52 protein-coding genes are annotated in these 56,215 nt (G+C 73.6%); 21 read left to right on the forward strand and 31 right to left on the reverse strand.

The window, feature by feature from the left end; genetic code table 11:
* The first annotated feature begins 130 nt into the window (after positions 1-130).
* Positions 131-766: a VOC family protein gene (locus ABD979_RS13030; protein ID WP_345507916.1), complete on the forward strand. Its 636-nt coding sequence runs from the start codon at positions 131-133 to the stop codon at positions 764-766.
* Positions 767-796: 30 nt separating this feature from the next.
* Here ABD979_RS13030 and ABD979_RS13035 read toward each other — a convergent pair whose 3' ends face one another.
* The 6 genes from ABD979_RS13035 to ABD979_RS13060 all read right to left on the reverse strand — a co-directional run bounded on the left by ABD979_RS13035 (position 797) and on the right by ABD979_RS13060 (position 6,188).
* Positions 797-1,885 carry a hypothetical protein gene (locus ABD979_RS13035; protein ID WP_345507917.1) on the reverse strand — a complete coding sequence of 363 codons (1,089 nt, stop codon included), beginning with the start codon at positions 1,883-1,885 and terminating at the stop codon, positions 797-799.
* Positions 1,886-2,065: 180 nt separating this feature from the next.
* The gene (locus tag ABD979_RS13040) at positions 2,066-2,404 is read right to left on the reverse strand and encodes a VOC family protein (protein WP_345507918.1); all 339 of its coding nucleotides are present in this window, start codon (positions 2,402-2,404) and stop codon (positions 2,066-2,068) included.
* Positions 2,405-2,458: 54 nt separating this feature from the next.
* Positions 2,459-4,885: a heavy metal translocating P-type ATPase gene (locus ABD979_RS13045; RefSeq protein WP_345507919.1), complete on the reverse strand. Its 2,427-nt coding sequence runs from the start codon at positions 4,883-4,885 to the stop codon at positions 2,459-2,461.
* Entirely contained in the window at positions 4,882-5,103 is a 222-nt protein-coding gene (locus tag ABD979_RS13050) for a heavy-metal-associated domain-containing protein (protein WP_345507920.1), read from the reverse strand. Before ABD979_RS13050 ends, ABD979_RS13045 begins: the two co-directional genes overlap by 4 nt.
* Before the next feature lie 98 nt (positions 5,104-5,201).
* The gene (locus ABD979_RS13055) at positions 5,202-5,483 is read right to left on the reverse strand and encodes a metal-sensitive transcriptional regulator (RefSeq protein ID WP_345507921.1); all 282 of its coding nucleotides are present in this window, start codon (positions 5,481-5,483) and stop codon (positions 5,202-5,204) included.
* A 129-nt stretch (positions 5,484-5,612) separates the two neighbouring features.
* Positions 5,613-6,188: a hypothetical protein gene (locus ABD979_RS13060; RefSeq protein ID WP_345507922.1), complete on the reverse strand. Its 576-nt coding sequence runs from the start codon at positions 6,186-6,188 to the stop codon at positions 5,613-5,615.
* 146 nt (positions 6,189-6,334) lie between these two features.
* On the opposite strand from ABD979_RS13060, the gene ABD979_RS13065 reads away from it, so the two are divergent.
* Positions 6,335-6,973: a hypothetical protein gene (locus ABD979_RS13065; protein ID WP_345507923.1), complete on the forward strand. Its 639-nt coding sequence runs from the start codon at positions 6,335-6,337 to the stop codon at positions 6,971-6,973.
* A gap of 13 nt (positions 6,974-6,986) precedes the next feature.
* Positions 6,987-9,314 (forward strand): MMPL family transporter, encoded by a 2,328-nt coding sequence (locus ABD979_RS13070; protein WP_345507924.1) that lies wholly within the window; start codon positions 6,987-6,989, stop codon positions 9,312-9,314.
* A gap of 42 nt (positions 9,315-9,356) precedes the next feature.
* On the opposite strand, the gene purB is transcribed toward ABD979_RS13070, so the two are convergent.
* The 4 genes from purB to ABD979_RS13090 all read right to left on the reverse strand — a co-directional run bounded on the left by purB (position 9,357) and on the right by ABD979_RS13090 (position 13,199).
* Complete coding sequence (purB, locus tag ABD979_RS13075) at positions 9,357-10,769, reverse strand: adenylosuccinate lyase (RefSeq protein ID WP_345507925.1); 1,413 nt, start codon at positions 10,767-10,769, stop codon at positions 9,357-9,359.
* Positions 10,770-10,892: 123 nt separating this feature from the next.
* The gene (locus ABD979_RS13080; RefSeq protein ID WP_345507926.1) at positions 10,893-11,777 is read right to left on the reverse strand and encodes a VOC family protein; all 885 of its coding nucleotides are present in this window, start codon (positions 11,775-11,777) and stop codon (positions 10,893-10,895) included.
* Between the two features lie 92 nt (positions 11,778-11,869).
* The gene (locus tag ABD979_RS13085) at positions 11,870-12,661 is read right to left on the reverse strand and encodes a VOC family protein (RefSeq protein ID WP_345507927.1); all 792 of its coding nucleotides are present in this window, start codon (positions 12,659-12,661) and stop codon (positions 11,870-11,872) included.
* Between the two features lie 4 nt (positions 12,662-12,665).
* Complete coding sequence (locus tag ABD979_RS13090; protein ID WP_345507928.1) at positions 12,666-13,199, reverse strand: low molecular weight protein-tyrosine-phosphatase; 534 nt, start codon at positions 13,197-13,199, stop codon at positions 12,666-12,668.
* Between the two features lie 90 nt (positions 13,200-13,289).
* Between ABD979_RS13090 and ABD979_RS13095 the strand changes: the two genes are divergently transcribed.
* Positions 13,290-13,745: a nuclear transport factor 2 family protein gene (locus tag ABD979_RS13095; RefSeq protein WP_345507929.1), complete on the forward strand. Its 456-nt coding sequence runs from the start codon at positions 13,290-13,292 to the stop codon at positions 13,743-13,745.
* A 9-nt stretch (positions 13,746-13,754) separates the two neighbouring features.
* Entirely contained in the window at positions 13,755-15,104 is a 1,350-nt protein-coding gene (locus ABD979_RS13100) for an MFS transporter (RefSeq protein WP_345507930.1), read from the forward strand.
* 40 nt (positions 15,105-15,144) lie between these two features.
* On the opposite strand, the gene galE is transcribed toward ABD979_RS13100, so the two are convergent.
* From galE to ABD979_RS13135, 7 genes are read right to left on the reverse strand one after another with little or no spacing between them, the layout of a single operon-like run.
* Positions 15,145-16,161 carry a UDP-glucose 4-epimerase GalE gene (gene galE / locus ABD979_RS13105; protein WP_345507931.1) on the reverse strand — a complete coding sequence of 339 codons (1,017 nt, stop codon included), beginning with the start codon at positions 16,159-16,161 and terminating at the stop codon, positions 15,145-15,147.
* 42 nt (positions 16,162-16,203) lie between these two features.
* Positions 16,204-17,100 carry a M56 family metallopeptidase gene (locus tag ABD979_RS13110; protein ID WP_345507932.1) on the reverse strand — a complete coding sequence of 299 codons (897 nt, stop codon included), beginning with the start codon at positions 17,098-17,100 and terminating at the stop codon, positions 16,204-16,206.
* 19 nt (positions 17,101-17,119) lie between these two features.
* Positions 17,120-17,536: a BlaI/MecI/CopY family transcriptional regulator gene (locus ABD979_RS13115; protein ID WP_345507933.1), complete on the reverse strand. Its 417-nt coding sequence runs from the start codon at positions 17,534-17,536 to the stop codon at positions 17,120-17,122.
* Between the two features lie 12 nt (positions 17,537-17,548).
* On the reverse strand, positions 17,549-19,351 hold the full coding sequence (gene cydC, locus ABD979_RS13120) for a thiol reductant ABC exporter subunit CydC (RefSeq protein ID WP_345507934.1): 1,803 nt from the start codon (positions 19,349-19,351) through the stop codon (positions 17,549-17,551).
* Positions 19,348-20,967 (reverse strand): thiol reductant ABC exporter subunit CydD, encoded by a 1,620-nt coding sequence (gene cydD / locus ABD979_RS13125; RefSeq protein ID WP_345507935.1) that lies wholly within the window; start codon positions 20,965-20,967, stop codon positions 19,348-19,350. Before cydD ends, cydC begins: the two co-directional genes overlap by 4 nt.
* Positions 20,964-22,013: a cytochrome d ubiquinol oxidase subunit II gene (gene cydB / locus ABD979_RS13130; RefSeq protein WP_345507936.1), complete on the reverse strand. Its 1,050-nt coding sequence runs from the start codon at positions 22,011-22,013 to the stop codon at positions 20,964-20,966. Before cydB ends, cydD begins: the two co-directional genes overlap by 4 nt.
* A 16-nt stretch (positions 22,014-22,029) precedes the next feature.
* Positions 22,030-23,508: a cytochrome ubiquinol oxidase subunit I gene (locus ABD979_RS13135; protein ID WP_345507937.1), complete on the reverse strand. Its 1,479-nt coding sequence runs from the start codon at positions 23,506-23,508 to the stop codon at positions 22,030-22,032.
* Positions 23,509-23,695: 187 nt separating this feature from the next.
* On the opposite strand from ABD979_RS13135, the gene ABD979_RS13140 reads away from it, so the two are divergent.
* Positions 23,696-24,754, forward strand: coding sequence for a hypothetical protein (locus ABD979_RS13140; RefSeq protein ID WP_345507938.1), 1,059 nt, complete (start codon positions 23,696-23,698; stop codon positions 24,752-24,754).
* Positions 24,751-25,122 carry a GntR family transcriptional regulator gene (locus tag ABD979_RS13145; RefSeq protein WP_345507939.1) on the forward strand — a complete coding sequence of 124 codons (372 nt, stop codon included), beginning with the start codon at positions 24,751-24,753 and terminating at the stop codon, positions 25,120-25,122. Before ABD979_RS13140 ends, ABD979_RS13145 begins: the two co-directional genes overlap by 4 nt.
* 20 nt (positions 25,123-25,142) lie before the next feature.
* Here ABD979_RS13145 and ABD979_RS13150 read toward each other — a convergent pair whose 3' ends face one another.
* Positions 25,143-25,376: a hypothetical protein gene (locus ABD979_RS13150; protein WP_345507941.1), complete on the reverse strand. Its 234-nt coding sequence runs from the start codon at positions 25,374-25,376 to the stop codon at positions 25,143-25,145.
* A 164-nt stretch (positions 25,377-25,540) separates the two neighbouring features.
* On the opposite strand from ABD979_RS13150, the gene ABD979_RS13155 reads away from it, so the two are divergent.
* Positions 25,541-26,107: a hypothetical protein gene (locus ABD979_RS13155; RefSeq protein WP_345507942.1), complete on the forward strand. Its 567-nt coding sequence runs from the start codon at positions 25,541-25,543 to the stop codon at positions 26,105-26,107.
* Positions 26,108-26,187: 80 nt separating this feature from the next.
* On the opposite strand, the gene paaK is transcribed toward ABD979_RS13155, so the two are convergent.
* The 5 genes from paaK to ABD979_RS13180 form a co-directional block, all read right to left on the reverse strand.
* The gene (paaK, locus tag ABD979_RS13160; protein WP_345507943.1) at positions 26,188-27,513 is read right to left on the reverse strand and encodes a phenylacetate--CoA ligase PaaK; all 1,326 of its coding nucleotides are present in this window, start codon (positions 27,511-27,513) and stop codon (positions 26,188-26,190) included.
* 121 nt (positions 27,514-27,634) lie between these two features.
* Positions 27,635-28,423, reverse strand: a complete 789-nt coding sequence (locus ABD979_RS13165; protein ID WP_345508078.1) for an amino acid ABC transporter ATP-binding protein — start codon at positions 28,421-28,423, stop codon at positions 27,635-27,637.
* An 86-nt stretch (positions 28,424-28,509) separates the two neighbouring features.
* Entirely contained in the window at positions 28,510-29,454 is a 945-nt protein-coding gene (locus tag ABD979_RS13170; RefSeq protein WP_345507944.1) for an amino acid ABC transporter permease, read from the reverse strand.
* 8 nt (positions 29,455-29,462) lie between these two features.
* On the reverse strand, positions 29,463-30,368 hold the full coding sequence (locus tag ABD979_RS13175) for an ABC transporter substrate-binding protein (protein ID WP_345507946.1): 906 nt from the start codon (positions 30,366-30,368) through the stop codon (positions 29,463-29,465).
* A gap of 175 nt (positions 30,369-30,543) precedes the next feature.
* Complete coding sequence (locus ABD979_RS13180; protein ID WP_345507947.1) at positions 30,544-31,680, reverse strand: ScyD/ScyE family protein; 1,137 nt, start codon at positions 31,678-31,680, stop codon at positions 30,544-30,546.
* A 373-nt stretch (positions 31,681-32,053) separates the two neighbouring features.
* Between ABD979_RS13180 and ABD979_RS13185 the strand changes: the two genes are divergently transcribed.
* Positions 32,054-33,613 carry a DEAD/DEAH box helicase gene (locus ABD979_RS13185; protein ID WP_345507948.1) on the forward strand — a complete coding sequence of 520 codons (1,560 nt, stop codon included), beginning with the start codon at positions 32,054-32,056 and terminating at the stop codon, positions 33,611-33,613.
* Positions 33,614-33,817: 204 nt separating this feature from the next.
* Here ABD979_RS13185 and paaI read toward each other — a convergent pair whose 3' ends face one another.
* Both paaI and ABD979_RS13195 read right to left on the reverse strand, forming a co-directional pair.
* Positions 33,818-34,231, reverse strand: a complete 414-nt coding sequence (paaI, locus tag ABD979_RS13190) for a hydroxyphenylacetyl-CoA thioesterase PaaI (RefSeq protein ID WP_345507949.1) — start codon at positions 34,229-34,231, stop codon at positions 33,818-33,820.
* Positions 34,228-35,502: a 3-hydroxyacyl-CoA dehydrogenase NAD-binding domain-containing protein gene (locus ABD979_RS13195; protein ID WP_345507950.1), complete on the reverse strand. Its 1,275-nt coding sequence runs from the start codon at positions 35,500-35,502 to the stop codon at positions 34,228-34,230. The genes paaI and ABD979_RS13195 overlap by 4 nt, the downstream gene beginning before the upstream one ends.
* A gap of 105 nt (positions 35,503-35,607) precedes the next feature.
* Between ABD979_RS13195 and paaN the strand changes: the two genes are divergently transcribed.
* Both paaN and ABD979_RS13205 read left to right on the forward strand, forming a co-directional pair.
* The gene (gene paaN / locus ABD979_RS13200; RefSeq protein ID WP_345507951.1) at positions 35,608-37,332 is read left to right on the forward strand and encodes a phenylacetic acid degradation protein PaaN; all 1,725 of its coding nucleotides are present in this window, start codon (positions 35,608-35,610) and stop codon (positions 37,330-37,332) included.
* 5 nt (positions 37,333-37,337) lie between these two features.
* Positions 37,338-38,657 (forward strand): MFS transporter, encoded by a 1,320-nt coding sequence (locus ABD979_RS13205; RefSeq protein WP_345507952.1) that lies wholly within the window; start codon positions 37,338-37,340, stop codon positions 38,655-38,657.
* Here ABD979_RS13205 and ABD979_RS13210 read toward each other — a convergent pair.
* From ABD979_RS13210 to ABD979_RS13230, 5 genes are all read right to left on the reverse strand, one after another.
* Positions 38,641-39,021, reverse strand: coding sequence for a DUF1304 domain-containing protein (locus tag ABD979_RS13210; RefSeq protein WP_345507953.1), 381 nt, complete (start codon positions 39,019-39,021; stop codon positions 38,641-38,643). The genes ABD979_RS13205 and ABD979_RS13210 overlap by 17 nt on opposite strands.
* A gap of 110 nt (positions 39,022-39,131) precedes the next feature.
* Positions 39,132-42,125 carry an AAA family ATPase gene (locus ABD979_RS13215; protein ID WP_345507954.1) on the reverse strand — a complete coding sequence of 998 codons (2,994 nt, stop codon included), beginning with the start codon at positions 42,123-42,125 and terminating at the stop codon, positions 39,132-39,134.
* A 1-nt stretch (position 42,126) separates the two neighbouring features.
* A complete protein-coding gene (locus tag ABD979_RS13220) occupies positions 42,127-43,323 on the reverse strand; it encodes an exonuclease SbcCD subunit D (protein WP_345507955.1) in 1,197 nt (398 codons plus the stop codon).
* A gap of 87 nt (positions 43,324-43,410) precedes the next feature.
* Positions 43,411-43,788, reverse strand: coding sequence for a phage holin family protein (locus ABD979_RS13225; RefSeq protein WP_345507956.1), 378 nt, complete (start codon positions 43,786-43,788; stop codon positions 43,411-43,413).
* A gap of 4 nt (positions 43,789-43,792) precedes the next feature.
* The gene (locus ABD979_RS13230) at positions 43,793-44,881 is read right to left on the reverse strand and encodes a 6-phosphofructokinase (protein WP_345507957.1); all 1,089 of its coding nucleotides are present in this window, start codon (positions 44,879-44,881) and stop codon (positions 43,793-43,795) included.
* 144 nt (positions 44,882-45,025) lie between these two features.
* On the opposite strand from ABD979_RS13230, the gene hisC reads away from it, so the two are divergent.
* The 10 genes from hisC to ABD979_RS13280 all read left to right on the forward strand — a co-directional run bounded on the left by hisC (position 45,026) and on the right by ABD979_RS13280 (position 54,909).
* A complete protein-coding gene (gene hisC / locus ABD979_RS13235; RefSeq protein ID WP_345507958.1) occupies positions 45,026-46,183 on the forward strand; it encodes a histidinol-phosphate transaminase in 1,158 nt (385 codons plus the stop codon).
* A 78-nt stretch (positions 46,184-46,261) separates the two neighbouring features.
* Positions 46,262-47,008: a hypothetical protein gene (locus ABD979_RS13240; RefSeq protein WP_345507959.1), complete on the forward strand. Its 747-nt coding sequence runs from the start codon at positions 46,262-46,264 to the stop codon at positions 47,006-47,008.
* Positions 47,005-47,829, forward strand: coding sequence for a hypothetical protein (locus tag ABD979_RS13245; RefSeq protein ID WP_345507960.1), 825 nt, complete (start codon positions 47,005-47,007; stop codon positions 47,827-47,829). Before ABD979_RS13240 ends, ABD979_RS13245 begins: the two co-directional genes overlap by 4 nt.
* Entirely contained in the window at positions 47,826-48,623 is a 798-nt protein-coding gene (locus tag ABD979_RS13250) for a hypothetical protein (protein WP_345507961.1), read from the forward strand. Before ABD979_RS13245 ends, ABD979_RS13250 begins: the two co-directional genes overlap by 4 nt.
* A gap of 9 nt (positions 48,624-48,632) precedes the next feature.
* Positions 48,633-49,028, forward strand: a complete 396-nt coding sequence (locus ABD979_RS13255; protein WP_345507962.1) for a glyoxalase superfamily protein — start codon at positions 48,633-48,635, stop codon at positions 49,026-49,028.
* Position 49,029: 1 nt separating this feature from the next.
* Positions 49,030-49,569: a hypothetical protein gene (locus ABD979_RS13260; RefSeq protein ID WP_345507963.1), complete on the forward strand. Its 540-nt coding sequence runs from the start codon at positions 49,030-49,032 to the stop codon at positions 49,567-49,569.
* A gap of 39 nt (positions 49,570-49,608) precedes the next feature.
* Positions 49,609-51,033, forward strand: coding sequence for an AAA family ATPase (locus ABD979_RS13265; RefSeq protein ID WP_345507964.1), 1,425 nt, complete (start codon positions 49,609-49,611; stop codon positions 51,031-51,033).
* A 271-nt stretch (positions 51,034-51,304) separates the two neighbouring features.
* Complete coding sequence (gene pdhA / locus ABD979_RS13270) at positions 51,305-52,459, forward strand: pyruvate dehydrogenase (acetyl-transferring) E1 component subunit alpha (RefSeq protein WP_345507965.1); 1,155 nt, start codon at positions 51,305-51,307, stop codon at positions 52,457-52,459.
* Positions 52,459-53,451, forward strand: a complete 993-nt coding sequence (locus ABD979_RS13275) for an alpha-ketoacid dehydrogenase subunit beta (protein ID WP_345507966.1) — start codon at positions 52,459-52,461, stop codon at positions 53,449-53,451. The genes pdhA and ABD979_RS13275 overlap by 1 nt, the downstream gene beginning before the upstream one ends.
* A 15-nt stretch (positions 53,452-53,466) precedes the next feature.
* Entirely contained in the window at positions 53,467-54,909 is a 1,443-nt protein-coding gene (locus tag ABD979_RS13280; protein ID WP_345507967.1) for a dihydrolipoamide acetyltransferase family protein, read from the forward strand.
* A 134-nt stretch (positions 54,910-55,043) separates the two neighbouring features.
* Here ABD979_RS13280 and ABD979_RS13285 read toward each other — a convergent pair whose 3' ends face one another.
* Complete coding sequence (locus ABD979_RS13285) at positions 55,044-56,099, reverse strand: YeiH family protein (RefSeq protein ID WP_345507968.1); 1,056 nt, start codon at positions 56,097-56,099, stop codon at positions 55,044-55,046.
* Positions 56,100-56,215 lie beyond the last annotated feature (116 nt).

The following is a 56,215-nucleotide window of genomic DNA, read 5'->3' on the forward strand; positions in this document are numbered from 1 at the left end:
CGACGCCACACCGCCCTGAAGGGACTCCCACCCGTCAGCCGTCTGTCACCAACGTCATGACCGAGTACAGCTAGCGCGTGGGGGTGGGGGTGGTCAAGAGCACCCCCGCGCGTGTGTCACGATGTTCTGTATGCGAGTTGACCACGTCTCCTATGCAGCAGAGGCCGGTGGCCTCAAGGCCACGGCCGCCCGGCTGTCCGAGCTCATCGGCGTCGCGCCGGTCGACGGCGGGGTGCACCCCCGCTTCGGCACGCGCAACGTGATCTTCCCCCTGGCGAAGGATCACTACCTCGAGGTCGTCGAGGTGCTCGACCACCCGGCCTCCGACAAGGCCCCCTTCGGCCAGGCCGTCCGCGCGGCGTCCGAGGCCGGCGGCGGCTGGCTCGGCTGGGTCGTCGCCGTCGACGACATCCACAGCGTCGAGGAGCGCCTCGGCCGCGAGTCGGTCCCGGGCAACCGGCACCGCCCCGACGGCACCGAGCTCAAGTGGCGCCAGCTGGGGATCAAGGGCCTGATGGCCGACCCCCAGGTGCCCTACTTCATCGCGTGGGACGACATGACGGTCCACCCCTCCGCGGGCGCCGACACGGCCGTCTCCATCGACAACCTCCAGATCGCCGGTGACCCCAAGCGCGTGCGCGAGTGGCTCGGCCCGGAGGACACCTTCGACAAGGGCGGCATCGACTTCACCTTCGTCGCGCCCCACGGCACGCCCGGCCTGCTGTCGGTCACCTTCGACACCCCGGCCGGAAAGGTCACCATCTGACCGACCCCTCGACTCGCACCGCGACGGCGGTCACCCCTCCCCGGGGTGGCCGCCGTCGCGTCGTCCGGGGCCGTATGCCGGGTCGTCCGGTCCGTCGCCAGGTGCACGTCCGGTGGAGCGTCCGGTTGCGCGCCGGACGGTGGCGACGACGATCGCAATCACGATCGCGACGACCACGGCGAGCAGGGGCGTCGCGGGCGGCGGGCCCCAGGCCGTGAGGGTGGTCCGGAACGAGCCCCCGAGCACCTGGAGGCCGTCGTGCACGAGCTCGGCGACGGCCTCCGTCCGGGTCGGGGTGCGGGGGAGCGACTCGAGCACGTAGCGCGCGGCCGTCAGGGCGGCCGGGGTGGCGACGAGCAGGGCCGGGGCCAGCGCCCACGCGACGACGCGGGCGAGCGGCGGCGCCGAGCCGGCGGCCGCCAGGGCCAGGCCGGTGCCGGCCCCCGCCAGCACGGCGAGCACCGTCGGCAGCCACGTCGGGGTGGCGACGCGTCCGGTGCCGAGCACGAGCTGGCCGAGCCAGTCGGCCGCGAGCACCGCGACGGGAGCGGCCGCGACCGCCCGCAGCGCGCTGCCGCCGAGCGAGACGAGCAGGCCCAGCGCGAGTCCGACGAGGGCGGCCACCGCGGTCAGGGCGACGAAGGCCAGGCGGACCCGGTCCACGGTGCTGCCGGAGCCGCCGAGGTCGGGGTCCGGCGCGAGCGTCTGGGCGACCGACCACCCGGCGGCGACGAGCGCCCCGAGGGTGCTGAGGGCGGCGAGCAGCAGGCGCCGGGACCGGCGGTCGGTGGTGGTCCACGGGGCCGAGCCGGCGAGCACGCCGGCCGTCGCGGCGACGAGGACGAGCAGCGGCAGCAGCTGCGGGGCGTAGGGCAGCAGGGCGTCGCGCAGGTCGTTGCGCGGGTTCCACGGCGTGCCGAAGGTGCCCTCGTTCGCCCGGCGCACGAGCCAGGGGAGCAGCCCGACGAACCAGCCGAGCGCCGCGGCGAGGGGCGCCACCCAGGGGGTGGACCAGAGTCCCGCGCCTCGCGCCGACCCCTGCCCGGTGCCGCCGGCCGTGCCGTCGTCGTGGTCCTCGCCCGCGCGCGCCGGCGGTGGGGTGCTCGTCGTCGACGTCACCGGTTGACCTCCCCTGTCGTGCCCTCCGGCCGGTCCGCCGGGGGTGCCCCACCCCACCAGAGGTGGGGGGGTGCCCCACCCCACCAGAGGTGGTGGCCGACGTCAAAGTGCGGATGCGACCCGTCGCCGGTCGCGGAGCGAATCGGGGGCGCGAATCGGCGGCGCGACCCGGCCCGCCGGTCAGGACTCGACGCAGAACTCGTTGCCCTCGGGGTCGGCCATGACGACGACGTCGCCGTCGCGGCCGATGACGCTCGCCCCGAGCGCCTCGAGCCGGGCGACCTCGTCGGCGACCGGCCCGACCGCCCGCAGGTCGAAGTGCTGCCGGTTCTTGGCCGTCTTCGGCTCGGGCACGGGCTGGAACCAGAGCGTGGGTCCGCCCCACCCGGCCGGCTCGACCCACGCGCGGCGGGGCGTGCTGTCCGCGTCGACGTCGGACCCGAGGGCCGCGGCCCAGAAGGCCGCGAGCCGCATCGGGTCCGCGCTGTCGAACGTCACCGACTTGACGAAGGCCACCATCCGTCGAATCTAGCGGGGGACGAGGACGGTCGGGGGCTCAGCGCCGGTGGGGGCTCAGCGCGGCCAGCGCTTGAGGCGCAGCGAGTTGCCGACGACGAGCACCGACGAGAGGGCCATGGTCGCGCCGGCGATCATCGGGTTGAGCAGGCCGAACGCGGCGAGCGGGATGGCGGCCGTGTTGTAGCCGAAGGCCCAGGCCAGGTTCTGCTTGATGACCCGCAGCGTCTCGCGCGAGAGGCCGATCGCGTCGCCGACGGCGTCGAGGTCGGAGCGCACGAGGACGATGTCGGCGGAATCCATGGCCACGTCGGTGCCCGAGCCCATCGCGAGGCCGAGGTCGGCCTGCGCGAGCGCCGCGGCGTCGTTGACACCGTCGCCCACCATGGCGACGACGCGGCCGGAGCGCTGCAGCTCGGTGACGACCTCGTGCTTCTGGGTCGGCAGCACGTCGGCGCGCACGTGGTCGGGCTCGATGCCGACCTGCTCGGCGACGCTGCGGGCGTTCGCCGCGTTGTCGCCGGTCACGAGGTAGGGCGTGAGGCCGAGCGCGCGCAGCCGGGCGACGGCGGCCGCGGACGTCTCGCGGACGGTGTCCTCGACGGTGAGCGCCGCCTGGGCGACGCCGTCCCAGCCGACGAAGACCGTCGTGCCGGCCTGGCGGGCCGCGTGGTCGAGCAGCTCCCGGTCGACGCTCTCGAAGAGCACGGCCTTGCCGACGGTCACCTCCGTGTCGCGGATGCGGGCGGCGGCCCCCTCGCCGGGGTTGGCCTGGAAGTCGCGGATGGCGGGCAGGTCGATGCGGGCGAGCCGTGCGCCGGCCACGACGGCCTGCGCGATCGGGTGCTCGCTGCCCTGCTCGACGGCCGCCGCCGCGGTCAGCGCGGCCTTCTTCGAGAGCTTGCCGCGCACGGCGATGCTGCGCAGCCGCAGCTCCCCGGTCGTCACGGTGCCCGTCTTGTCGAGCACGACGGTGTCGACGCGACGCGTGTCCTCCAGCACCTGCGGGCCCTTGATGAGCGTGCCGAGCTGGGCACCGCGACCGGTGCCGACGAGCAGCGCCGTCGGCGTCGCGAGACCCAGCGCGCACGGGCAGGCGATGATGAGGACGGTGACGGCGACCGAGAGCGACCGGGCCAGGTCGTGCCCGGTGGCGAGCCACGCCACGAGCGTGACGAGGGCGACGGCGAGCACGACGGGGACGAAGACCGCCGAGACGCGGTCGGCGAGGCGCTGCACGTCGGCCTTGCTGGTCTGCGCGGCCTCGACGAGCCGCTGGATGCCGGCGAGCATCGTGTCGGCGCCGACGCGGCGGGCCTCGACGACGAGGCGCCCGGTCGTGTTGATCGTGCCACCGGTGACCTCGTCGCCCGGTGCGACGTCGACGGGCGTCGACTCACCGGTGATGACGCTCGCGTCGACGGCGCTCGACCCGTCGCGCACGACGCCGTCGGTCGCGACCTTCTCACCGGGCCGCACGACGAACTGGTCGCCGGCCACGAGCTGGTCGACGGGGATGCGGGCCTCGCTCGTGACCCGCGTGCGGGGGTCGATGCGCAGCACCGAGACCTCCTTGGCGCCGAGGTCGAGCAGGCTGCGGAGCGCGTCCTTGCCCGAGTCCTTGGCGCGGGCCTCGAGGAAGCGGCCGAGCAGCAGGAAGGTCGTGACGACCGCGGCGACCTCGAAGTAGAGGTGCCGGCCGCCGGCCAGCAGCTCGACGACCGAGTAGCCCCACGCAGCGAGCACGCCGATCGAGACGAGCGTGTCCATCGTCGAGGCGAGGTGGCGCGCGTTGACGGCCGCCGCGCGGTGGAACGGCCAGGCGCACCAGACGACGACGGGGGTGGCGAGGAGCAGCTGCAGCCACGGGCTCGCGCCGAACGACGGGAGCACCATGGCGAGCAGGAAGACGGGGACGGTCAGCGCGGCCGCGACGAGCAGCCGCCCACGGATGCCGGCCGCAGCGGGGGCTGGCGCGTGGGTCTCGCTCGGGTGCGCCGCCGCAGCCGTGGTCGCACCAAGCGTCGCACCCGGCGTCGCCGCGGGGGTGGCAGTCGACGAGCCGTCGGGGGCGTCGGCCGGCTCGGGCGAGCTCGGCGCCGCCGGGCTCACCTTCTGGCGGGCGAGCTGCTGGGCACGGAGCTTGTCGAGCAGGGCGTCGGCGGCCGGGAGAGCCGGCCGGCCGGCATCCGTGCGCGTCGGGGTGCCGGTAGCCGACGTCGGGTGGGCGTCGTCGACGACGGTGGCGCCGTAGCCGGTCTTGCGCACCTCGGCGACGATGGCCTCGACGGTCACGGGAGCGGTGAAGCGCACCTGCGCCTTCTCGGTGGCGAGGTTGACGGTGGCCGACTGGACCCCGGCGACCTTGGCCAGCTTGCGCTCGATGCGCGCCGAGCACGAGGCGCACGTCATGCCGGTGATGGCGAGGCGCACCTCGTCGGGCGGACGCGTCTCGGCGGGGGTCGTGGTGGTCGTGTCGCTCATCGGAGGGTGTAGCCCGCCTCGGTGACGGCGGACTCGACGGCCGCGCGCTCGAGCGGGGCGGCGCTCGTGATGGTGACCGGCGAGTCCTCGCCGGCGTGCAGGTCGACGGCGACGTCGACGACGCCGGGCAGGGCGGTCAGCTCCTCGGTGACCGCGGCGACGCAGTGGCCGCACGTCATGCCGGCGACGGTGACCTCGGTCTGGACGGTCTGGCTCATCGGTGCCTCCTCGGGCGTCGGTGGGTGGGTGGGGCGGAGTGGTCGAGCAGGTCGGGCAGGTCGGGCAGGTCGGGCAGGTCGAGTGGGGTGGTCACGGGTCAGCTCCGCACGAGCCGGGCGATGGCCTCGCTCGCCTCGCGCACCTTCTCGGCGGCGGCCTCGTCGGACTCGCGGGCCGCGTCGACCACGCAGTGCGACACGTGGTCCTCGAGCAGCCCGAGGCTCACGGCCTGGAGCGCCTTGGTGATGGCACTGACCTGGGTGAGGATGTCGATGCAGTATGTGTCGTTGTCGACCATCTTCTGCACGCCCCTGACCTGGCCCTCGATGCGGCGCAGGCGCTTCAGGTAGTCGTCCTTGCTCCCGGTGTATCCGGCCACGGCACCTCCTCGCTGTCGTAGACAGCATACCCCTGCGGGGTATTTTCGCCCGCGGCGGGGCACGGGTGGTCCCCCGTGAGGGTGAGGCCCGGCGGGAGAGACTGGGTGCGCGTTGGGGATCAGGCCCCGTCAGCCGTTCGTGGCACCCGGGGTGGCGGTCACCGAGGAGGACCCCGAGGTCGTCGCGCCACTGGTTTCGCCGACCGGGACGTCGCTGGACGTCGTGACCGACGGGGTGGCCCCGGAGGTCAGTGATGCGTCCACGGCCCGGCAGGCATCGGCGTGCGTGCGCAGCGTCGTCTGCGCCGTGTCGATCTGGCGCACCACCTCACTGAGCTTCCCGGCATCGAGGTCGCGGGCGGCCCCGGCGGCCTCCTTCGTCAGCTCCACGAGGGACTGCGAGTCCTGGGCCACCTCGAGGCACTCGGCGGGCACGACGACGGTCGCGGTCGAGGCGGCCCTCGTTCCGGTCGGCCCTGCGTCGCTGGTCGGTGCCGACGACGACGGGCTGACCCCTGCGGTCGCGTCCGGGGTGCCGGGGCGCAGCACGCCGATGACGACGCCCCCGAGGAGCAGTCCGACGAGGAAGGTGATCGCGGGGATGAACCACCAACGTGCCCCGACCGTCTGCGTGGGGATGCCCGAGGTCGTCCCGGTCTCGCCCTCCTGACCGGCGTTCGGGTCGGGCTTCGTCGGCTCGCTCACGGTCTGCTCCCTCTCTGATGGGGGTGGGGTCGCCCTCCACCCTGTCCGGCTGTCCCAGCGCGTTCCTACCCCCGCCCGCACAACGTTGCAGGATCGAGAGGTGTGCAGGGTGGGTGGTCCGGCCCCGACACGGGTAGACCATGAGCATGGCCCGCACCCCGTCGTCGACGTCAGCCCGGCCCGCTCGCTCAGCCGCGGCGGTCACGACGTGGGACGGTGTCGTCTCCTTCTGGGTCGTCTTCTGGCTCGTGGTGGGCGTCACGACCGGTTACCTCATCTGGCAGCTCACCGGCCTGAGCGCCGGCGTCGTCGACGCGGGCCAGGCCCTCAACACGGCGGGCCGGGCGCTGCAGGACCTCTCCGGCACGCCCGTCATTGGCGAGCGCACCGGTGAGCTCGGCAACCGCATCATGGAGACGGCCACGAGCGTGCGGGCGGGCGGCGCGAGCGCGACCACCAGCCTGCGCGGTCTGGCCGTGGTCATCGGCATCGCCGTCGGCCTCGGCCCGTTGAGCCCGGTGCTCGTCATCTACCTGCCCCGCCGCCTCGCCTGGCGGCGGGAGGTGCGAGAGGTCTCGGCCGTCCTGGCCGGCCCGGCGACCTCGGCCACCCAGGACGCCGCCGTCGAGATCCTCGCGCGGCGGGCGGTGCACAACCTCGGCCTGCGCGACCTGCTCGCCGTCACTCCCGACCCCGAGGGCGACCTCGCCGCCGGCCGTTGCCGGTCCCTCGCCCGCGCCGAGCTGGGCCGCCTCGGCCTGGCGACCCCCGCCTCGTGGCTCTGAGAGTGGACTCCTGATGCCACGGCCCAGGCGCTTGGCCGGCCCGCCCACGAGCGACGGTCGACTGCCCGTCGACGTGACGCCGGAGCAGCCTGCGGAGACCGGCCTGTTCGGGCGGTACGCCGCCTGGACCGTCCGCCGTCGGTGGTACATCGTCGTCGGTTGGCTGATCGCCCTCGGGGGGCTCGTCGCGCTGCCACCCGTCGGTTCCGGGGGCAACGAGCTCGCGAGCATCATCCCGCTCGACAGCCCGGCCATCAGCTCGGAGCTGCGGGCACTCGACGAGTTCGGCTTCCCGCTCAGCAGCCGGGTCGCCGTCGTGCAGCGCGCGCCGGAGGGGCTGTCCCTCTTCGTGCAGGCGGAGTCGGCCCTCGACGCGCTGGCCGTCAACCAGGGACCCAAACCCGAGTGGCCGCTACTCGGGGCGCTGCCGATCACCAACAGCCTCAAGCTCTTCGGGCCGGGAGGTGAGACCAACACCTCGGTGCTGACCTACCTGTTCATGGATCCCATCAGCAGCTTCCAGAGCCAGCAGGATGCCGCGCAACGCTACATCGACCAGCACCTCGAGAGGCGGGAGGACCATGTCGTCGGCGTCGCAGGCTCGGTGCCTGCTCGGGCCCAGCAGGCGGGCCTCGTCGGAGACAACATCTCCCGGCTCGAGCTGCTGACCGTCCTCGCCATCATCGCGTTGGTCGGTTTCACCTTCCGGTCCGTCCTCGCGCCGGCCATCGCCCTCGTCGCGTCGGGCATCGCCTTCGTCGCGACCATCAGCCTCTCCGAGGTGCTGAGCGGTCTGGCGGGCATCTCGACCCCGGCCGAGCTCGAGCCACTCCTCGTCGCCCTGCTTCTCGGGGTCGTCACCGACTACACGATCTTCTATGTCACGGCGTTGCAGGCACGCATCGCCGCGACCGCCCGCTGGCGCGACGCCGTGCGGGCCGCGGTGTCCACCGACACCCCGATCGTGCTGGCCGCCGGGATCACCGTCGCCGCCGGCACCGCGGCCCTGCTCGCGGCCAAATCGGAGTTCTTCCGCGCCTTCGGGCCCGCGATGGCGCTAGCCGTCCTCGTCGGCCTCATCGTCTCGGTGACCTTCGTTCCGGCGTCGATCGCGGTCCTCGGACCGGCCGTCTTCTGGCCCCGCGACCCCCGACGGGCCCGCCTCGCGCGACGGACCCGTCCGGTCCCCGGCATCGCGGCCCTCCGCCGGCTGCGGCCGGCCCCCGGGCCAGATACTCCCGGCCGTCGCAGGATCCGTCTCGTGCACCTGCTCGCCAACCGGCCCACCGCCGCGGCCGTCGTCGTCGGCTGCGTCGCCCTCCTGCTCGCGGCCAGCGCCTCCGTGCGCGACCTCGACCTCGGCGTCGGCTTCACGAGCTCCCTACCGCCCGACAACCCCGTGGCGGTCGCGTCGACGAGCGCATCCGACGCCTTCGCGCCGGGCATCACCTCACCCACGACCATCCTCATCGAGCGACCGGACGTCGTCGACGACGTCGACCTGCTCGTCGGCCTCCAGCACCTCATCGAGGGCGAGTCCGGCGTCGCGGGCGTCGTCGGCCCGGCGCAGAACATCACCCAGCGCGCCTACAACGTCGTGCTCTCCGAGAGTGGCAACGCCGCCCGGATGCTCATCGTGTTCGATCACGACCCGCTCGACGCGACGGCCATCACCGACCTGCGCTCGCTGCGCGACCGGTTGCCCGCTCTCGTGCAGGAGGCCGGACTGACCGGCGCGCGCACGAGCCTCGGCGGCGACACGGCACTGGCGGAGGGGCTCGTCGGGTCGACCGAGGCCGACCTCTACCGCATCGCCGTCGCCGGCATCGTCGTCAACCTGCTGCTGCTCGTGCTCTTCCTCCGCGCCCTCGTCGCGCCGCTCTTCCTCCTCGCCTCGAGCGTCCTCGCCCTGACGGCCTCGCTCGGCCTGACCGTCTTCCTCTTCGGCGGCCTCGGCGGCGTCGACGGGCTGACGTTCTACGTGCCGTTCGCCGCGGCGGTGCTGCTCGTGAGCCTGGGCTCGGACTACAACATCTTCGGCGTGGGACGGGTGTGGGAAGAGGCTCGACACCTTCCGCTGCGCGAGGCGGTGCTCAAGGCCGTGCCCGAGTCGTCGAGGGCCATCACCTCGGCCGGAGTGACCCTCGCGGTCAGCTTCGGCATGCTCGCCCTCATCCCGCTGACACCGTTCCGCGAGCTCGCGTTCGCCATGGCCGTGGGCATTCTCATCGATGCCTTCGTCGTGCGCTCGCTCCTCGTGCCGGCGATGCTCGTCCTCGTCGGCCCCTTCAGCGGCTGGCCGGGGCCGCACCTGCGCGGCGACCGGCGGAGCAGGCGCTAGGCGCGCCGGGCCGAAGCCGCCCGACGCCGAGCACGCCGGCTGTCAGACGAGGTAGTCGTCGACGAGCCGGCTCGCGAGCGCGGTGTAGGTCTGCGGCGTCAGGGCGACGAAGCGGGCCTCGACGTCGGCGGGCAGGCCGAGGCCGCGGACGAACTCGCGCAGGTCGTCACCGTCGATGCGACGCCCGCGGGTCAGCTCCTTGAGCCGCTCGTAGGGCTCCTCCATGCCCGGCACGCCCTGGGCGCCGAGGGCCCGCATCGCCGACTGGATCGGCTCGCCGAGCACCTCCCAGTTGGCCTCGAGGTCGGCGGCCATGCGCTCGGGCACGGCGTCGAGCCCGGCGAGGCCGCGCGAGACGTTGTCGAGCGCGAGCAGGCTGTGGCCGAAGGCCGTGCCGATGTTGCGCTGCATGCTCGAGTCGGTTAGGTCGCGCTGGAGCCGGCTCTGGACGAGGGTGCCGCCGAGGACGTCGAGCAGGGCGTTGCTCACCTCGAGGTTGGCCTCGGCGTTCTCGAAGCGGATCGGGTTGACCTTGTGCGGCATCGTCGAGCTGCCGACGGTGCCCTGGCCGCGCACCTGCGCGAAGTAGCCCATCGAGATGTAGGTCCACACGTCGGTGCAGAGGTTATGGAGGATGCGGTTGAAGCGCGCGACGTCGGCGTAGAGCTCGGCCTGCCAGTCGTGGCTCTCGATCTGCGTCGTCAGCGGGTTCCACGTGAGGCCGAGGCCCTCGACGAAGGCGCGCGACACGGCGGGCCAGTCGACGTCGGGCAGGGCCAGCGCGTGGGCGCCGAAGGTGCCGGTCGCGCCGTTGAACTTGCCGAGGTACTCCTGCCCCTCGATGCGGCGCAGCTGGCGGCCGAGGCGGTGCGCGAGCACCGCGAGCTCCTTGCCCATCGTCGTCGGCGTCGCGGGCTGCCCGTGCGTGTGGGCGAGCAGCGGCACGTCCTTGAGGGCGCGCGCCAGCTCGCTCACCTGCGCCACGAGCGCCTGCGCCCTGGGCAGCCACACCTGCTCGACGGCGCCCTGGACCATGAGGGCGTAGGAGAGGTTGTTGACGTCCTCGCTCGTGCAGCCGAAGTGGATGAGCTCGGCCAGCCCCTTGTCCTCGTCCGCCGGGGTGATGGCGCTGAGGCGCTTCTTGAGGAAGTACTCGACGGCCTTGACGTCGTGCACCGTGACGCGCTCGATCTCGCCGAGCTCGGCCACCTCGGCGGTGCCGAAGTCGGCGACGACCGTGCGCAGCGCCGCGGTCTCGTCGTCGGTGAGCGAGCGCACGCCGGGCACGACGCCGTGGCTCGTCTGGTGGATCAGCCACTCGATCTCGACGTGCACGCGCTGCCGGTTGAGCGCCGCCTCCGACAGGTGGTCGACGAGAGGCGCGACGGCGCCGCGGTAGCGGCCGTCGAGCGCCCCGAGCGCGATGGGCGGGGTTGCGTCAGCAAGCGAAGCCATGCGCCCATCCTCCCAGAGCCGCGTCCCGCCCCCGTATGCCGTCCGGCCCCGTGGTGACGCCGTGCTGACCCACCCCCGTCACGGTGCCCGGGAGGCTGCCGGCGACGAGCGGGTGGCGGCGCGCTACGCGTGCTGGGCGGGGGCGCGCTCCCCGGCCTGCAGCACGCTGAAGGTCTCGCCCTGCGGGCCGGCCACGAGCGCGATGCGCCCGTAGGGCGAGTCGAACGGCTCGCGCACGGCGGCCCCGCCGAGCGCCACCACCCGGGCGACCGCCGCGTCGCAGTCCGCCACCGCGAAGTAGGCCATCCAGTGCGACGGCACGTCGGCCGGCGCCTCCGTGGGGATCGCCCCCACGCCGGCGACGGCAGGTCCGTCGCCCGCGCTGTCGGTGCCGTCCTCGGAGGCGTCGCGGGTGGTGGACGCCGCGGAGTAGCGGAAGCCGTCCGCCCCGATCTCGCGCCAGCGGTAGCCGAGCACGGCGGCGTAGAAGTCGAGGCTCGCGGCGTAGTCGCGGCTCATCGACTCGGCCCAGCAGAGCATGCCTGGCTCCGCGGGACGGGTGGATTCGGCGTGGTCGGGGTCGGCGTTGTCGGCGACGGCGGTGGTCTCGGCCCCGCCTCCCGGCACCGGCACCTGCAGCAGCCCGTATGCCGCCCCGGCCGGGTCCGCGCCGACGGCGAGGCGGCCGATGCCGGGCACGTCGGTCGGGCCGAGGAAGAGCACGCCCCCGGCGGCTGTCGCGCGGGCGGCCGCGGCGTCGACGTCGTCGGTCGCGAGATGGACGGTCCACGCCGTCCGCTGCCCCGGGTCGCCGGGGTCCTTGCCGAGGAGCGCTGCCACCGGGCGTCCACCGAGGCGGGCCACGACCGGCGCCCCCTCCGTGCGGGCGTCGTCGAAGCTCCAGCCGAGCAGCGACCCGTAGAAGTCGCGGGCGCGCGGCAGGTCGTCGGCGAGCAGGTCGGCCCAGCAGGGGGTTCCGGGCTCGAGCGGGCCGTCGACGACGGGCATGGTGGCCTCCGGTGGTGAGGTGGTGGGGGTGAGGTGGTGGGGGTGAGGTGGTGGGGGTGAGGTGGTGGGCGGCCGGATCGTCGGCCGCGGCGTCAGTCCAGGTCGGGCACGAGCACCGAGAAGACCTCGCCCTCGGGGCCGCTCAGCACGGCGCCGAGGCCGTAGGGGCCGTCGAAGGGTGGCTGGAGCACGCCGGCGCCGAGGTCGACGGCCCGGGCCACGGTGCCCTCGAGGTCGTGGGTCGCGAACGAGGCGACCCAGTGCGCGGGGATGTCACGGGGCCAGTCGTCCTCGATCTCGGCCACGCCGAAGGCGGGGTTGCCGTCGCCGGTGTGCGCGGTCGCCCAGCGGGGGCCGTCGGGCTCGGTCTCGTCGGTGAACACGTGGCCGAAGACGCCGACGGCGAAGCTCTGCACGCCGGCGTAGTCGCGGGTCAGCAGCTCGTTCCAGGTGAGCGACCCGGGGGCGTCGAGCACGCCGCTGCCGGCGAGGTCGCCCGGCTCCCACACCCCGAAGTAGGCACCGCCGGGGTCGACGGCGATGCTCGTCGTGGCGAGCGCGCCGAGGCGCACCGGCTGCCCGAGGGGCCGGCCGCCGTGGCTGGCGATGGCCGAGCGGGCGATCTCGATGTCGCCGACCCGGAGGTAGGTCGTCCACTGGCTCCGCACGGCGGCTGCGGCCGGGCGGTGGCTGAGGCCCGCGACGGGACGGCCGCCGAGCAGGGCCATGGTGTAGCCGCCGGTGGCCGGGTCGCCGGCCACCCACCGCCAGTCGAAGAGGGAGCCGTAGAAGGCCTTGGCGCGCACGTGGTCGTGCGCGAGCAGGTCGACCCAGCAGGGGGCGCCGTAGGGGTAGTCGGGCACGGTGAGGACCAGGTCTCGCATCGGGTCAGGGCCGCTCCGAGTCGAGCTGACCGGCCAGCCTTCCGTCCAGCTGGTCCCTGACGTGATGCAGGATGCCATGGCAGGCCGCCTCGACCTCCGCGAAACACCGCGTGAAGTGCTCCTCGCCGCCGTACCAGGGGTCGCCGGTCTCGAGCGTGCCCGCCGCGACGGCCTCGGGGTCGAACTCGCGCACGAGACGGATCTTGCTGCGGTCGTGCGCCGAGGGGGCGAGCCGGTACAGGGTGCGCACGTGGCCCTCGTCGGAGGCGAGCACGAGGTCGATGTCGTCGAACTCCGCCGGGTCGAACTCGCGCGCACGGTGCCGGGAACCGTCGTAGCCGTGCTGCGCGAGCACCGCGACCGTGCGCGGGTCGGCGTGCTCGCCCACGTGCCAGTCGCCCGTGCCGCTCGAGCTCACCCGGACGCGGTCGCCCAGCCCGGCGTCGTCGACCATCCGCTCGAGGATGACGTGCCCCATGGGGGACCGGCAGATGTTGCCGCTGCACACGAAGGAGACGTGGAGGGGGCGCGACGACATGATCCCCATTCAACACCCCGCATCGCACCGGGATCGGTCGAAGACGGCAGCGGATCGGACGTTGTCGGTGGTCGGTGTCACGGTGGGCGCATGACGACGACCGAGACGCCGACCGGAGCGGCGACGGGCAGCCCCGAGGCCCTCGACGGGCCCGAGGCCCTCGACGGGCCCGAGGCCCTCGAGGCGCGCTTCGCCGAGCTCGTCGCCGCCGGTGACCTCGACGGGCTCGTGGGGCTGTATGCCGTCGACGCGGTCGTCAGCCTGCCGCACGGCCGTGAGGCAGCCGGGCACGCGGCGATCCGCTCGGCGCTCGCCGCGGCGCTCGCCGCCGGGGCGCTGGGTCCGGCGGGCCGTGCGGTGACCACCCGGGCCATCGTCACGGGCGACCTCGCGCTGACGACGTCGACGACCGCCGAGGGCGAGGTGCGCACGCAGGTCGCGCGACGCTCGGCCGAGGGGCGGTGGGCTTGGGTGTGCGACGGCTGGCGGCTGCGCGGGGTGCAGGCCTGCCTGCCCGCGAGCACCGGCTCGCGTGCCGTGGCGTAGTTTCGCTCCGTGACAGAGCCACCCCCGGGTCACGGCGCGCCGGCCCTCGCGGCGTCGACACGACGCTCGCACCTCGTCGACCTCACCCCGCTCCGGGTCAGCCCGGCCTTCGCGCGCCTCTGGTTCGGCAACACCCTCGCGGGCGTCGGCACCTTCGTCACGAACACGGCCGTCGGCCTGCACATCTTCGACCTCACCCGCTCGACCTTCATGGTCTCGCTCGTCGCGTGGTTCTCGCTCGCGCCGATGGTCGTGGCCGGGCTCTACGGCGGGGCGATCGCCGACCGCTTCGACCGCCGGTCGGTGGCGCTCGTGGCCGGCACCGTGGCCTGGGGCTCGACGGTGGCGCTCGCGTCGATCGCGTGGGCCGACGTGCGGGCGGTCTGGGCCTTCTACGTCATCACGACCGTCAACGCGGTGGCCGCGACGATCGCGTCGGCCACGCGGCAGGCCATCACCCCGCGTCTGCTGCCGGCCGCGATGCTGCCCAAGGCCGCGGCCCTGATGGGCATCTCGGGCGGGATCATGGTCACGGTGGGGCCCGGCGTCGCCGGGGTGCTCGTGGCGCAGGTCGGCTACGCGTGGACCTACACGGTCGACGTCGTCCTCTTCTTCGCCGGCTTCTTCGGCCTCTGGACCCTCCCGCGCATCCGGCCGGAGGGCGGCGCGCTGACGACCGGTGGCTTCCGGTCGGTGGTCGACGGCCTCGCGCACCTGCGGCGGGCGCCGAACGTCCGGATGAGCTTCGTCGTCGACATCATCGCCATGACCTTCGGGCAGCCCATGGTGCTCTTCCCGGCCGTCGGGGCGCTCGTCATCGGCGGCGGCTCCGTGACCGCCGGCGCCCTGCTCGCCGCGTACGCCGTCGGCGGCATCGTCTCGAGCCTCGGCTCGGGCCGCGTGACCGGGCTGCGCTGGCAGGGGATCGCCATCCGCAATGCCATCGTCGTCTACGGGCTGGCCGTCCTCGGCTTCGGCGCGGTGCTCGCCGCCGTCCAGCTGACGGACAGTGCGGTCCGGTCCATGGACATCGCCGACGTCGACCGCTGGGCCCTCGCCGCCGGTCTCCTCTGCCTCGCCGTGGCGGGCGGCGCCGACAACATCAGCGCGATCTTCCGCCAGTCGATCCTGCAGTCGGCCGTGCCCGACCACCTGCGCGGGCGCACCCAGGGCGTCTTCACGGTCGTCGTTACGGGCGGCCCGCGGCTCGGGCAGATGTTCGCCGGCACGCTCGCGACGGTCACGGCCACGTGGGTGCCGCCGGTCGTCGGTGGCGTGCTCGTCGTCGTGCTCGTCGTCGTCGCGGTGGCGCGGGTGTCCTCGTTCCGGGCCTACGACGCGCTCCACCCCCAGCCCTGACCGGGGGGCCTTGAGGAGGCCTTGAGCAGGCCCTGAGCGGTCAGGCGTCGGGGTAGCCGGTGGGGTTGGCCTGCTGCCAGCGCCACGTGTCGACACACATGTCGTCGATCGTCCGCGTCGCGCGCCAGCCGAGCTCCTCGTGCGCCTTCGTCGGGTCGGCGAACGAGGTCGCGACGTCGCCGGCGCGGCGGGCGACGACGCGGTAGGGCAGCTCGCGCCCGACGGCCCGCTCGAAGGCGTGCAGCATCTCGAGCACCGTCGTGCCCTGGCCGGTGCCGAGGTTCCAGATGCCGACCGGCTCGTCGGTCGAGGCGAGCTTCGTCAGGGCCGCGAGGTGCCCGGCCGCGAGGTCCTCGACGTGGATGTAGTCGCGGGCGCCCGTGCCGTCCTTCGTCGGGTAGTCGTCGCCGTAGACCTGGAGGTACTCGCGCCGGCCGACCGCGACCTGCGAGATGTAGGGCACGAGGTTGTTCGGGATGCCCTGCGGGTCCTCGCCCATCGTGCCGCTGACGTGCGCGCCGACCGGGTTGAAGTAGCGCAAAAGGGCGAAGCGCATGCTCGGGTGGGCGACGGCGACGTCGCGCAGGATCTGCTCCTGCATGACCTTGGTCCAGCCGTACGGGTTGGTCGCCGACGTGGCGCGGTCCTCGGTCGCGGCCTCCTGGTCGGTGCCGTAGACCGTGGCGGACGAGCTGAAGACGAGCTTGTCGACGCCGTGCCGGCGCATCGCGCGCACGAGCGAGAAGGTGGAGCCGAGGTTGTTCTCGTAGTACTCGAGCGGCAGCTCGACGCTCTCGCCGACGGCCTTGAGCCCGGCGAAGTGGATGACCGCGTCGATCTTCTCGTTGGCGAAGAGGTGCTCGGTCTTGTCGTGGTCGGTGAGGTCGAACGCGTGCACCGGCAGGTGGGTGCCGGTCAGCGCCTCGAGGCGGTTGACGACCGCCGGCTTGCTGTTGGCGAAGTTGTCGACGATGAGCACGTCGTGCCCTGCCGCGACGAGCTGGACCACGGTGTGGGAGCCGATGTAGCCGGCGCCGCCGCTCACGAGTACGCGCATGTCGCCACCCTACCGAGCACCCCGCCGGCGGCGGGGCGCCGCTCAGAAGAGGGTCAGTCCGGCCACGGCGAGGGCGAAGAGCGTGAGCGGCGCGACCACGAGCAGGGCCGACACGGCATACATCCCCGCGGCCGCCACCGCGACCGGTAGACCGGCCACGGTGCGCGCGTCGAGCAGGTCGATGCGCGCCCGCGCGGCCGACGTGCTCTCGCGCATCGCCATCGTGCCGGCCGGCTTGGGGCCGCCGGCCATGGCGACGATGGCCCGGCCGGTGCTGACCGCGCCCGCGTCGCGCACCGCGGCCCGGTCGGCGAGCACCTCGATGAGCAGGTTGACCTCGCGCAGCGCCGCGTCGCAGCGCAGCACGGGCGGCACGGCCTCGTGGACCACCGTGAAGAACTCGAGCACGAGGTCGTGGCGCGCGGCGAGGTGGGCCCGCTCGTGCGCGAGCACGGCGCCGAGCTCGCCGGGGGCGAGTCGGGCGAGCGTCCCCTGGGTGACGACGACCCGGCGGTGCACGCCGGGCACGCAGTACGCCGTGGGGGTCGTGTGCTCGAGCACGCGCGTGTCGCGGCCCTGCCCGGCGGCGGGCTCACCGAGCAGGTCGACGAGGTCGCGGTGCCGGCGCCGCACGAGCCGCAGGTTGCGCCCGACCCGATCGCCCGCGACGAGGAGTCGCACCGCGACGACGAGGCTGAGCGCCGCCGCGACCACCAGGGTCGGCACGTGCTCCGAGACGCGCACCTCGCGGCCCGCGATGGCCGGCACCGCCGCCGGGGCGGCGAGGAGGGCGGCGAGCACGGAGGCGACCGCCGTCGACTGCCACAGCACGAGGGCGGCCCGCGGCGCCCGCCGCAGGCTCGTGGCGCGGGCCAGCAGGCGCGGCACCGGCCAGGCGAGCAGCACCGCGAGGACGACGAGCGCGAGGACGGGCAGCATGGCGCAGTCGGCGGTCGGCTCAGGTGGTGCCGGCGGCGTCGGGCTGGCGGGCCTCGAGCTCGGCGAGGGCGGCCTTGAGCTCGTCGAGCTCCTCCGGGGTGGACTCGCCGAGGAAGTGCAGGAGCGCGCTGCGGCGGGTGTCGCCGGCCAGCTCGCCGAGGGTGTGGTGCAGCGTCTCGGACGTCAGCTCGGCCCGGGTCGAGCTGGGCGTGTAGCGCCAGGCGCGCCCGTCGCGCTCGCGGTCGACGAGCCCCTTCTTCGCCATCCGGTCGAGCACCGTCATGAGGGTCGTGTAGGCGAGCCCGCGCTCGACGCCGATGACGTCGTGCACCTCCCGGACCGTGCGCCCACCGGGGTGCGTGTCGGAGGTGGCCCAGAGGACGTCCATGACGGCGCGTTCGAGGTCACCGAGGCGGTTGCGGGGTGTGCTGGGCATGAGGCGTCCAATCTACCGGCCTGGCTGGTCGGCTCCGTGCGGGTGTCCGGGGAGTCCGGGGTGCGCAGGGTGGTCGTTCTCCGGACGGCGCAGCTCGACCACCCGGTCGAAGAGGTCGGCCCCGTCGTCGCGGTGCGTCACGAGGACGATCGTCGGCGTGGCCTGCCCCCTGCCGTCGACCGGGTCCGTACCCATCCGGGTGAGGTCCTCGACGACGGCACGGGCCGTGGGCGGGTCGAGGTGCGCGACCGGCTCGTCGAGCAGCACGACGGGTCGTCGGCTGAGGTGGGCGCGGGCGATGCCGAGACGGGCGCGCTCGCCTCCCGAGAGGCCCCGGCCACCCGCCCCGAGCACCGTGTCGAGGCCGTCGGGGAGGGCATCCACGAGCGCCGCGAGCCCCGCGGCGGTGAGCGCGCGACCCACCTCGTCGTCGTCCGCGTCGGGCCGCGCGAGGGCCAGGTTGGCCCGCAGGCTCGTGCCGAAGACGTGCGTCTCGTCGTCGACGACCGCGACGCGGCACCGCGTCTGCTCGACCGGCCGCTCGAGCACGTCCGCCCCGCAGAGGCGGTAGGTCCCGCCCGAGGGGTCGAGGTGGCGGGCCAGCACGGCGAGCAGGGTGGACTTGCCGCACCCGTTCGGCCCGGTCACGACCACGCGGCTGCCGGCCGGCACCACGAGGTCGAGCGGTCCGAGGTCGGTGCGGCCGCCCGTCCACGAGGCCGTGAGCGCCCGGGTCGCCACCTCCCCGCCGGATGCCGGGTGGCCGTCGTGCGTGCCGGCGGCGCCGTCGGTCGCGCTGTCGGTCGTGGGGCGGTCGGTGGTGTGGTCGGTGACGGCCGGGGTCAGGTCGAGGAGGTCGTCGATGCGCTGCTCGCTGCCGCGGGCCCGGGCGAGCGCGCGCATCGCGTCGACGAGGGGCGTGATGGCGTCGGTCACCGCGACGGGGGTCAGCACGAGCAGCGCCTTGACCGGTGTCGCGACGTCGAGGCCGCTGACGATCGAGGCCGTCACCGCGACGGCCGCGCCGACCACGACGAGGAACAGGGCGGCGGCGCTCGCGCGGCCGGCGCTGATCCTCCGGGTCGCGCGCTCGAGGGCGACGTGCGCCTCGTCGAGCCAGCCGAGGGCGGTCGCCCAGCCGCCGACGGCCCGCAGCTCACCGGCCTGGCTCGCCATGAGCTCGCTGACGCGGTTCACCTCGGCCCGGGCCGCGAGCACCTCGGGCAGGGCGCGCGCCTCGAGCCGGACGGCGAGCGCGCTGACGAGGGCGACGACGACCGCGAGCGCGAGCATCACGAGGCCGACGGGCGGCGCGATCGTCGCCGTCAGCGCCACCGCGAGCCCACCGGCGACCACGGTGGAGATGACCGGCACGCTGACGCGCACCTGCGCGTCGACGGCGTCGGTGAGGTCGTCGACGACGCCGGTCAGCACGTCGGAGCGCCGGCGCCGGCCCAGTCGGGCGGGTGTCAGCGGGACGAGCGCCTCGTACGTCGCGGTGCGCCGCGCCGCCAGGAGGCCGAGCGCCGCGTCGTGGCTCGTCAGCCGCTCCCAGTAGCGGAAGACGGGGCGGGCGATGCCGAAGGTGCGCACCGCGACGATGGCCGTCAGGAGGGTGAGGATGACGGGTCGCTCCGCCGCGCGGACGATGAGCCAGCCCGACGTCGCCGTCAGGGCCATGCCCGAGGCGGTGGCCAGGCCGCCGAGCAGGCCGCCGCGAACGGTGCCGGCCGACGGCCACCACACCCGTCGTCCGGGCCGGGCGCCGACCGGGCGGGCGTGGACGTGAGGGGCGCGGGCGGCGGCGGAGGTCACGGGCTCGTCTCCTCGGTGGTGGGGTGGTGGGCAGCGGCGGTGACCGTGCCGGCGGTGACGACGACGTGCCGGTCCGCGTGCTCGAGCAGCTCGTCGCGATGGGTGACGGCGACGACGACGCGGCGCTCGGCCAGCTCGGCCACGACGGCGGCGAGGTGGGCGGCGCCCTCGGGGTCGAGGTGTGCGGTGGGCTCGTCGAGCAGCAGCAGCGTCTCGGGCGAGAGCCAGGCCCGGGCGAGGGCCAGTCGCTGGCGTTGGCCGGCGGACAGCCCGAAGCCGTCGTCGCCGAGGTCGGCGGAGAGGCCGCCCGGCAGGCTCGCGACGACGCCGTCGACGCCGACCGCGCGCAGGGCCTCCCACAGCTGGTCGTCGGTGGCCGGGTGGCCGATGGTCAGGGCGGCGCGCACCGAGCCGGCCGCGAGGAAGGGACGCTGCGTCACGTAGTGGCTGGGCGGCGCCTCGACGACCCCCGCGGTCGGGGTGCGCTGGCCCGCGAGCAGGTCGAGCACCGTCGACTTGCCGGCGCCCGAGGGCCCGGTCACGACGGTGAGGCCCGGGCCCGCCTCGAGGTCGAGGGCACGGAGCACGGGACGGGGTGACCCGGCATACGCGTAGTCGACGCCGCGCAGGCGCACCCGCCCGGCGCGGCCGCCCTCGCCACCGGGCGCCGACCCAGAGCCCGAAGGGGTGAGGTGGGCGAGCAGCTCGTCCAGCGCGACGGCTCCGTCGGCGGCCGCGTGGTACTCCGCGCCGACGCGCCGCACCGGCCAGTAGGCCTCGGGGGCGAGCAGGATCGCGACGAGGCCGGCCCCGAGCGCCATCGAGCCGTGCGAGAGGCGCAGCCCGACGGTGACCGCGACGATGGCGACCGAGATCGTCGCGAGCAGCTCGAGCGCGGCCGAGGAGAGGAACGCGATGCGGAGGGTCTCCATCGTGGCGCGACGGTGTCGCTCGCTCACCTCGCGCACGGTCTGCGCCTGGCGCCGCGCCCGGCCGTAGGTGACGAGGGTCGGCAGTCCGCGCACGACGTCGAGGAAGTGGCCCGAGAGCGAGGCCAGCGCCGCCCACCGGCGCTGCGTCGACTCGGCGGTCGCCTGGCCGATGAGGGCGGCGAAGACGGGCAGGAGGGGGAGGGTGAGCGCGACGACGAGCGCGCTCGGCCAGTCGACGACGACGAGCGTGCCGATGGCGAGGGCGGGGACGACGGCGGCCGTCACGAGCGTCGGGAGGAAGCGGGCGGCATACGGCTCCACGGCTGCGGCACCCGAGGTGGCGAGCGACACGGCGGCGCCCGGCTCGAGGCGGGCGTCCTCGGGCAGCGTGCCCCACCGGCGGAGCAGGGCCGCGCGCAGGGCCGACGACACGCGCACCCCGGCCCAGGCGGCGACGCGTTCCGTCACGGCGGCGAGCCCCGCACGCACGGCGAAGAGGGCGAGCAGCCAACCGAGCGGGCCCGTGAGGTCGGTGCCGTCGACGACGGCGACCACGACGGCCGAGAGGGCGAAGGCCGAGGCGATCGTCGCGACCCCGCCCGCGATGCCGGTGGCGGCGAGGACCGCGACCGGCCTCCGGGCGGCAGGCGCCGCCCGGAGGAGTCGCGGGTCGAAGGGCTTCACGACGAGACGGTCTCGCGGGGGGCGTCCTCGGGGATGTGGTGCACGGTGAGGCGCTTGCGGAAGACCCAGTAGGTCCAGCCCTGGTAGAGCAGGACGATCGGGGTGAAGACGAGCGCGACGATCGTCATGACCTCGAGCGTGTAGTCGGTGCTCGACGCGTTGTCGACCGTGAGGCTCCACGCCGGGTCGGTCGTGCTCGGCATGACGTTCGGGAAGAGCACGAGGAAGTACGTCGCGACCGCCATGGCGATCGTGACGGCGGTGCCGAGGAAGGCCCAGCCCTCGCGTCCGGCCCGGTTGGCGGCGAGCCCGCCGAGGAGCGCCGCGGCGGCGACCACGGTCGTCACCCACGAGGCGAGCTTGCCGTCGGTGAGGCCGATCCAGACGAGGAGCACGACGGCGAGCACCGCCGCGACGACCCCGACGCGCTCGGCGATGCGGCGCGCCTCGTGCCGGATCGTCCCGTCCGTCTTGAGCGCGATGAAGATCGCGCCGTGGGTGAGGAAGAGGGCGACGAAGACGAGCCCGCCGAGCAGACCGGCCGGGCTGAGCAGGGTGAGGACGTTGCCCGTGAACTCCTTGTTGGCGTCGATCGGCACACCGCGCACGATGTTCGTCAGGGCGACGCCCCAGAGCAGGGCCGGCACGAGGGAGCCCCAGAAGATGGCCTGGTCCCAGCGGGCCTTCCACTGCGCCTCCGGCCGCTTGTGGCGGTACTCGAAGCCGAGGTTGCGCACGATGAGCGCGACGAGGATGAGCAGCAGCGGCAGGTAGAAACCGCTGAACAGCGTTGCGTACCAGTGCGGGAAGGCCGCGAAGGTGGCGCCCCCGGCGGTGAGCACCCACACCTCGTTGCCGTCCCAGACCGGGCCGATCGTGTTGAGCAGCACGCGGCGTCGCTTCTCGGCGTCGGCCGCGTCGGCGGCGTAGCGCCGGCCACCGAGGACCGGCAGCAGCATGCCGACCCCGAAGTCGAAGCCCTCGAGCACGAGGTAGCCGGTCCACAGCACGCCGAGGAGGATGAACCAGACGGTTGCGAGATCCATTGCAGCTCAGTCCTTCTCAGTAGGCGAAGACGAGGGGTGCGTCCTCGTCCCGGTCGGCGGGGTCCTGCGGCTGCTCGAAGGGCTCGGCGCCCTTGCGCACGTAGTGCAGGAAGAGCTTGATCTCGACGACGGCGAGCGCGCCGTAGAGGAGCGTGAAGACGACCATCGAGGTGATCACCTCGCCCATGGAGACGCTCGGCGAGACGCCGTTGGCCGTGGTCATGAGCCCGAAGACGAGCCAGGGCTGGCGGCCCACCTCGGTGAAGATCCACCCGAAGCTGTTGGCGAAGACGGGCAGCAGCGGGGCCGCGATCGCCGCCCAGGCGAGCCACCTCGCCGTGGGCGTCCGGCCCTTCCGCGTCATCCACAGCACCGCGAGCGCGATGGCGACCATCGCCATGCCGAGGCCGATCATGAGGCGGAACGACCAGTACGTGGTCGGGATGTTCGGCACGTAGCTCGTGGCGAGGTCGGCGACGCGGGGGTTGCCGCTCGCGCCGAACGTCGCGGCGTACTCGGCCTTGAGGTCGTTGATGCCGCGCACGGCGCCCTTGGCGTCGCCCGTCGCGAGGAAGCTGAGCAGGCCGGGGATCTCGATGAGCGCGTTGGCGTGCGAGCCGTCTAGCGAGCCGATCGTCAGCACCGAGAAGGGCGCCCCCACCCCGGCGGGCACCGACTCGTAGAGCGCCTCGGCGGCGGCCATCTTCATCGGCTGCACCTCGGTCATGATCTTGCCCTGCACGTCGCCGGTGGCGATGACGCCGACGGCGGCGACGAGGCTGAGCACGGCGCCGATGCGGGTCGCCCGGCGGTACATCGGGGCGTCGGTGCCGGCGACGTCCTGCGCGTCGTCCGCGGCGCGGCGGGCCTCGCGGCGCATGAGCCACAGCGAGACGCCCATGATGACGGCCGCGCCGGTCATGTAGGCGGCGAAGATGACGTGCGGGAAGGTGATCAGCTGCACCTTGTTCGTCAGCACCGCGACGAAGTCGGTGAGCTCGGCCCGCTGCGTCGTCGGGTTGTACGTGTAGCCCACCGGGTGCTGCATGAAGGAGTTCGCGGCGAGGATGAAGTACGCCGACAGCACCGTGCCGATGTGAACGAGCCACATCGTCGTCGCGTGCAGCTTCTCCGGGATGCGTCCCCATCCGAAGATCCACAGGCCGAGGAAGGTCGACTCGAGGAAGAAGGCGAGCAGGGCCTCGACCGCGAGCGGGGCCCCGAAGATGTCACCGACGAAGCGGGAGTAGTCGCTCCAGTTCATCCCGAACTGGAACTCCTGCACGATGCCCGTGACGAGGCCGAGCGCGAAGTTGATGAGGAAGAGCTTGCCGAAGAACTTGGCCAGCCTCATCCACTGCGGGTTGTGCGTGCGCACCCAGGCGGTGTGGAACACGGCGACGACGAGGGACATGCCGATCGTGATCGGCACGAAGAGGAAGTGGTAGACGGTGGTGATGGCGAACTGCCACCGTGCCAGGTCCGTTGCATCCATGAGGGCTCCACGAGGGGTCAGCGCCAGAACTACATGACGTAGTAGATCCTAGGTCGACGATCGTGATGGCTGCCACGCGAACGTCCGACTTCGCGGGTGATGCCGGTCACGGGCCGGGGTGACTTGACGCACTTTGTAGCAATGGCTTAAATGATTGCGACAAAGCAGGTCGGCGACGGAGGGTGACATGGACGCTCGGGTGATCACGTGGTTCCTCGGCCCGGTGGTGCTGCTCGCGCTCGTGGTGAATCTCGCGCGCTGGTTCGGCGCCCGTCGTCTCGACCCGTTCGCCGGCAGGGCCCGTCGACGGGCCGCGCTCGGTTCGCTGCTCGGTGCCGTGCTCGTGTATGCCGTCGCGTTGGGTGGCATCGACCGCACCGGTGCGACGGCATCGGGGGACGGCGCCACGGCGCACCCGGGTCTGCCGGCGCTCGCCGCGGTCGCCGGCATCGTCGTCGCGGCGCTCTTCGAGCGCTGGGTGCCTCGCGTCGTCCCCACGGGCGCGCGCCGCGAGGCCGCCCTCGGCATCCGGCGTGGCACCGAGTCGGTGCGCCTCACCCGCTACTACGTCGGTGGGCTCGTGCTCTGCGTCGTCGGCCTCGTCGTCGGGTGGGTGACGTCGGGTCCCGACGGACGGACGGGAGCTCGCACGTGGGTGGGTGTCGTCGTCACGACGACGCAGGCCTACCCCGGCCGGGCGTTCACCCTCGTCACCGTTCTCGCCCTGGTCCTGCTCGTCGCCGTCACGGCTTGGGCCCTGCGCGACGTCGACGCCCGGCCGGCGCTCGTCGACGACCCCGAGCTCGACCGCGCCCTGCGTCTCGGCGCGCGCATCCGGGTGCTGCGCTGGTCGGCCTCCGGGGCGCTCGTCACCGCGGCCGGCCTCTGCCTGACGATCGGGCCCTCCCTCAACGACGTGACCCAGCGACTGCGCGGGGCCGTCGCCGTCGCCGGGAAGCCCGCCGCCCCCGTCGCGCCGGGTGACTGGACGCAGAACGTCGCCTTCGCCCTGACGGCGCTCGGCTTCGTGGCCCTCGCCGTGGCGCTCGCCGCGCTCCTCTGGGACGCGCCGGTCGTGCCGCGCTCGCGACGAGGCGGTGCCGCGGGGACGGTGCCGGATGCCGGTGCGTCGCCCGCGTCGCCCGCGTCGCCGGCGGCGCCCGCGTCGTCGGCGTCGCCCGCGTCGTCGGCGTCGTCGGCGTCGTCCGTCTCGCCCGTCGCGCGGAAGGGCGGTGGTGCACGGTGAGCGACGACCTGCGCATCGTCGTCGACCTCGACGCCGCCGAGCCGCCGTTCGAGCAGGTGCGCGCCCAGCTCGCCGGTCTCATCGCCACGGGGCGCCTGCTTCCCGGCGACCGCCTGCCCACGGTGCGGGCCCTGGCCGCCGACCTCGGCCTCGCCGCGAACACGGTGGCCCGCGCGTTCAAGGAGCTCGAGGGGGCGGGGCTCGTCGAGACGCGTCGCCGGGCCGGCACCGTGGTCGCGTCCGGTGAGCACACGGCCGACGTGGCCGTGGCCGCCCTGGCCGCCAAGTTCGCGGCCGCCGCCCGCGACGCCGGCCTCGACGCCGCGGCCGCCATCGACCTCGTGCGGGCGGCCCTGCGCGCGGGATGACGACGGCCGCCGGATCGGCCTCAGTCGTGCCGGCGCGACCGGACGGCCGCTGTCACCGGCGGTGCCGGGCGTGCCTCGGTGGCCGCGTCGGCCGAGCGCCACGGGTGCACGAGGCGCGCGACCGTGAGGCGGCTCGAGCGGTCGTGCCGCTCGCCGCGGGGCAGGCGCGGGCGGCGCGGCCGAGCCGGCTGTCCGTGAAGCGGCTGCTGGTTCCAGGCGCCGGCGATCCGGGCGGCCTGCGGAGGAAGGCCCATGGTGTGCTCCTGACGGCATACGGGTGGGTGGGGACCGGGTGCGAGGGCGCCCACTTCGTCAGTGGGCGCCGGCGTGGCGGTGATACGCGCAGCCCCGCCACCGCGAGCCGTGACGGTACGGTGCACCCGCCGGCCGCAGGGGCCGGGACGACCCGAGGAGATGCATGACGGCTGCACGTCCGGCCCGCCGGATCGCCACGACGGTCTGCGGCGTGGCGCCGGTGACGCTGGTGATGGTCCTCGGGGCGTGCACGGCCGGCGGTGCTGTGTCGCCGGGCCCGGCGCTCGACGCCCCGTCGTTCACGACGATCCCCGAGCGGGTCACGGTGACCGTCGACCGGCTCGAGCCGCCGGCCCCCACCGACGACGAGGTCGCGCGCCTGGAGGTCAACGACGCAGACGGCGACCGATACAGCGGCAGCAGCTCGACGACGGGCGCGACGTCGGCTCGGGCCGACGCGCGCTACCGCCTCCTCGGGCGGTGCCTGCGCGATCAGGTCGGCGGCCGCCTCGTCGTGTCGGTCCTCGGGCCGCCCCGGCCGGGCTCCACCGCCGGTGCGCCGTCGAACCCGTTGTCGGGCAAGCGGGTTGCGACGTTCACGGTGCCGTGCGACGGGGACGAGGCCCGACTCGACCTGCCCCGGCTGCCAGCGCGCTCGGGCGAGCTGACGGTGTCGCCGGCCACGCGCTCGGTGTCGGTGGGGTGGGTCGTGCTCACCCGCGCCCGTTAGGCCTGGCGCGGAGACGGCATACGGCCGCGAGACGACGCGAAGGTGCCCACGCGTCGGGCGGAGGGGCCCGGTCGCCGGGACTAGGGGCGCGGGCGTTCGTCGACGATGCGGCGGGCCTTGCCGATCGAGCGCTCGATCGACCCGGGCTCGCGCACCTGCACCCGGCAGGTCGTGCCGACGTGCGTCTTGATCGCGTGCTGCAGGGTGCGCGCGATCTCGTCGGCGGCGCCCGCGTCGAGGCGTTCGAGCGGCTCGACGAGCACGGTCAGCTCGACCATCCGGCCCGGCTGGGTCAGCACGCACTGGAAGTACGGCGACAGGCGCGGCTCGGCGAGCACGTGCTCCTCGATCTGCGTCGGGAAGACGTTGACGCCGCGGATGATCATCATGTCGTCGGTGCGGCCGGTCACCTTCTCCATCCGGCGCATCGAGGGCACCGCGGTGCCCGGCAGCAGGCGGGTCAGGTCGCGCGTGCGGTAGCGGATGACCGGCATCGCCTCCTTCGACAGCGAGGTGAGGACGAGCTCGCCGACCTCGCCGTCGGGCAGCACCTCCTCGGTGACGGGGTCGATGACCTCGGGGTAGAAGTGGTCCTCCCAGAGGTGCAGGCCGTCCTTCGTCGTCGCGGCCTCCTGGGCGACGCCGGGGCCCATCACCTCCGACAGGCCGTAGATGTCGACGGCGTCCATGCCGGTGCGGCGCTCGATCTCCTGGCGCATCGCCTCGGTCCACGGCTCGGCCCCGAAGATGCCGACCTGCAGGCTCGTCGACGCCGGGTCGATGCCCTCGCGCTCCATCTCGTCGAGCAGGCTGAGGAAGTAGGACGGCGTCACCATGATGACGCGCGGGCCGAAGTCCGAGATGAGCTGCACCTGCCGCTCGGTCATGCCGCCGCTGACCGGCACGACGGTCGCGCCCAGGCGTTCGACGCCGTAGTGCGCTCCCAGCCCGCCGGTGAAGAGGCCGTAGCCGTAGGCGACGTGCACGATGTCGCCCGGGTGCCCACCGGCGAGGCGGATCGAGCGGGCCATGAGGTCGGCCCACGTGTCGATGTCGCGCTTCGTGTAGCCGACGACGGTCGGGCGGCCCGTCGTGCCGGAGCTCGCGTGCACACGCACCACCTGCTCGCGCGGCACCGCGAACATGCCGAACGGGTAGTTGGCCCGCAGGTCCGCCTTCGTCGTGAACGGCATACGCGCGAGGTCACTGAGCGTCTGGAGGTCGTCGGGGTGGGCGCCGGCCGCGGTGAAGGCCTCGCGGTAGTGCGGCACGTGCTCGTATGCCGTCCGCACCGTCCGCCGGAGCCGCTTGAGCTGCGTGGCGCGCAGCTCGTCGACCGACATCGTCGGGATCTCGTGGTCGGGAAGGTCGCTGCGTCGCTGGGGTGGCGCTGACTCCGTCGTCATGCCCGCCATTGTGCCCACCCACCTCTCTCCCACGTCGAGAGGCCAGTTGGTGCGGGTGCGCTCACGTCGAGAGGCCACGCCGTGCGTCACGACGTGGCCTCTCGGGATGGTGCGGTGGCGCTCAGGCCGGGGGTGCGTCCTTGGCGTCCCTGGCGTCCTGCGCGTCCTCGGCGTCCTCGGTGCGCATCCGCTGGAGGAACGACTTCGTGCGCTGGTGCTGGGGGTTGCCGAGCACGTCACGCGGCTTGCCCTGCTCGACGACGACGCCACCGTCCATGAAGACGACGTGGTCGGCGACGTCGCGGGCGAACCCCATCTCGTGCGTGACGACGATCATCGTCATGCCCTGGTCGGCGAGGTCGCGCATGACCCGCAGCACCTCGCCGACGAGCTCGGGGTCGAGCGCCGAGGTGGGCTCGTCGAAGAGCATCAGCTTGGGGTCCATGGCGAGCGCCCGCGCGATGGCGACGCGCTGCTGCTGCCCGCCGGAGAGCTGCGCCGGGTAGGCCGACGGCTTGTCGCCCAGACCGACCTGCTCGAGCAGCTGGACGGCACGCGCGCGCGCCGCCTTCTTGTTGGTCCCCTTGACCTGGATCGGGGCCTCGCAGACGTTCTCGAGGGCCGTCATGTGCGGGAAGAGGTTGAAGCGCTGGAACACCATGCCGATGTCGCGACGCTGGGCCGCCACCTCCTTGTCGGTGAGGTGGTGCAGGTGGCCCTCCTTCTCGCGGAAGCCGACGAGGTCGCCGTCCACCCAGATGCGACCGCCGTCGATGGACTCGAGCTGGTTGATGCAGCGCAGGAACGTCGTCTTGCCCGAGCCGGAGGGGCCGAGCAGGCAGACGACCTGACCGCGACGCACGTCGAGGTCGATGCCCTTGAGCACCTCGTTGCCATGGAAGCTCTTCATGACGTTGACGGCGTGCACGAGCGGGGCCGCCTGTGCTGCAGACGATCCCGTATGCGTCGTCGTGTTGTTCGCGACGTGTTCAGTCATCAGGCGCCTCCCGCCCCGGCCGGGCGCGCGAAGCGCTTGGTGGGTGCCCCGGTGCCGAAGCCACGGCCGAAGCGCCGCTCGAGGAAGTACTGCCCGACCATGAGGACCGAGCCGACGATGAGGTACCACGCGGTGACGGCGACGAACGCCGGCATGATGAGCAGCGTCCGGTTGCCGATGGCGCTCGTCTGGTAGAAGAGCTCGGTGATGACCGGGATCGCCGAGAGCAGCGAGGTGTCCTTGACCATGGCGATCGTCTCGTTGCCGGTCGGCGGCACGATGACGCGCATCGCCTGGGGGAGCACGACCCGGCGCATCGCCTGACCGCGGTTCATGCCGAGCGCGGCAGCCGCCTCGGCCTGGCCCTTGTCGACCGACAGGATGCCGGCGCGGGCGATCTCGGCCATGTAGGCGGCCTCGGACAGCCCGAGGCCGATGATGCCGGCGAGCAGCGTGCTCGAGAACTGGTTGACGTTGAGGGTGAAGAACGTGAAGTCGCTCGACAGCCCCATGAACGAGGCCAGCTGCTGCCCGAAGGGCACGCCGAAGTCGATCCTGTTGTAGAGGAAACCGACTCCGCTGCCGATCATGGCGAGCAGGACGAGGCGGGGGATGCCGCGGAAGAACCACGTGTAGACGAACGAGACGCCCCGCAGGATCGGGTTGTCCGAGAGGCGCAGCACGGCGATGATCACGCCGCCGACGATGCCGATGATCATGGACCCGACGGTGCCGATGATCGTGCCCTTCCACAGGCCTTCGAGCACCGGCGTCTGCTGCATGATCTCGAGCGCCTTGGGGAAGTTCCACCGCTCGTTCGTGACGAACGAGCTGACCATCATGCCGATGAGCACGAGGATCACGGCGAGGGCGACCCACCGGCCGGGGTGCCGCACCGGCCGGGCGTCGATGACGCCCGGCCGTTCTGACGTCGTGTCGGTCATCGCGACGCTCAGGGGTTGACGGCGAAGTTGTCGATGGCGCCGGCCTCGACGGAGTACTTCTTGAGGGCGGCCTCGTAGCTGCCGTCGGCCTTGGCCGCCTTGAGGGCGTCGACGACGAGGTTCGCGAAGTCGGTCTGGTCCTTCGGGATGACGTAGCCGTAGGGCGCCGAGTCGTAGATGTCGCCGAGGGCCTCGAGCGTGCCGGTCTGCTTGACGGCGTAGAGGCCGACCGGGGAGTCGGCGAGCATCGCGACGGTCTTGCCGCTCGCGACGTCGGCGGTCACCTGGTCCTGGCCGGTCTGGATGACCTGGGTGATGGCGGGCTTGCCGGCCTCCGTGCACTTCTTGCTGCGGGCCGCGAGGTCCTCGGCCTGGACGGTGTCCTTCTGGGCGCCGACGCTCTTGCCGCAGACGTCGTCCATGTTGACCTTCTCGGGGTTGCCCTTGGCGACGACCCACTGGGTGCCGGCGCTGTAGTAGCTCACCATGTTGACCTGCTTCTTGCGGTCCGGGTTGATGGTGAAGCTCGAGACGCCGACGTCGTACTTGCCGCTCGTCACACCGAGGATGATGGTGCCGAAGCCGGCCGGGACGTACTCGGTCTTGAGGCCGAGCTTGGCCGCCACGGCGTCGAAGACGGCGACGTCGAAGCCCTCGACCGTCTTGCCGTCGCCGGCGAGCATCTCGTTGGGGGCGTAGGTCGGGTCGGTGCCGACGACGATCTTGCCGGCGGACTTGAGCTTGGCGGGGACCTTCGCGGCGAGGGCCTGGTCGACGCCGCCTCCGGCCGAGCTGCCGGCCGGCGTGCTGCCGCCCGACCCCGGGTTGGTCGACAACGAGTCGGAGCCGCAGGCGGACAGGCTGAGGCCGGTGGCCACGATGCCGGTCACGGCGATGAGGGACAGGCGACGCATGAAGGGTCCTTCCGAACGTGCTTGGGCGGTCTGGCGGGACGGCGCGACGGCGCCCCGGCTGATCCGCCGATACTGCCACCTTTCATCGGCGCCGCGCAGGGCTGCGACCGAACCGTTAGGCACGACACGGCACCCCGGTCTCGACCGGGGTGCCGTGGCCGTTCGTGCCCCTCGTTCAGGGGCGGATCTTCGTGATGGCGCCGGGGCTCTTCACCTCACCCGTCTGCTGGTCGATCTGTCCCATCGAGCCGACGTAGAGGTAGCCGCCCCAGGCCTCCACCGACAGTGGCGAGCTGATCTCGGCCGCGGTCGTGATCCGGCCGTTCTGCAGCTTCGAGACCTTGCCGGCGAACAGCTCGGTGACGTAGATGGCCCCGTGCGAGCCGAGTGCGAGGTCCGTCGCGCCGAGGAAGCCCGTGGCGCGCCGCGTCGACGAGTGGTTCCACGGGTTCACCATGTAGACCGAGCCGCGGGCCCCGAGGCTCGGGTCCTCCGGCCCGCCCGGCAGCGTGGAGACCCAGAGCATGCCGCGCTCGCCGCGCTCGACGTCGGTGGGCACCGGCTCGAACGCGTAGGTGACGCCGGCCACGCACGGCGGCAGGCCCGCGGCCGTGACCATCTCGGTCGTCAGCATGATGGGCTGGGGCGGCAGCACGGCGATCACCGAGATCCTCCCGTGCCGGTCGACCTTGAGGATGTCGTTGCCGCCCGCGTCGGCGACGGCCCACGCGCCATTGCCGAGGGAGGCGACGGCATACGGGTGGGAGTCGATGCCGCCCTTGTACGTCGCCTCACCGCCGGTCAGGCCGCCGAGGACGTCACGTGCGCACTGCGGGTCGCTGCTCTCGTTCTTGACGATCCCGTAGGTGCGCCAGCCGTCGGGGTTGTGGCGCTGCTCGTAGGTGCTGAGGTCGGCGACGACCGGCGCCTTGCCCGCGGTGCGGATGGTCAGCGTCGTCGCGCCGTTCGAGTAGTCGGTCGTCGTGTAGGCGTAGGACTTCCCGTCGGCGCTCGCAGCGAGCCCGGCGACCTCGCCCGGCATCGGGCCGTGCGCCACCACCATGCTCTTGCCGTGGTGGATCCGGTTGACGGTGCTGGCGGCGCCGTCCGTGTACCAGACGTCGCCCTTGGCGAGGGCGATGGCGAAGGGCGCCCCGACCGTGTCGTCCAGCGTCTGCGACCAGGCCTTCGTCGCGGCCGCGGTGGCGGCCCTCGACGTGGACGCCGACGCGCCCACGGCGGTCGTGAGTCCGAGGGCCGCCGTGGCGCAGGCGGCCACGACAGCGGTGGTGGTGCGGAGTCTCCTGCTCATGTGCGTCTTCTCCCTGTTGACGATTCGGGGCTCCCCGACCTCCCTCGCACCCCGGCGGCACCCGTCGGGCGCCTGTTCCGACGGTAGGGACGGCTGTGACGCGCGTCACGTCATTTCTGCACGTCAACCGCGGGATTTACCCCGTCTGTCCGCAAAGACGAAGAAGATTCCTGCGGGCCGGGCCGATGTGGGGTTTCGGAGACGGTCCGGTAGGGTGGGGGTAGCGGCCCGCCCAGTTCTGCCTCGGGCCGCTTCTTCTGGTCCGGCTTCTCACGCCGACCCCGTCGATTCGCTCTTGCGCCGCGACCCCGTCCACAGCCGATCGGGCTCGCGCCGGGCAGAACGACCTCTTCCACGTACTTGGAGTTCGCCTGTGTCCACTGACACGACCTTTGCCGCCCTGGGCGTGCCCGCCCGCCTCGTCGACATCCTCGACGGGCTCGGCATCACGACGCCCACCCCCATCCAGGCCGCCACGCTGCCCGACTCCGTCGCGGGTCGCGACGTGCTCGGCCGCGGACGCACCGGATCGGGCAAGACGTATGCCTTCCTCCTCCCGCTGCTGACCCGCCTGTCGCAGTCCGGTGGTCGCCGACAGGCCCGCCGGCCGCGCGCCCTCATCCTCGCGCCGACGCGTGAGCTCGTCACCCAGATCGACACGGCCATGGCGCCGCTCGCGAAGGCCCTGGGCCTGACGTCTCAGACGATCTTCGGTGGCGTCGGCCAGAACCCGCAGGTCCAGGGCCTGCGCGCGGGTGTCGACGTCATCGTCGCCTGCCCCGGCCGCCTCGAGGACCTCATGCAGCAGGGCCACGTCTTCCTCGACGCCGTCGAGATCACGATCCTCGACGAGGCCGACCACATGGCCGACCTCGGCTTCCTCCCCGGCGTCCGCCGGATCATGGAGAAGACGCCGCGCGACAGCCAGCGCCTGCTCTTCTCGGCCACGCTCGACGGCGCGATCAACGTCCTCGTCAAGCGCTTCCTCACCGATCCCGTGACGCACGAGGCGGATTCGGCTCAGTCGCCGGTCTCGACGATGAGCCACCACGTGCTCCACGTCGACAACGGCTCGCACCTGCCGGTCATCCTCGACCTCACCGCGGCCCCCGGCCGCAAGGTGGTCTTCACGCGCACCAAGCACCGCGCCAAGAAGCTCGCCAAGCAGCTCAACGCCTCCGGCGTGCCGGCCGTCGAGCTGCACGGCAACCTCAGCCAGGGTGCGCGCACGCGCAACATGGACGACTTCCACTCGGGCCGCGCGCAGACCCTCGTCGCCACCGACATCGCCGCCCGCGGCATCCACGTCGACGACGTCGCGCTCGTCATCCACGCCGACCCGCCGGTCGAGCACAAGGCGTACCTGCACCGCTCGGGTCGCACCGCGCGTGCCGGCAACGACGGCACCGTCGTCACGATGATGCTCGACGAGCAGGTCCGCGACGTGCGCGACCTGACCCGCAAGGCCGGCATCAAGCCGACGACCACGCGCGTCCAGCTCGGCCACCCGCTGCTGACCGAGCTCGCCCCCGGCGACCGGTCGTACGCCGGCGGCCTCGTCCGCGAGGAGGCACCCGCGGGTGCCGGCGGCGGTCGTGGCGGCAACGGTGGCGGCAACGGTGGCGGTGGCGCGGCCGGGGGCCGTGGTCGCGGTCGTGGCCGCAGCGGCGGCGCCGCGGGTGCCGGTGCTGCCGGTGGTCGTGGTGCGGGTGCTGGTGCCGGCCGCGCCGGCGGCCGTGGCTCCGGCCGGGGTCGCGCGGGCCAGGGTGCGGGTGGCCAGTCCGCCGGTTCGGCCTCGGGCAGCAGCCAGGGCGGTGCCCGCTCGGGCGGCGCCCGCCGCGGCGGCTCGGCCACGGTCTACTCCACGAGCAGTGGCGGCAGCGCCGCGTCGTTCTCCGCCGGCACGCGTGCCGGCGGCCGCCGCTCCCGCTGACCCCCACCGTCGAGAGGCCACCGTTTGCGCCCCCTCACCCGTCGAGAGGCCAGAGCTTGTGGGTTCCTGCGGGTCGAGGGGTCAAGACTGGCCGGCACGAACATCGGCCTCTCGACGGTGTGAGACCCGCACGCTCTGGCCTCTCGACGGTGTGAGACCCACGAAACGTGGCCTCTCGACGGTGTGAGGAGGGGCTGGGGAGGGTCAGGGTCGCGGATCCGGGAGGGTGCGGCTCCGGCCGCGGAACTCGGCGACGACCTGACCGTCGGCCGCCCGCGTCACCGTGACGTCGGTGATGCCGCTGCGCCCGGAGGTCGATCGCACCCGGCCCTCGGCGACGAGCACGTCGCCGAGCCGTGCCGGCGCGGTGAACGAGACGTCGGCCCCCGCGGCCACCGTGAGGCGCCCCTGCGAGTTGCAGGCCAGCGCGAAGCACGAGTCCGCCAGGGTGAAGACGATGCCGCCGTGGCAGATGCCGTGGCCGTTGACCATGTCGTCGCGCACCGTCATCGTCACGACGGCGTGGTCGCCCTCGATCGTCGTCGCCTCCATGCCGAGGCCGCGCGAGGCTGCGTCGTCGGCCCACATCCGGCGCGCGAAGGCGATCCCGTCGCTCACCCGAGGCTCCCGTCGGTGAGGGCAGGGCTCGGGCGGTAGCGGCCGCCCGGGAAGGCGGCGTCGAGCTCGGTGAGCTGGCGCGCCACGACGTCGAAGCCGATCTCGCGCCCCCACTCGACGGGGCCGCGCGGGTAGCGGGTGCCGAGCCGCATCGCCGTGTCGACGTCCTCGACGCTCGCCTCGCCGCGCGCGACGAGGTCGACGGCCTCGTTGACGAGCATCGCCAGCGTGCGCGCGAGGGGGTCGGTCTCGACCGGGCCGCCGACGAGCCGCGCGGCGAGGTCGAGGTCCGGCTCGGCGCCGACCGCCGCGCCGTCGGCATAGTCGTAGACGCCGGCACCGGACTTGCGCCCGAGCCGGCCGCGGGAGACGAGCTCGCGCTGCAGCTGCGTCGGCGCGTACCGCTCGTCGTGCCCGGTCTGCTCCCAGACGGAGGTGCCGACGGCGAGGTTGACGTCCTGCCCGATGAAGTCGGTCAACTCGAACGGCCCCATCGGGAAGCCGCCGCGCTCGCGCAGGATCCAGTCGACCGTCGCGGGGTCGGCGACACCGCTCTCGACGATGCGCTGCGCCTCGCCGTAGAAGGGCCGCGCCACGCGGTTGACGATGAAGCCCGGCGTCGAGCTGCACCGCACCGGGGTCTTGCCCCAGGCCCTCATGAGCATCGTGGCGTGCTCGACGAAGGCACGTGCCGTCCGCGTGCCGTGCACGACCTCGACCAGCGCCATGACCGGCGGCGGGTTGAAGAAGTGCAGCCCGAGCACCCGCTCGGGCTCGGCGACCTCGTCGGCGATCGCGTCGATGTCGATGCTCGACGTGTTCGTCGCGAGCACCGTCGTCGCGGGCTGGAGGTCGGCGAGGTCGGCGAAGATCCGGCGCTTGAGGTCGAGGTCCTCCGGCACGGCCTCGATGACGAGACCGCACTCGGGCAGCGCGTCGAGCGACCCCGCCGGGGTGATCCGCATGAGCACGGCATCCGCCTCGTCGGCCCCGAGCCGTCCCTTGTCGACGAGCCGGCGCAGGGCCGCGCCGACGCCCTCGACGGCCCGCTCGGCCGCCCCCGGCACGGCGTCGACGAGCGTCACGGCGTGGCCGGCGCGCGCCGCCACCTGCGCGATGCCGGCGCCCATGGCCCCGGCCCCGACGACGCCGACGGAGCCGAACGCCGACGCCGTGCCGGAGCCGGCCTCGGTGCGTTCCGACCGGTCTGGCCGGTCGGTCGGCGTGCGGTCGAGCGGCGTGCGGTCGGGCTCGGTGACGTCCGTGTCCATGCCGGCCATCCTGCCGCCTCGCCCGCCCCGGGCGCGCGGCGGGCGGTCACGGGAGGGCACCCGACGGCATACGGCGGCGTGTGGCGCCGGGGCTAGCATCGACCCGTGACTGCACCGGCAACGACGCCCACCCACCCCCTGCTCGACGCGCACGCGGGAGTCCTCGACGAGATCCGTCAGGCCCTGGCGAGCCGCGGCTGGTTCTCCCGCTACCCCGAGTCGCCCAGCCCGCGCGTCTACGGCGAGAGTGCCGCCGCCGGCGGGCTCGCCGCGCACGAGGCGCACCTCGGCCGCCCGTATGCCGCCCTGTCGGGTCAGCCGACCGACGGCACCGTCGTGGGCAGCGAGGTCTCGCCCTACGGGCCGACGCTCGGGGTCACCTACCCGGCGCTCGACGTCGACGCCGGCCTGGCGGCGGCGCGCGCGGCGATGCCGGCCTGGCGCGACGCGGGCCCGCAGCTGCGGGCCGCCGTCTGCGTCGAGATCGTCGACCGGATCAACCGCCGCAGCTTCGAGCTCGCCAACGCCGTCATGCACACGTCGGGGCAGCCCTTCGTCATGTCGTTCCAGGCGGGCGGCCCGCACGCGCAGGACCGCGCCCTCGAGGCCGTCGCCGCCGGGCTCGTCGAGCAGGAGCGGGTGCCGACGTCCGTCGTGTGGGAGAAGCCGGGCCGGGACCGCGAGGGCAACCCGGCGCCGACGCGCGTGCAGAAGGACTACCGCCTCGTGCCGCGCGGCGTCGCGCTCGTCATCGGCTGCAACACGTTCCCGACCTGGAACGCCTACCCCGGCATCTTCGCCTCGCTCGTCACCGGCAACGCCGTCGTCGTCAAGCCGCACCCGCGGGCCGTGCTCCCGCTCGCGATCTCGGTCGAGGTCGCCCGCGAGGTGCTCGCGGAGGCCGGCTTCGACCCCGCCCTCGTGCAGCTCGCCGCCGAGGCCGACGGGCAGGGCCTGGCCAAGGCCCTCGCCGAGCGTGACGAGGTCGCGATCATCGACTACACGGGTGGCCCGGGCTTCGGCGCGTGGCTCGAGGAGTCGGCGGCCGCGCACGGCAAGCTCGTCTACACCGAGAAGGCCGGCCTCAACTCCGTCGTCGTCGACTCGACCGACGACCTGCGCGGGCTGCTCGGCAACCTCGCCTTCAGCCTGACGCTCTACTCCGGCCAGATGTGCACGGCGCCGCAGAACGTCTACGTGCCCGAGGGCGGCATCGAGACCGACGAGGGCCACCTGAGCTTCGACGAGTTCGGCGACCGGCTCGCCGGGGCCGTCGGCCGGCTCACCGGCGACGACGCCAAGGCGGTCGAGCTGCTCGGTGCCACCGTCAACGACCAGGTGCGCAACAACGCCGAGTCGCTCGCGTCGCTCGCCGCGGGCGCCGACGGCCGGGTCGTGCTGGAGTCGCGCCGGGTGCCCCACCCCACGTGGGCCGACGCCGTCGTGCGCGCGCCGGGCCTCGTGGCGCTCGACGTCGCCCGCGAGGACGTCTACACCGAGGAGTGCTTCGGGCCCGTCGGCTTCCTCATCCGCACGAGCTCGACCGAGCAGTCGCTGGCCCAGCTCGCCGACACGGTGCGCGAGCACGGCGCCATGACCGCCGCCGTCTACTCCTCCGACGAGGCCGTGCTCGACGCCGCCCGCGACGCCGCGGCCGAGGGCGGGGTCGCCCTCTCGGAGAACCTCACCGGCCAGGTCTTCGTCAACCAGACGGCTGCCTTCTCGGACTACCACGGCACCGGCGCGAACCCCGCCGCCAACGCCGCCTACACCGACGCCGCCTTCGTCGCGAACCGCTTCCGCGTCATCACGTCGCGCCGGCACGTCTGAGGGCCGTGGTCCTCGCCCCCGCCTCCGTCGACCGGGCGACCCTGCAGCGCAGGGTCGTCCGGACGCTCGTCGGCTCGCAGGTGCTCAGCGGCGTGGGCCTCGCGAGCGGGATCGCCGTCGGCGCCCTCCTCGCCGAGGACCTCAGCGGCACCGAGGCCCTCGCCGGGGTCGGCACCACCGCCCAGGTGCTCGGCACGGCGCTGCTGACGATCCCGGTCGCCCGGGCGACGGCCGCCCGAGGGCGCCGCGTGGGCCTCCGCTGGGGCCTCGCCGTCGCGTTCGTGGGGGCGGCCCTCGTGCTCACCGCGGCGGTCGTGCGCTCGTTCCCGCTCTTCGTCGTCGGCATGTTCCTCTTCGGTGGCGGCACGACCGCCAACAACCAGACGAGGTATGCCGCCGCCGACCTCGCGGAGCCCGCGCGCCGTGGGCGTGACCTGTCGATCGTCGTCTGGGCCACGACGATCGGCTCCGTCGCCGGCCCCAACCTCGTCGGGCCGGGAAAGGCCGTCGCGCACGCGCTGGGGCTGCCGGAGCTGGCCGGGACGTTCGTCTTCTCCCTCGTCGGGTTCGTGGCGGCGTGGCTCGTCGTCGACCGGCTGCTCCGGCCGGACCCGCTGCTCACGGCCCGGGCCCTCGACGCCGCCCTCCGCGAGGGGAGTCGGCGGGCGGCGGCACCCGACCTCGTCGCCGACCCGGCGTCCGGTGGGGTGGCCGACGCGCCGAACCATGACGGCTCGATGCGTCGCGGCGTCGCCGTCGTGCGCCGCAACCCGCGCGCCCTGCAGGCGATCCTCGTCATGGCGCTCGGGCACCTCGTCATGGTGAGCGTCATGGTGATGACACCGATCCACATGAAGCACGGCCACGCCGAGCTCGAGGTCATCGGCTTCGTCATCTCCGTGCACATCCTCGGGATGTTCGCCCTGTCGCCGCTCGTCGGGGCCGCCGTCGACCGGTGGGGTGCGCCGCCGGTCGCGATGACGGGCGGGGTCGTGCTGACGCTCGCCTCGCTGCTCGCGGCCCGCTCCCACGCCGGCTGGTCGGGCCTGCTCCTCGTCGCCCTCTTCCTGCTCGGCGTCGGCTGGTCGTGCACGCTCGTGTCGGGCTCGACGCTGCTGACTTCGGTCGTCGCGACCGACGAGCGACCGGCCACGCAGGGACTCGCGGACGTGCTCATGGGGCTTGCCGGTGCCGGCGGGGGCGTCGCGGCCGGCGTCGTCGTCGGGTCGCTCGGCTACTCGGCGCTCGCCACGGGCTCGGCGGTCATCGGACTCGTCGTCCTCGTCGTCGGCGCGGCCCGCGACCGCGTCACGCGACCAGGGTGAGGACGAAGCCGATGAGCGGGACGGTGCCCTGTGACAGTGCGGCGCGCAGGTAGCTGCGGCCGGTCGTGACGAGCACCGTCGCCGCGGCGACCATCGACCCGGTGCCGAAGAGCATCAGGGCCTTGCCGACCTCCTGGTGGCCGGTCCACCAGAGCACGACCCCCAGGGCGGCGCCGAGCCCGAGGAAGAGGTTGTAGAAGCCCTGGTTGTACGCCATCGGCCGGGTCACGTCGGCGGCGGCCTGGTCGGCGACGCCGAAGCGCCGCCAGATCTCGGGTCGCGTCCAGGCCAGGCTCTCCATCCAGAAGATGTAGACGTGGAGCAGGGCGGCCAGACCGACGAACACGCTCGCGACGACGCTCATGCTCGGATCGTAGGGCCCGGTCAGCCGGCGGGCACGCACCCGCGGACGGTGGCCTCTCGACGGGCACGCACCCGCAGACGGTGGCCTCTCGACGGGGGGTGGGGCGGGGGTCAGGCGGTGATGCGCAGGGTCGAGGTGCGGTCCGGCTTGACGAGCACCTCGATGCGGTCGGCCACCCGGGACTTGAGCTCGGAGACGTGGCTGACGATGCCGACCGTGCGGCCGCCCTCGCGCAGCCCCTCGAGGGTGTGCATGACGTCGTCGAGCACGTCGGGATCGAGGGTGCCGAAGCCCTCGTCGACGAAGAGCGTGCCGAGGTCGACCCCGCCCGACTCGGCCCGGACCACTTCGGCGAGGGCGAGCGCGAGCGACAGGGAGACGTAGAAGGTCTCGCCGCCGGAGAGCGTGCCCACGTCGCGCACCTGGTTGGTGTGCATGTCGTGCACGCGCACGCCGAGCCCGGACTTCGCGTTGCCCTTCTTCGCGTCGGTGTGCTCGAGCGAGTAGCGACCGCCGGAGAAGCGGCCGAGCTCGGTGTTGGCGGCCGAGAGCACCTCGGTGAAGCGGCGGATGAGGACGTACTTGGCGAGGTCGAGGTTGAGCTGGTTGTCGCCGTTGCCGGCGACGAGCTGACCCACGCGCACGGCGTCGGCGGTCTCGGCGATGACGGCCGCGTTGCGCTCCAGCGCGTCGCGCAGGTCGGACACGCGGCGCTTCGTCCGGGTGACCTGGTCGCGCAGGCTGCCGTGCTCGTTCGTCGCCGCCTCCATCTCCTTCTTCGCGGCCGCGGCGAGCGCCTCGAGCTGCTCGATGTCGTCGAACAGCGCGTCGAGCTGCACGTCGGCCAGCTCGGGGCCGGTCAGGCCCGCCCGCACCTGCGTGCAGGCCCGCTCGAACGCGGCGATCTCCTCGGTGCGCGCCCGGATCCACTCGCTGCCGCGGTCGGCGGCCATCCACTGCTCCACGTCGGCGAAGCCGAACTGCGCGAGGTCGGCGTCCCGGGCCGCGGTGTCCTCGGCGACCGCGGCAGCGGCCGCGTCGCGTCGGCCGAGGGCGTCGATGAGCGCGTCGACGCGGGCAGCCGCCAGCACGAGCGCGTCGCGCCTGGCGGTGACGCTCTCGTGCCCGTCGCGGGCCGCGTCGACGGCCGCGGTCTCCTCGGCGAGGCGGGCCGCGAGGTCGGTGACGGCCTGCTCGGTGCGGGCGAGGTCGGCGCCGAGCAGGCCGGCCTGCGCCGTGAGCGCGTCGACGCGGTCACGCAGCTCGGCGAGACGCCGTGCCCCGCTCTCGGTGTCGGCCTGGGCCTGCACCGAGGCGGCGAGCTCGCGCGCGGCGACCTCGGCGCGGTCACGGGCGGTCTCGACGTCGAGCCCGTCGCTCCGGGCCGCCAGCTCGCGCACCTCCGACCGCAGGGCGCCGAGCGACTCGGCGGCCTGCGTCGCGCGCTGCCGCAGGGCCATGACGCGCGTCTCCTCGGCCTCGATCTGCTCCGGGGTGACCGCGTCGTCGGTCGGGCGCGCAGGGGAGGGGTGCTCCGCCGACCCGCAGACGGGGCAGGGCTCGCCCCCCACGAGGGAGAGGCCGAGCTCACCGGCGATGCCGTCGATGCGGGCCAGGCGCAGGCCGGCGAGCGAGGTCTCGGCCGACGCGACGCTCGAGAGCGCGTCGGTCACGCTCGCCTCCACGACCGGCACCCTGGCCGCCGCGGTCTCGTGGGCGAGCGCCGCGTCGAGGCGGGCCCGGGCGCGCTCGCCCTCCTCGGCCCGGCCCCCGCGGAGCGCAGCCACCCGGCGTGACTCGGTGAGGGCCTCGTCGTGGGCGGCGATCGTCGCGGGGAGCGCCTCCAGCTCGGCCGTCACGGCGGCGGCCGAGCGCACCACGTCGTCGCGGTGCGCGCGCAGGCGGACGAGCTCGGCCCCGCGGGCCCCGAGGCCGGCCTCGAGCGCGAGGGCACCGGCCAGCGAGCCGACGACCTCGCGCGCCTGGGCCGCGGACTCGCGCAGGGCGGCCGGCCCGCGGTCGCGCAACCCGGCCTCGACGAGGTCGCGCGCGCGTCGCAGCTCGCGCTCGGCCGCGCGCAGGTGACCCTCGGACTGCGCGAGCGTGCGCACGGCGCCGGCCACGGGCTGCGCCTGCTTGGCCCGGTCGACCTCAGCGGCGAGCTCGGCGAAGCGCACCGCCTGCTTGCCGAGGTCGTGCTCCTGCTGCTGCAGCTGGAGGAGGCGCTCGCGCCGCTGCATGCGCAGCCGGGCGTCGCTGACCATGTCGGCCATCTGCTTGTGCGTCTCGATGGCCTCCCGACTGGCCTTGCCGGCGTGCCGCTCACGTGTCGTCAGCTCGTCGACCACCTGCGCGAGCTCGCCCGTCAGCGTCTCGGGGGCCGTGCGGCTCAGGGCCTCGAGCACGTCGCGGCGCTCGGCCTCGAGGCCGGCCGACACCGCGAGGGCGTGCACGGCGAGGCGGATCTCGTCGACGGCGGACTGGCGGCGCGCCGAGGCCGCGCGGCCCACCTCGACGATCTCGTCCTGCACGCGCCGGAAGAAGGCGGTGCCGAAGACCTTCTCGAGCAGCTTGCCCTTGTCCTCCGACTTCGCCCGGAGGAAGGTCGCGAACTCGCCCTGCGGGAGGATGACGGTCTGCACGAACTGGTCGCGGGTGAGCCCGACCGCGCGGGTGATCTCGTCGTCGCAGTCGCCGATGTTCGTCGACAGCAGCTCCCCGCCGACGAGGTCGTCCGGGGTCTGCAGCCGCCAGAGCTTGATCGTCGGCTGCTGCACCGTGGTGCCGGCGCCCCGCGACTTCGGGCGCTCGAAACGGGGCGTGCGCTGCACCCGGTAGAGGCCCGACTGCGTCTCGAAGACGAGCACGACGACCGGCACCGTGCGCGGGTCGGCGTGGTGGGAGTGGATGCGCTCGACGTCGGCCGAGGCCTGCGCGACCTTGCCGTAGAGGCCGAAGGTGATGGCGTCGATGATCGTCGACTTGCCGGCACCGGTCGGGCCCTCGAGCAGGAAGAGGCCGGCGCGCCCGACGGTCGCGAAGTCGATGACCTCGGTGCCGGCATACGGCCCGATGGCCGTCATCGAGAGGTGGTGCAGCTGCATCTCAGCTCGCCTCCTGCGCCTCGGCCCGGTGCTGGGCGGACACGGCCGCCTCGTAGCCGGCCTCGAAGACGTCGACCTCGCCGCCGCTCGCCTCGGTCTTCGTCACGTAGGCGATGAAGTCGGAGCCGAGCTCGCGGGGGTCGCGCTCGCTGACCACGGTGGTGCCGCCGCGCCCGCGGTCGATGGCGCCCTCCGGCTCGTGGAAGACCTGCAGGGCGTGCGGGAAGCGGGACCGGAGGCGGTCCATGAGCGAGTCGGGGCGCACCCGGTCGGTGACGGTCACCCGCACCCACGCCTCCTCCGCGGCCGCGTGCTCCGGCGACTCGAGCAGCTCGTCGAGGCGCCCGCGCAGGGTGGCCATGGCCCGGGGCTGCACGACCTCGACGGGGGTGACGCGGGCCGGCCCCGACGCGTCGAGGTCGACGAGGAGCACCACCTTCCGGTGCTCCTGCTCCGAGAAGGAGTAGCGCAGCGGGGAGCCGGAGTAGCGCACGACCGACCCCTCGGCCGACTCGGGCGCCTGCGGCCCGTGCAGGTGGCCGAGGGCGGCGTAGTCGATGCCGCGGAACACGGTGCCGGCGACGCGGTCGACCCCGCCGACCATGATGGAGCGCTCCGAGTCGCTGGGCTCGGCTCCGGCGACGAAGGCGTGCGCGAGCACGACCGAGCGCACGCCCGGCCGCCCGGAGAGGTCGGCGCGGATGCGGTCGCACGCCGCCCCGACGACGGCCTGGTGCGACCGCGGCAGCGGCTCGCCGCCACCGGACAGCGCCACGCGCGCGTGGTCCGGGTCGAGGTAGGGGATGCCGTAGACCGCGGCCCGCACGCCGTCGCTGCCCTCGAGCAGGAGCGGCAGGTCGAGCCGGCCGAGGTCGGTGACCATGCGGATGCGGTCGCGGAAGAGGGCCGAGCCGTAGCCCAGCCGGATGGCCGAGTCGTGGTTGCCCGACGTCACGACGACGGTCGTCACCGCCGCGAGCCGCGAGAGCGTCCACTCGAAGAGCTGGACCGACTCGACGGGCGGCACACCGCGGTCGTAGACGTCGCCCGCGACGAGGACGGCGTCGACAGGCACGCCGTCGGGCGGGTCCTCGACGAGCTCGCAGATGCGCTCGAGCACGGCCGTCTGCGCCTCGTGCAGGTTCACGCCGTGGAGCGTGCGCCCGAGGTGCCAGTCGGAGGTGTGGAGCAACCGCATGACTCGACGGTAGGCGCACCCGCCGACAGCCTCACCACCGACACCCCGGCCGGCGCGCGATCGTCCCGGCGCGCCGGAGCAGGGAGGTCAGTCGGACCTGACGAAGCTGAGGATCATCGAGACGAACGTGACGATGAGCGCCCCGAAGATGGCGTCCCAGAAGAAGCGGTCGACGTGGAAGGCGAGGTCGAGCTTGCCGGCGAGCCAGGAGGTCAGCTCGAGCATCAGCGCGTTGACGACGAAGACGAAGAGGCCGAGCGTCAGGATGATGAACGGCATCGACAGGAGCTTGGCGATCGGCCGGATGAACGCGTTGACGATCCCGAAGATCAGCGCGACGAGGACGACGGTCCAGAAGATGTTGCCCGTGCGGCCCTCCCCGAACGTGATGCCGGGGATCGCCCAGGCTGCCACCCACAGGGCGACGGCGTTGATGACCGTCTGCAGCGCGAAGTTGAGGAGCATGCGCTCAGTGTTCCACGGCCTCGGGCACCCCGTCGGGAAGGCCGGGATGCTCGTCGCCGGGGATCCGCGGCTGGAACATCGCGTTGAGGCGCAGCAGGTCGGGCTCGACCATCTTGAGCGAGCCGACCGCCTCGGCCACCGGCACGCGCTCGATGCGCCCGCGCTGCAGCGCGACCATCTGGCCCCACGCCCCGTCGAGGGCGGCCTCGACGGCGGAGACGCCGAAGCGGGTGCCGAGTACGCGGTCGAACGCGACGGGTGACCCGCCCCGCTGGATGTGGCCGAGCGCCGTCATGCGGCTCTCGATGCCGGTGCGGCCCTGGATCTCGCGGGCGAGGATCGAGCCGATGCCGCCGAGGATCTGGTGGCCGTACTTGTCCACCTCGGGAGCGGGGATCTCGATGGTGCCGGCCTTGGGCAGCGCGCCCTCGGCGACGACGACGATGGTCGCGAAGCGACCCTTCTTGTGCCGGTGGACGATCCGCTCGCACACCTCGTCGACGTCGAACGGCTCCTCGGGCACGAGCGTGATCGCCGCACCGCCGGCGAGGCCCGACCAGATGGCGATGTGCCCGACGTGCCGGCCCATCACCTCGACGACGAGCACGCGGTGGTGCGACTCGGCGGTCGTGTGCAGGCGGTCGATCGCGTCGGTGCAGATCTGCACGGCGGTCTGGAAGCCGAACGTCATCTCGGTGAGGGAGATGTCGTTGTCGATGGTCTTCGGCACGCCGATGACGGGGAAGCCGTTCTCGTGCAGGCGGTTGACGACTCCCATCGAGCCCTCGCCGCCGATGCCGATGATGGCGTCGAGGCCGTGCCGGTCGTAGGCCTTGCGCACCCGCTTCAGACCGTCCTCGTGCGCGAAGGGCTGGTCGCGGCTCGTCCCGAGGATCGTGCCGCCGAGGGGCAGGATGCCGCGGCAGCGGTCGACGTCGAGGATCTCGTAGTCGTTGTCCATGACGCCGCGCCACGCGTTGCGGAAGCCGATGACGGTGCTGTCGTACGTCACCTCGGCGGCGCGGGTGGCGCCGCGGATGACGGCGTTGAGGCCGGGACAGTCTCCGCCCCCGGTGAGGATGCCGATGCGCATGGTCTGACTTTCGGGAGAGTGGACGAGCAGGATGTCGAGGCGGCGCTGACACGACGGTGTGAGCCTAACCACACCGGGGCCGCGCCGTCAGGGAAGCGTCCATGGGGCGGTCGTCCCCGTGGACACTGCCTCTACAGTTCGAGTATGCGCGAGACCGTCGACACCGCCGAGAGCCCGAGCGAGCGCGTCACCGAGAGCGCGCCCCCGCGGGAGGCGTATGCCGCACCGGAGTCCACCGTGCGCCTGCGCGCGGTGCTCGCGCAGATGCCCGACTACAAGCCCGGCAAGGCGGCGGTGGCGCCGGCGGGCGTGACGGCATACAAGCTCAGCTCGAACGAGAACCCGTACGGGCCGCTGCCCTCGGTGCTGGCGGCGGTCGCCGACGGCGCGACCACGGTCAACCGCTACCCCGACATGGCGGTGGCGGCGCTGACGGAGCGCCTGGCCGAGGCGCTCGACGTGCCCGCCGAGTGCATCGCGACGGGCACCGGTTCGGTGGCCGTCCTCGGGCAGATCGTCAACGCGGCGTGCGACGCCGGCGACGAGGTCGTCTTCGCGTGGCGCTCCTTCGAGGCCTACCCCATCGTCACGCAGCTCGCCGGGGCCAAGCCGGTCATGGTCGGCCTCGACGAGCAGTCGCGCCACCGGCTCGACGCCATGCTGGCCGCGATCACCGACCGCACGCGCGTCGTGCTCGTGTGCACGCCGAACAACCCGACCGGGCCGTGCGTGCACCAGGCCGAGCTCGAGGCCTTCCTCGACCGGGTGCCCAGCGACGTCGTCGTGGTCGTCGACGAGGCGTACGTCGAGTTCGTCCGCGACCCCGAGGCCGTGCGCGGTCTCGAGGTGTGGCGCGAGCGCCCCAACGTCGTCGTTCTGCGCACCTTCTCCAAGGCATACGGGCTCGCGGGCCTGCGCGTGGGGTATGCCGTCGCGCACTCGCCCGTCGCCGCCGCCCTGCGCAAGACGGCGACGCCCTTCGGCGTCAACTCGCTCGCCCAGGTGGCCGCCATCGCCTCGCTCGACGCGATCGACGAGCTGACCGAGCGGGTCGAGTCGCTCGTGGCCGAGCGCGATCGGGTCGTGCAGGCCCTCACCGACCAGGGGTGGACGCTGCCCCGGTCGGACGCGAACTTCGTGTGGTTCCCGCTCGGCGCCGACTCCACCGCCTTCTCGCAGGCGTGCCAGGAGGCCGGCCTCATGGTGCGCCAGTACGGCGACGACGGGGTGCGCGTCACGATCGGCGAGGTCGAGGCGAACTCGCGGCTCGTCGAGGTGGCGCAGCGTTTCGGCGCCCGCTGACGCCCACGGCCCGGCACGTCGAGGAGATCGAGCAGGTCGAAGAGGTCGGAGAGGTCGGAGCGGTCGAGGAGGTCGCGGATGGGCACGGTGCGTCACGCGCTCGGTGGCCGCTGGCCGGCCACGGGTGCCGCGCTGCTCGGCATCCTCCTCGTCGTGCCGTCGGTCGCGTCGCCCACGTGGGAGATGTCGGTGGCCGACCGCGAGCACGGCTCCCTGCTGTCGCGCCAGTGGGAGTGGAGCTGGGGCCGGGTGCGACTGACCGGGCTCGAGGGCGTCGAGCTGAGCGACCAGTGGAACCCGGTCGGCCTCGCCGTGCTCCTCGTGGTCCTCGCCGCAGCGGTGGTCGGGGTCGCCGCCTGGGCGCTGCGCTTCTCGCCGTGGGGCCAGGCCGTCGCGCTCGTCGCCGTCGGGCTGCTCGCCGGCCGCGTGCTGACGACCGTGTCGGCGCGGCTCGGGCGCTCCCTGAACGAGGTGGACCGTGGCGCGGCCGGTCTCACGGTCCAGACCGACATGACCTCCGCAGGGTCGCTCGAGAGCGCGGCCGCGGTCGTCCTCGTCGTGGCCCTCGTCCTCCTCGTGGCGGCCACGGTGCTCGACCCCGGGCGCACGCGCCCCGGGCCGGGCGCGACTCCCGTGCCGAGCGCGACGCCCGCCACCGATCCCGCTCCCGCCGGGACCCGGTCCGGCGTCGCCGGGCTGCGACCCGTGGGTGAGCACCTGACGGCGTCGCCCGTGTCGTTCGACGAGACCCGAGCCGGCGCGGCACACTCGACGGACGGGACGCCGACGCCGGGCCCGCCCGGCAGGACAGGGGAACGTTCGTGAAGGACGTGCGGGAGAACGTGGTGCCGGGGCGGCTCGCCGCTGCCCTCGTCGGCCTGGTCGGGGTGCTCGCCGCGCTTCCCACCGTCGTGCTGCCGACCCAGGCCATCACCAACAACCCGGCGGCGGATGCCGGCTCGTTCACCGTGCCCGACACCGAGCAGTTGTACTGGAGCTGGGGACGCGTCGTCGACGCGACTCCCGGGCTCGAGGACACCGTCACCATCGGCGACGCGGGCGGCCTCGTCGCCCTCGCCCTCGCCCTCGCCGCGGGACTCGCCGGTGCCGCGGCCTACGCCTTCCGACGCGGCGCGGAGGGGAGGGTCCTCGGTGCGGTCGGCCTCGCCTGGGCGGCATCCCAGCTCGTCGGGAGCATCGCCCGTCGGCTGGGTGACACGATCTTCGGCTTCTTCAGCGAGGGCCAGTTCGTCCTCGAGACCCGACCCGCAGGAGTCCTCGAGGTGGTGTCGGCCGTGCTCCTCGTGGTCGCGACCCTCCTCGTCGTCCTGCGGCCGCTGGCCGCGGTCGTGCGGTCGGGAGTGACGCTCGCGCAGCAGCTCTCGCGTCGAGGGGTGGCTCCCGTGGAGCCCCGTCCGGGCGACCTGCCTGCGCGAGAGACGCCCCGCGTCGGCATCGCGACGATCCGCGACGTCGCACCCGGCTCCGGCCGGGGCGGGCCGTCGTCCGGTGCGAGGTGGAGCGGGTCGCCCTCGGGCGTCGGCTTCTCCGACGCCGGCTCGGAAGCCGGGCAGGACGCGGGGCGGGACGGCGGTGCCCGCCAGGATCACGGGCCCGACTCCGGCCGGTTCCGACCGCCACGATGACCGAGGCAGACCGCCGCTCGCACGCGCTGCCCGACGGGGCGGCGCGTGCCCTGCGCGTCTGCGGTGCAGCGACCGGCCTCGTCGGGGTCGCCCTGGCGGCCTCGACGACGGTGTGGCCGACGAAGATCCTCGCGCTGCGAGTCCCGGAGGTCGGTGACTTCACCCGGGGCTCGGAGCAGTGGCTCTGGTCGTGGGGCCGCGACGTCGTCCACTACGTCACCCACGGCCTCGTGCTCGCCGACGACCCGGGTCCCCAGCCGGTGGCCCGCCTCGTCCTCCTCGTGGGTGTGCTCGTGGTGGCGGCCGTCGGCCTCGTCACGTGGCTCGTCGTGCCGGGGCGGCGTGGCGAGGTCTGCGCGGGGGTCGGGCTCGGGGTCGCCCTGGGGACCGTCGGCTCCTCGGTGGTCCAGCGGGTCTCCTTCGACGACCGGACGATCGGGCTGCGGCCCGGGCTCGTCTCGGTGACGACGACCGCGGGCTGGCTCGAGGTGGTGGCGGTGGCGCTGCTGCTCGTCGCGCTCGGCGTGCTCCTCGGACCGCTGCTGCTGCCCCGGGCCACGTCCGCCGCCGTCGCCGGGGCGCGGCGCCTGGCCACGCGGCTGGTCCCGGCCCGCGCCGGTGTCGTCCGGTCGCCGGCCGCAGGCACCGACGAGGTGCCTGCACCTGCGCGACCGCGGGCCACGCTGCGCGAGGTCCCGTATGCCGGCGACGGCGATGAGCGTGGAGCGCACCCGGTGGTCGGCTTCTCGGATTCGTCAGCCGATCCGGACCCTCCGGCGACGCCACGGTCCTAGGGTCTGCCCATGGAGATGCGACTCGAGCTGGTGATGGTGCCCGTGACGGACGTCGACCGCGCGAAGGACTTCTACGTCGACCAGGTCGGCTTCGTCGCCGACCACGACCACGTCGTCAGCGACGAGGTGCGATTCGTGCAGCTGACCCCGCCGGGTTCGGCGTGCTCGATCGCCATCGGCACGGGGCTGACGCAGATGGTGCCCGGCGGCCTCGACAACCTCCAGGTCGTCGTCGCCGACGCCGACGCCGCCCGGGCCGAGCTCGTCGAGCGCGGGGTCGACGCCTCCGAGGTCGACGACCAGGCGTGGGGCCGCTTCGTCCGCTTCAGCGACCCCGACGGCAACCGCTGGACGCTCCAGCAGCTGCCCGCCTGGTCCGCCGCCGGCCCCGGCCGGGACGACTGAGGTGCGGCGCCTCGTCACCGTCCTGCTCGCCCTGGGATCCGTGCTGCTCGTCGGGGCGCTCGTGTGGCCGACACAGCGGATGGAGGTCCAGCTGCCCGGAGGGGGGCTCGTCCCGGCCATCGACATCTGGCTGTGGGGCCGCGTGCGCGTGACGGGCGAGCTCGCCGAGGTCTCCTCCGGCAGGGGCTCGACCGCCGTGCTCGTCACCCTGTCGGCCTGCGCACTCGCTGCGGCTGCCGCCGGGGTGCTCTGGCTGGGAGCGGGTCGGCGCCGTCGCGTGGCCCGGTCGGTCCCGGTGGCGGTCGTCCTCGCCGCGGTCGCGTTGGGGGCCCTGGTCGTGACGCTCGCGACGACCGACACCGACTTCGGGTGGTGGGCCGTGGCCGGGCAGCCGGTCTTCAGCGGTACCGTCGCCGCCGCCCTGCCCCCGGCCGTGGTGGGACTCTGGGGCCTGGCGCTCGTCGTCATGCTCGGCCTGCTCCTGCGTCGACGGCGTGGGCCCGACGTCGCGCCCACGCCTCCGGGGCCGACCGCCGTCTGAGCCGGCGACAGTGTCGGCGCGGGCACCTACGGTCGTCGCATGCTCACCGCCGTCGCCGTGTCCGGCTACCGATCGCTGCGCGACGTGGTCGTGCCGCTGCACGGCCTCGACGTCGTCACGGGCGCGAACGGCAGCGGCAAGTCGAGCCTCTACCGCGCGCTGCGGCTGCTCGCGGGGTGCGGTCGCGGCGACGTGGTGGGCACGCTCGCGCGGGAGGGAGGCCTGCAGTCGGCGCTCTGGGCGGGGCCTGCCACGCTCGGTGGCGCGCGCGAGCGGGGCCACGCGGTCCAGGGCACCCGGCGCAGCGGTCCGATCAGCCTCCGGCTCGGCTTCGCGTCCGACGACTTCGGCTACCTCGTCGACCTCGGCCTGCCGCAGCAGTCGTCGGGTGCCGAGGCCGGCGCCGCGTCCGCGTTCCTGCGCGACCCGGAGATCAAGCGTGAGGTCGTCTGGGCTGGCCCGGTCATGCGGCCCGGCTCCGTCCTCGTGCGTCGCCGCTGGGGCGTCGTCGAGACGCGCGGCACGCAGGCCGGTGACGACGGGTGGGACGCGCCGTGGGGCGAGGACGGCGGCGACGCGGACGAGTGGGAGTCCGACCCCGCGGAGGCGCCGGGGTCGCGCACCGGGTCGCGGGCGGCCTACCGCGACACCGGCGGCCCGGATGCCGCCGGCCGGGAGGGCACCCGCAGCCGCGGGGCCCGCGGCGTGCAGGCCGGCCGAGGGACGCGTGCGGGCTGGACGGAGCTGACTCGGTCGCTGCGGCCCTGGGAGAGCATGCTCACCGAGCTCGCCGACCCCGAGCGGGCCCCGGAGCTGCTCCGGGTGCGTCGCACGATGCGGGCCTGGCGGTTCTACGACGGGTTCCGCGCCGACGCCGACGCGCCCGCGCGGACTCCGCAGGTCGGCACCCGCACCCCCGTGCTCGCCGACGACGGCCGCGACCTCGCCGCCGCGCTGCAGACGATCCGCGAGCAGGGCGGCCGCGAGCTCGACCGGGCCGTCGCCGACGCCTTCGACGGGGCGATCCTCGACGTCACGGTCGACTCCGGCCGCTTCGACGTCGCCCTCCACCAGCCCGGAATGCTGCGCCCCCTCTCCGGGGCCGAGCTGTCCGACGGCACGCTGCGCTACCTGCTGCTCGTCGCGGCCCTGCTGACGCCCGACCCGCCGCCGCTCGTGGTGCTCAACGAGCCCGAGACCTCGCTCCATCCCGACCTGCTGGCGCCGCTCGCCCGGCTCATCAGGGCGGCGGGCGAGCAGAGCCAGGTCATGGTCGTCTCGCACTCCGAGCAGCTGATCCGCGCGCTGGGGGTGGTGCCCGATGACCCCGACGACGACGACCGCCCCGCCGGACTCGGCTCGGCGCCGCGCGGCGTCACCCTCGTCAAGGACCTCGGCGAGACCTTCGTGCGGGGCCAGGGCCTGCTCACCACGCCGCCGTGGACGTGGGGCAGCCGCCGCTGACCCGGGCGGGCGCCGCTGACCCGGGCGGGCGCGTGGGGTGGCCGGACGCGGTGGGGGGCGGACGGCATACGGCGGCGGAGCGGGACGGCGTGCGGAAGCGCTCGTGTCCCGCATTGTGAGATTGGCAGGCCTCTCCGGTAAGTTCCGGTCCGAGGACCAGGCACGTGTCCGTCGTCACGAACGGCAGACCTGCGCCCCAGAAGCCGACGAGCGGGTGACCCCCGTTCGCGGGCCGAACGAGTAGGCCGGTCTCACCGGCGAAGGAGCCCCAGTGAGCGACAAGGTTGTCGCCGAGCTGCAGGAGCCGACCCCCGCGGTCGGCGACGGTGGCCCGGACATGATCCAGCTGCTGACCCCCGAAGGTCAGCGCGTGTCCCACCCCGACTACGACAAGTACGTCGCGGACCTGACCCCCGAGGACCTGCGCAGCTTCTACCGCGACCTCGTCCTCATCCGGCGCCTGGACGCCGAGGGCTACGCCCTGCAGCGCCAGGGCGAGCTCGGCCTGTGGCCGAGCCTGCTCGGCCAGGAGGCGGCCCAGGTCGGCTCGGGTCGGGCGCTCAAGCCGCACGACTTCGTCTTCCCGACCTACCGCGAGCACGGCGTCGGCTTCGTGCGCGGCATGGACCCCCAGAGCTCGCTGCAGCTCTTCCGCGGCGTGAGCCAGGGCGGCTGGGACCCGCAGGAGAACAACTTCCACCTCTACACGATCGTCATCGGGGCCCAGGCGCTGCACGCCACGGGCTACGCGATGGGCGTGCGGATGGACGGCAACGTCGGCACCGGCGACCCCGACCGCGACACCGCGGTCATCTGCTACTTCGGTGACGGCGCCTCCTCGCAGGGTGACGTCAACGAGGCGTTCGTCTACGCGGCGAGCTTCGACGCACCGGTCGTCTTCTTCTGCCAGAACAACCAGTGGGCCATCTCCGAGCCCGTCGAGAAGCAGACCCGCATCCCGCTCTTCCAGCGGGCGCGCGGCTTCGGCTTCCCCGGCGTGCGCGTCGACGGCAACGACATCCTCGCGACGTATGCCGTCACGCAGCACTGTCTCGACGAGGCGCGCAACGGCAACGGCCCGCTCCTCATCGAGGCCTACACGTACCGCATGGGTGCGCACACGACGGCCGACGACCCGACGAAGTACCGCGTCTCGGCCGAGGTCGAGGAGTGGAAGTTCCGCGACCCGATCCTGCGCCTCAAGACCCTCCTCGCGCACGAGGGGATGGCCGACGAGACGTTCTTCGCGAACGTCGACGAGGAGGCCGACCGGTTCGCCGCCGAGCTGCGCGAGGGCTGCGTGACGATGGAGACGATGCCCGGCGCGACGATGTGGGACCACGTCTACGCCGAGGACCACCCGGTCATGGAGGCGGAGCGCGCCGCCTACCTCGCCTACAAGGCGAGCTTCGAGGAGGCGAACTGATGGCCGGCCAGCTCGAGAAGGTCACGCTCGGCAAGAGCATCACCAACGGCCTGCGCAAGGCCATGGAGGCCGACCCCAAGGTCGTGCTCATCGGTGAGGACATCGGCAAGCTCGGTGGCGTCTTCCGCATCACCGAGGGCCTGCAGAAGGACTTCGGCGAGGACCGCGTCATCGACAGCCCGCTCGCGGAGTCCGGCATCGTCGGCACCGCGGTCGGCATGGCGCTGCGCGGCTACCGCCCCGTCTGCGAGATCCAGTTCGACGGCTTCGTCTACCCGGCCTTCGACCAGATCGTCAGCCAGGTCGCCAAGATGCACGCCCGCGCCCTCGGCGCGGTGAAGATCCCGATGGTCATCCGCATCCCGTTCGGTGGCGGCATCGGCAGCCCGGAGCACCACTCCGAGAGCCCCGAGGCCTACTTCGCCCACACCGCGGGCCTGCGCGTCGTCGCGTGCAGCAACCCGGAGGACGCCCACTGGATGATCCAGCAGGCCGTCGCGTGCGACGACCCGGTCATCTTCTTCGAGCCGAAGCGGCGCTACCACGACCGTGCCGAGTACGACACGTCGGCGACCTCGGCTCCGCGGGGGCTCTTCGAGGCCAACGTGATCCGCCAGGGCACCGACGTGACGCTCGTCGGCTACGGACCCGTCGTCAAGACGATGATCGAGTCGGCCGCCGCGGCAGAGGCGGAGGGCACGAGCATCGAGGTCATCGACGTGCGCTCGCTCTCCCCGCTGCCCATCGACGCCATCGTCGCGTCGGTGCGCAAGACCGGCCGGCTCGTCGTCGTCCACGAGGCGAGCAGCTTCCTCGGCATGGCGTCGGAGATCTCGGCGCAGGTGACGGAGCAGTGCTTCTACGAGCTCGAGGCGCCGGTCATCCGCGTCAACGGGGCCAACATCCCCTACCCGCCGAGCCGGATGGAGGAGGAGTTCCTCCCCGACCTCGACCGCATCCTCGACGGCGTCGACCGCGCGCTCGCGTACTGAGAAGGGCTGCCACACATGGCCATCAAGACGTTCAACCTGCCCGACCCCGGTGAGGGCCTCGTCGAGGCCGAGATCGTGGAGTGGAAGGTGTCACCCGGCGACGCCGTCAAGGTCAACGACATGGTGCTCGAGATCGAGACCGCCAAGTCGCTCGTCGAGCTGCCGATCCCGTGGGCCGGCACCGTCAAGGAGCTGCTCGTCGAGGTCGGCCAGACCATCGACGTCGGCACGCCGATCATCTCGATCGACGACGGCCTCGGCGGCGAGGAGGCGCCGGTCGCTCCGTCGATCCCCGGCGAGAAGGCCGAGGGCTCCGAGGCGATCCTCGTCGGCTACGGCGCGAAGGCCGGCGCCACGGCGCGCCGTCCCCGCAAGGGGCAGGCAGCCGTGCCGGCCGCGTCGTCGGCCCCGACCGAGACCGAGCAGGTCGCGGCGGCCGCGCCGGTGGCCGAGCCCGTCGCTCCGGCTCCCCGCGCGGAGTCCCCGGCGCCGGCCGTGCCGTCCGCAGCGCCGTCTGCCGTGCCCGCGGGCGGCCGCCCCCGGGCCAAGCCGCCCGTGCGCAAGCTCGCCAAGGACCTCGGTATCGACCTCGCGACCGTCACCCCGACGGGCGCGGACGGCATCATCACCCGTGACGACGTGACGAACCACGCGAGTGGCGCGTCCGTGAACGGCGTTGCAGCGCAGGTCGACTCGTCGCCTGCCGACGTGCCGGCATACCGTGTGCCGTTCGGTGCGGGGGAGCGCGAGGTGCGGACCCCGATCAAGGGCGTGCGCAAGATGACGGCGCAGGCCATGGTCGGCTCGGCGTTCACGGCGCCGCACGTCACCGAGTGGATCACCGTCGACGTCACGAAGACGATGGAGCTCGTCGACCGCCTCAAGGGCACCCGCGAGTTCAAGGACGTCAAGGTCACGCCGCTGCTCGTGCTCGCCAAGGCGCTCGTCCTGGCGGTCAGGCGCAACCCCGGCATGAACGCGACGTGGGACGAGGCCGCCCAGGAGATCGTGCAGAAGAACTACGTCAACCTCGGCATCGCCGCGGCCACCCCGCGTGGGCTGATCGTCCCGAACATCAAGGACGCCCACGCCCTGTCGATGCTCGAGCTCGCGCAGGCGATCGGCGCCCTGACGGCCACGGCCCGCGAGGGTCGCACCCAGCCGGCCGAGATGTCGGGCGGCACGATGACGATCACCAACGTCGGCGTCTTCGGCGTCGACAGCGGGACGCCCATCATCAACCCGGGCGAGTCGGCGATCGTGTGCTTCGGCGCGATCCGCAAGCAGCCGTGGGTCGTCACGGACGCCGACGGCAACGACGAGATCGCGATCCGCCACGTCACGCAGCTCGCGGTCAGCTTCGACCACCGGCTCATCGACGGCGAGCTGGGCAGCCGCTTCCTCAGCGAGCTGGCCGCGATCCTCGCCGACCCCGCGCAGGCCCTCGTCTGGGGCTGACCCCCCCCAGCAAACGTCGAGAGGCCACTCCTTGCGGGTGTGGCGTGCTCGAGAGGCCAGTTCCCGTCACGGGAACTGGCCTCTCGACGTGTCCGGACCCGCACGAACTGGCCTCTCGACGGTGTAAGGAGGGGTCAGGTGGCGACGAGGATCCCGGCGAGGGCGACCGCGGAGACCCAGACGGTGGCGAGTCCGGCGAGGACGAAGGGGCGGGCACCCACGCGGCGCAGCGCGGCCACGCGGACGCCGGTGCCGAGGGCGAACATCGCCATCGTCAGGAGGGCGGTCTCGGTCAGCCGCGCCGCGTCCAGCACGCCCTGCGGCACGAACCCCGTGGTGCGCACGAGCACGAGCGCGACGAACCCGGCCACGAAGAGCGGCACGAGCGGCGGCTGACGTCGGTCGCCGCGTGGCCCGCCCTGTGGCCCGCCCTGTGGCCCGCCCTGCGGGGCGACCTGGCGACGGGCGACGCGACGCTCGTGCACGCTGATCGCGGCGAGCACCGGGGCCAGGAGCAGCACGCGGCCGAGCTTGACGACGACGGCGACGGTCAGGGCCCCGCCGCCGATGACGCCGGATGCCGCGACGACCTGCGCGACCTCGTGGACCGAGGCGCCGGCCCACATCCCGGCCTGCATGGCGTCGAGGCCGATCGCGCCGGCGAGCAGCGGCAGCAGCGGGATCATCGCCGTGCCGAAGAGCACGACGAGCGCCACCGCCGTCAGGAGCTCCTCGTCGTCGGCATCGACGACCCCGTCGACCGCGGCCGCCGCCGCGGCTCCGCAGATCGAGAACCCACCGGCGACGAGCAGCGTCTGGGTGCGGCTGAGCCCGAGGAGCCGGCCCGCCACCACGGTGCCGGCGATGCCGAGCACGACCACCGTGACGACGACGGCGATGACTCCCCAACCGAGGCCGAGCACGTCCGTCAGGGCGAGCTGGAGCCCGAGCAGCGCGATGCCGATCCGCAGCAGCCGACGCGCCGCGAGCGCGAGACCGGCCTCGAGGTGGGGGACGACACGGTCGCTGACCGCGCCGAGGTTCGCGAGCCCGGCGCCGAGGACGATGGCGAGCAGCAGCGGGCTGGCCGAGGGGAGCAGCCGCGCGAGGCCGAGGGCGAGCGCCGACACCGCGGCGGCGACGAGCAGGCCGGGCGCGATCCGGCGCGCCCCGTCCCGCACGCGACGCACCGCCGGGACTGCAGCCGGCGTCGACGCCGCCGCTGGCGCCGTCGACGGTGTCGCCGCAGTGGGCTTCGTCTCGGGGGTCCAAGACGTCGTGCTGGGAGTGGCCATGCTCCCAGCCT

The sequence above is a fragment of the Terrabacter aeriphilus genome (genome assembly GCF_039542985.1).
GTDB lineage: Bacteria > Actinomycetota > Actinomycetes > Actinomycetales > Dermatophilaceae > Terrabacter > Terrabacter aeriphilus.

Excerpts from the sequence above, each read along its gene's own strand:
- ABD979_RS13030 (WP_345507916.1), top strand. The coding sequence starts at position 131 with ATGCGAGTTGACCACGTCTCCTATGCAGCAGAGGCCGGTGGCCTCAAG.
- ABD979_RS13040 (WP_345507918.1), bottom strand. The coding sequence starts at position 2,404 with ATGGTGGCCTTCGTCAAGTCGGTGACGTTCGACAGCGCGGACCCGATG.
- ABD979_RS13045 (WP_345507919.1), bottom strand. The coding sequence starts at position 4,885 with ATGAGCGACACGACCACCACGACCCCCGCCGAGACGCGTCCGCCCGAC.
- ABD979_RS13050 (WP_345507920.1), bottom strand. The coding sequence starts at position 5,103 with ATGAGCCAGACCGTCCAGACCGAGGTCACCGTCGCCGGCATGACGTGC.
- ABD979_RS13065 (WP_345507923.1), top strand. The coding sequence starts at position 6,335 with ATGGCCCGCACCCCGTCGTCGACGTCAGCCCGGCCCGCTCGCTCAGCC.
- ABD979_RS13070 (WP_345507924.1), top strand. The coding sequence starts at position 6,987 with ATGCCACGGCCCAGGCGCTTGGCCGGCCCGCCCACGAGCGACGGTCGA.
- purB (WP_345507925.1), bottom strand. The coding sequence starts at position 10,769 with ATGGCTTCGCTTGCTGACGCAACCCCGCCCATCGCGCTCGGGGCGCTC.
- ABD979_RS13080 (WP_345507926.1), bottom strand. The coding sequence starts at position 11,777 with ATGCCCGTCGTCGACGGCCCGCTCGAGCCCGGAACCCCCTGCTGGGCC.
- ABD979_RS13085 (WP_345507927.1), bottom strand. The coding sequence starts at position 12,661 with ATGCGAGACCTGGTCCTCACCGTGCCCGACTACCCCTACGGCGCCCCC.
- ABD979_RS13090 (WP_345507928.1), bottom strand. The coding sequence starts at position 13,199 with ATGTCGTCGCGCCCCCTCCACGTCTCCTTCGTGTGCAGCGGCAACATC.
- ABD979_RS13095 (WP_345507929.1), top strand. The coding sequence starts at position 13,290 with ATGACGACGACCGAGACGCCGACCGGAGCGGCGACGGGCAGCCCCGAG.
- galE (WP_345507931.1), bottom strand. The coding sequence starts at position 16,161 with ATGCGCGTACTCGTGAGCGGCGGCGCCGGCTACATCGGCTCCCACACC.
- ABD979_RS13110 (WP_345507932.1), bottom strand. The coding sequence starts at position 17,100 with ATGCTGCCCGTCCTCGCGCTCGTCGTCCTCGCGGTGCTGCTCGCCTGG.
- ABD979_RS13115 (WP_345507933.1), bottom strand. The coding sequence starts at position 17,536 with ATGCCCAGCACACCCCGCAACCGCCTCGGTGACCTCGAACGCGCCGTC.
- cydB (WP_345507936.1), bottom strand. The coding sequence starts at position 22,013 with ATGGATCTCGCAACCGTCTGGTTCATCCTCCTCGGCGTGCTGTGGACC.
- ABD979_RS13135 (WP_345507937.1), bottom strand. The coding sequence starts at position 23,508 with ATGGATGCAACGGACCTGGCACGGTGGCAGTTCGCCATCACCACCGTC.
- ABD979_RS13140 (WP_345507938.1), top strand. The coding sequence starts at position 23,696 with ATGGACGCTCGGGTGATCACGTGGTTCCTCGGCCCGGTGGTGCTGCTC.
- ABD979_RS13150 (WP_345507941.1), bottom strand. The coding sequence starts at position 25,376 with ATGGGCCTTCCTCCGCAGGCCGCCCGGATCGCCGGCGCCTGGAACCAG.
- ABD979_RS13155 (WP_345507942.1), top strand. The coding sequence starts at position 25,541 with ATGACGGCTGCACGTCCGGCCCGCCGGATCGCCACGACGGTCTGCGGC.
- paaK (WP_345507943.1), bottom strand. The coding sequence starts at position 27,513 with ATGACGACGGAGTCAGCGCCACCCCAGCGACGCAGCGACCTTCCCGAC.
- ABD979_RS13165 (WP_345508078.1), bottom strand. The coding sequence starts at position 28,423 with ATGAAGAGCTTCCATGGCAACGAGGTGCTCAAGGGCATCGACCTCGAC.
- ABD979_RS13170 (WP_345507944.1), bottom strand. The coding sequence starts at position 29,454 with ATGACCGACACGACGTCAGAACGGCCGGGCGTCATCGACGCCCGGCCG.
- ABD979_RS13175 (WP_345507946.1), bottom strand. The coding sequence starts at position 30,368 with ATGCGTCGCCTGTCCCTCATCGCCGTGACCGGCATCGTGGCCACCGGC.
- ABD979_RS13180 (WP_345507947.1), bottom strand. The coding sequence starts at position 31,680 with ATGAGCAGGAGACTCCGCACCACCACCGCTGTCGTGGCCGCCTGCGCC.
- ABD979_RS13195 (WP_345507950.1), bottom strand. The coding sequence starts at position 35,502 with ATGGACACGGACGTCACCGAGCCCGACCGCACGCCGCTCGACCGCACG.
- ABD979_RS13210 (WP_345507953.1), bottom strand. The coding sequence starts at position 39,021 with ATGAGCGTCGTCGCGAGCGTGTTCGTCGGTCTGGCCGCCCTGCTCCAC.
- ABD979_RS13215 (WP_345507954.1), bottom strand. The coding sequence starts at position 42,125 with ATGCAGCTGCACCACCTCTCGATGACGGCCATCGGGCCGTATGCCGGC.
- ABD979_RS13220 (WP_345507955.1), bottom strand. The coding sequence starts at position 43,323 with ATGCGGTTGCTCCACACCTCCGACTGGCACCTCGGGCGCACGCTCCAC.
- ABD979_RS13225 (WP_345507956.1), bottom strand. The coding sequence starts at position 43,788 with ATGCTCCTCAACTTCGCGCTGCAGACGGTCATCAACGCCGTCGCCCTG.
- ABD979_RS13230 (WP_345507957.1), bottom strand. The coding sequence starts at position 44,881 with ATGCGCATCGGCATCCTCACCGGGGGCGGAGACTGTCCCGGCCTCAAC.
- hisC (WP_345507958.1), top strand. The coding sequence starts at position 45,026 with ATGCGCGAGACCGTCGACACCGCCGAGAGCCCGAGCGAGCGCGTCACC.
- ABD979_RS13240 (WP_345507959.1), top strand. The coding sequence starts at position 46,262 with ATGGGCACGGTGCGTCACGCGCTCGGTGGCCGCTGGCCGGCCACGGGT.
- ABD979_RS13250 (WP_345507961.1), top strand. The coding sequence starts at position 47,826 with ATGACCGAGGCAGACCGCCGCTCGCACGCGCTGCCCGACGGGGCGGCG.
- ABD979_RS13255 (WP_345507962.1), top strand. The coding sequence starts at position 48,633 with ATGGAGATGCGACTCGAGCTGGTGATGGTGCCCGTGACGGACGTCGAC.
- ABD979_RS13265 (WP_345507964.1), top strand. The coding sequence starts at position 49,609 with ATGCTCACCGCCGTCGCCGTGTCCGGCTACCGATCGCTGCGCGACGTG.
- ABD979_RS13275 (WP_345507966.1), top strand. The coding sequence starts at position 52,459 with ATGGCCGGCCAGCTCGAGAAGGTCACGCTCGGCAAGAGCATCACCAAC.
- ABD979_RS13280 (WP_345507967.1), top strand. The coding sequence starts at position 53,467 with ATGGCCATCAAGACGTTCAACCTGCCCGACCCCGGTGAGGGCCTCGTC.